Origin of the sequence: Bradyrhizobium sp. LA6.8 (assembly GCF_040547935.1) — a bacterium.
Classification (GTDB): domain Bacteria; phylum Pseudomonadota; class Alphaproteobacteria; order Rhizobiales; family Xanthobacteraceae; genus Bradyrhizobium; species Bradyrhizobium barranii.
Window position 1 is genome coordinate 1,185,738 of the sequence record NZ_JBEPQQ010000002.1, and the last position, 55,381, is coordinate 1,241,118.

Consider the following 55,381-nt stretch of genomic DNA (forward strand, 5'->3'; position numbering starts at 1 on the left):
GAGAAGATCGGCGAGGTCGTCAAGCTGATCCACTCGATCGCGGCGCAGACCAACCTGCTCGCGCTCAATGCCACCATCGAAGCGGCGCGCGCCGGCGAGTCCGGCCGCGGCTTCGCGGTCGTGGCCTCCGAGGTCAAGGCGCTGGCGAACCAGACCGCGAAGGCGACCGAGGAAATCTCCGCCCAGGTCGCGGCGATGCAGACCTCGACCAGCGACGCGGTCACCGCGATCTCCGGCATCACCCAGACCATCGCCGAGATGAGCGAGATCACCGCCGGCATTTCCGCCTCGATCGAGCAGCAGGGCGAAGCGACCCGCGAGATCGCCCGCAACATCCAGTCGGTCGCGGCCGGCTCGAACGAGATCAACGCCAATATCGGCAGCGTCACCTCGGCCGCGGAAGCGACCGGCTCTGCTGCCACCGACGTGCTCACCAACGCCCGCGAGCTGGACAGCCAGTCCGGCGCGCTGCGCAGCGCGGTCGACGGCTTCCTCGCCAAGGTCCGCGCGGCGTAAAGCCGAACGCACGGAACTCGTAGGGTGGGCAAAGACGCGCAAGCGTCGTGCCCACCTTTTTTCTTTTTCAACTTTTCGGCTGTCATGCCCCGCGAAGGCGGGGCATCCAGTACGCCGCGGCCCATCGGGTCAATCACCAACGTCTCGGAATACTGGATCGCCCGCCCCAGTGCGCAATTGCGCACAAGGCGGGCGATGACACCTTCCTAGACCCCCCTACTGCTTCTCGATCTTCGCGTTGGTGATCAGCTTCTCCCACAGCACCAGCTGCTCGTTCACGAATGTGCCGAGCTGCTCCGGCGTGCCGGAGAAGGCGTCCATGCCGAGCGTGGCGAGCTGGGCCTTGATCTCCGGCTTCTCGACGATCTTCCTGATCTCGGCGTTAAGTCTGGTCACGACCTCCTTGGGCATGCCGGCGGGGCCGAAATAGCCCTGCCACGACGAGATGTCGAAATCCGGCACGCCGGCCTCCTGCATCGAGGGCAGGTTCGGCACCAGCGGCGAGCGGTCCTTGGTGGTGACAGCGAGCGCGCGCAGCGCGTTGCCGTTGACGTGGGGCAGGCCGGTCAGGATGTCGACGAACATCATCGAGACGCGGCCGCCCATGACGTCGTTGAGCGCCGGCGGCGAGCTCTTGTAGGGCACGTGCAGGAGATCGAGCCCGGCATTGTGCGCAAAGGTCGCACCCGACACGATCGCCGAGGACGAGCCCGACGCGTAGCTCAGCTTGCCCGGATTGGCCTTGCCGTAGGCGACGAGCTCGCCGACGGTCTTGGCCGGTACCTCCGGGTGAACCACCAGCATGAAGGGCAGATCGCCGGTGCGCGCGATCGGGGTGAAGTCCTTGACGGGGTCGTAGGTCAGGCTCTTGAGCAGATAGGGATTGGCCGAATGCGTGGTGTTGGTCGTCACCAGCAGCGTGTAGCCGTCGGGGGCGGCGCGCGCCACAAAGGTCGCGGCGATCATGCCGTTGGCGCCGGCCTTGTTCTCGATCACGATGCCGACGCCGAGCGCCTGCGACAAATGCTGCGAGATCAGCCGCGTCGTGGTGTCGGTGCCGCTGCCGGCCGCGAACGGCAGCACCAGCGTGATGTTGCGGCTCGGATAATTGTCGGCCTGCGCGGCGGATGCGGCGGCGAGACAAAGTGCGGCTGCGCCGGCAGCGCGCAGTGCGCGGATCAGTGATGACAGCATGTCTGGACGTTCCCTCTTTTTCGTTGGCGGGGAACCTAGCTTCTCTTCGCAAAAATCGGAAGACGGGAGTTTGCTGCCCACCTCGCGGAATTATTTCACCGTAGAACCCTGGCGAGAGGCGAACACGACGCCGGCGAGCACGAGCGCATAGCCGATCAGATGAAACGGCTGGAGCTTTTCGCCGAGCAGCAGGATCGCCATCGCCGAGCCGAACACCGGGACCAGGTGGAAGAACGGCGCGGCGCGGTTCGGGCCGATCAGCGCCACGCCGCGGTTGAAGAAGAGATAGGCCAGCGTCGAGGGAAAGATCAGGATGTAACCCAGCGTCGCCAGCGTCACCCCATCGAGTTGCAGGACACGGCCGCTTAGGGCTTCCCAGATTGCGGCGGGCAGCAGCATCGTCGCGCCGCAAAAGGTGGTGAAGGAGAGAAAGGAGAGCTGGTGGATCTTCGGCCGGCGCGGGATGAAGGCGGAGTAGAGCCCGAACGCCACCAGCGAAGAAGCGAACATGATGTCGCCCCTGTTGAAGCTGATGCTCGCGAGCGCGGCGAGATCGCCGCGCAGGATGATGATCAGCACGCCGAGAAGCGAGATCGCGATGCCGGCGAGCTGCGCACCCGTCAGCCGCACGCCGAACAGCACCAGCGACCACAGCGCCACGAACAGCGGTCCGGCCGACTGGATCAGCAGCGCGTTCAGCGCCTCGGTGTATTGCATTGCCCAGTACGAGATCGCGTTGTTGAAGGCAAAGCCGACCAGCGACAGGAACAGCATCAGCGGCAGGCTCTTGCGCAAGTTCGGCCAGTCGCGCTTCAGATGCGGCCAGGCGAACGGCAACAAGATCAGGAACACGCCGAACCAGCGGATCGTGGTCACCGTCAGCGGCGGCACATGCGCGCCGACATGGCGCGCGAGCACGATGTTGCCGGCCCAGAACAGCGAGCTCAGGCTGAGCAGCAGGTAAGGCTGGTTGTTGAGCCAACTGGCCGGATTCGAGGCCTTTGGCGCGGGCGAAGCAATCGTCATTGGCGTTGGATGCGACCTTGCGCCGGATTCTTGTTGTGACACAAGTCTTGCGGCCGCAAGGCTACAATGCAGGCATGGCTTGAGGAGGTGTCATTGGCGGTTAATATGTTGAACATCGAGGGCCTGGAGCGGCTCGATGCAAATGCGCCGGTGGTCATGCTGAACCTGATGCGTTTTCACCAGCGCTCGCGCGACGGTGACGGTTCGGGCTGGGACGCGTATCTTCGTTACAGTGCGATCACGGTGCCCATGATCAGGGCACGCGGCGGCACGCTGCTGTGGACCGGCGAAGCGAAGGCGGTCGCGCTCGGCCCGCACGCTGGCAACGACTGGGATTTCGTTGCGCTGGTCTATTACCCAACGGTTGCGGCTTTCATCGACATGATGACGTCGGAGGCTTACGAGACACAGGCCGATCCGCATCGCGTCAACGGCTGCGCCGAGCACGTGATCATCGCGACGAACGAAGCGTACAGCAAGTTCAGGATGAGTTCGCACCGAGATTCGTAGGGTGGGCAAAGGCGCGCTCTTCGCGCGCCGTGCCCACCATCCTTCCCGTTTCAACTGGCATGGTGGGCACGCTTCGCTTTGCCCACCCTACGATGTTGAGTTAAGTCGCCTGCTTCCGCGACGCCACGAACACGCCGGCCAGCACAAGCGCAAAGCCGATGAAGTGGAACGCCTGCGGGTGTTCGCCGAGGAAGGCCATCGCCATGATCGAGCCGAACACCGGCACGACGTGGAAGAACGGCGCGGCGCGGTTGGCGCCGATCAGGCGCACGCCGCGATTGAAGCAGAGATAGGCGAGCGTCGACGGGAACACCGCGACATAGAACAGCGTCAGCAGGTTCGGCCCGTCGAGCTTCATCACCGGACGCGCGGACAATTCCCAGATCTCGAGCGGAATGAGGCAGGCGGCGCCGGCGCCGAAGGTGAAGGCGAGGAACGACAGGCCGTGCATCGGCGGCCGCTTCAGGGTCAGCACCGAATACAGCGCGAAGATGATCAGCGCGACAATGAAGATGAGGTCGCCCTTGTTGAACGCGATGTTCGACAACGTGGTGAAATCGCCATGCAGCAGGATCGTCAGCACGCCGCACATAGAGAGGGCCACGCCGAACGCCTGAGCCGCGGTGAGGCGGACGCCGAGGATCGCCAGCGACCACAGTGCCACGACCAGCGGGGCGGCCGACTGCAGCAGCAGCGTGTTGAGCGCCTGGGTATGTTCCAGCGCCCAATATTGCAGCGTGTTGAAGGCGCCGATGCCGGTGATCGACAGCACGATCATCAGGCCGAGCCTGCTGCGGATCGCGGGCCAGTCCTGGGCGAGATGTTTCCAGGCGAAAGGCAGCACCAGCAGGAATGCGAAGGTCCAGCGCAGGAACGACAGCGTCACCGGCGGGATGTGCCCGGCGGCGAGCCGCCCGACCACGGCATTGCCGGCCCAGCACATCGCGGTGATGCTGAGCAGGAGATATGGCTGGTTGGCGATCCAGCCGTGACTGGATGATTCGGTGCTTGTGGTCTGGCCGGTGGCGGACATTGTGGTTGTTATGGCCCCCGCGTGGAGTACGCCGAGGCACCGGCCCGGCAAGCTCGGGCCGGCTGATAGCCCGGCATGCCCAAAGACACGGAAATCGAAGTGGCATCAACGGGGGGCGGACGCATCGCGACCATGCAGCGGCGGATCAGCCTCGCGCTTTGGCCGAAGCTTACGAAATGGCCATGGAAGGCTTCTGGATTTTACGGGGATATCAAAGGGTTAAAGTGCGTCTTGAGCCCCGAAAAAGCCCCGTTCTAGCTTGCCTAGAGAGGCTGCTTCCTTTATCCGGTTGGCTGCCTCGCGTGCGAACGGCTCCGGCCGTCAGCTGGGCTGGCGCATCTAAAATCTTCAGAGGATTACCCGCGAATGGCCAACGTTGTCGTCGTCGGAGCCCAGTGGGGCGACGAAGGGAAGGGCAAGATCGTCGACTGGTTGTCGGAGCAGGCAGACATCGTCGTCCGCTTCCAGGGCGGTCATAACGCCGGCCACACGCTGGTCATCAACGGCAAGACCTACAAGCTCGCGCTGCTGCCCTCCGGCGTACTGCGCGACCAGAAGCTGTCGGTGATCGGCAACGGCGTGGTGTTCGATCCGCAGGCCTTCCTCGACGAGGTCACCAAGCTGCGCTCGCAGGGCGTCGCGATCTCTCCGGACAATCTGCGCGTCGCCGAGAACGTCACCCTGATCCTGCCGCTGCACCGTGAGCTCGACGCGCACCGCGAATCCGCCAATGCGGCAACCGCGATCGGCACCACCCGCCGCGGCATCGGACCGGCCTATGAAGACAAGGTCGGCCGCCGTGCCATCCGCCTGATGGATCTCGCCGATCTCGACACGCTCCCGCACAAGATCGACCGGCTGCTGGCGCATCACAATGCGCTGCGCCGCGGCCTCAACCTGCCGGAGTTCGACGGCAAGGTGATCCTGAAGGAATTGACCGCGCTGGCGCCGGAGCTGCTGCCTTATGCCGAGACGGTGTGGCGGCTGCTCGACATCAAGCGGCGCGAAGGCAAGCGCATGCTGTTCGAGGGCGCGCAAGGCGCGCTGCTCGACGTCGACCACGGCACCTATCCCTACGTCACCTCGTCCAACACGGTGGCGGCGCAGGCCGCGACCGGCTCGGGCCTCGGCCCCGGTGCGGTCGGCTATGTGCTCGGCCTGTGCAAGGCCTATACGACCCGGGTCGGCCAGGGCCCGTTCCCGACCGAGCAGGACAACGAGACCGGCCGCAAGATCGGCGAGCGTGGCCGCGAGTTCGGCACCAACACCGGCCGTCCGCGCCGCTGCGGCTGGTTCGACGCCGTGCTGGTCCGCCAGGCGGTCCGGACCTGCGGCATCAACGGCCTGGCGCTGACCAAGCTCGACATCCTCGATGGCTTCGACACGATCGAGGTCTGCACCGGCTACAGACTGGACGGCAAGGAGATCGACCACTTCCCGGCCGGCGAGGGCGCCCAGGCCCGGGTCGAGCCGATCTACGAGACCATCGAGGGCTGGAAGGAGCCGACCGCCAACGCCCGCTCCTGGGCGGACCTGCCGGCCCAGGCCATCAAGTATGTCCGCCGGATCGAGGAATTGGTGGGGTGCCCGGTCGCACTGCTTTCCACCAGCCCCGAACGCGAGGATACTATTCTGGTGCAAAATCCGTTTGAGGCTTAACGATATCTTACCGGGACGTGCGCTAGTTGAGTTGAAATGGCTGATTACTATCCGCTGATCGCCCGCGCTATTTCCGCCCTGGACCCCAACGCTCCCGGCGAAAGCCGTCGCGCGCTCTATGAGCGCGCGCGCACGGCCCTGATCGCACAGCTCCGCAGCGTGCAGCCGCCGCTCTCGGAATCCGAGATCACCCGCGAACGGCTGTCGCTGGAAGAGGCCGTCCGCAAGGTCGAATCGGAGGCCGCCCAGCGCGCCCGGGAGGCCTCGCGCCCCGGTCCCGGTGGCGGCGCCCGCAGCGGCGGCAGCGGAGACGCCTTCCGCCGGGCCAGCACCCGCGCCGCCGAGGGCAACCCGCCGCCGTCTCAGCCGGCCGCTCCGCGCACCCGTCCGGCTCCGCCGCCGCCGCGTGCCGACCGCCCGTCCTTCAATGTCGATGACCAGGGCGACGCCCCGCGTGCGCCGCGGGCCCCGCGTTTCGACGCGTCGCGCCAGCCGGGTCCCCCGGCGGCGCCGCCGATGCCGGAGCCGCCGGCTGCTCCCCCGGCCGGACGCGATCGCCCGCCCGGGCGCCGTCCGCCCGACATCGGGCCGCCGCCGCCTCAGCCGCCGGCACCGGGCGTACGCGGTTTTCGCGACATCACCGCCGACGTGAACGATCTCGGCGGCGCTGCCGCGCAGGCCAACCGCGCCGCGCGTCGCACCTACGCCAATGTGCCCTCGCCCTCGCCGGAGTTCGACCGGCTGGAGCCAAGCCTGGAAAATCGCGCCGGCGAGCAGGACGCGCCCTATTCCTACGACGAGTCGATCGAGGAGGCCGAGCGCTACACGCCGCAGCCGCCATCGTCGCGTCCGCGCGTCGCGCCCGAGCGCGAAGCCAAGAAGCGCGCCCGCACCGGCTCCGCCTTCCCGTTCAAGAGCGCGATCGCCGTCGGCATCGTGCTGATCCTGGTCGGCGCCGGGATCCTCTGGGGCAAGCCCCTGATCCAGACCGTGAGCGGCCTGTTCAAGTCCTCGCCGACCCAGGTGGTGGAGGCGCCGAAGGATCCGGCCCAGCCGCAGAGCAAGCCCAAGATTCCGGATCGCGTCGGCCAGCCTTCGGCCAGCGACCAGCCGGTCGCGCCGGTGGCGCAGAAGGTCGTGCTCTATGACGAGGATCCGTCCGACCCGAAGGGCAAGCAATATGTCGGCTCGGTGGTGTGGCGGCTCGAACCGATCAAGGCCTCGGGCAACCAGAAGGCCGACGTCGCCGTGCGCGCCGACATCGAGATCCCCGACCGCAAGTTCAAGATGACGATGTCGTTCCGCCGCAACACCGACTCGTCGCTGCCGGCGAGCCACACCGCGGAATTGACCTTCATCCTGCCGCCGGACTTTCCGGGCGGCAGCATCTCCAACGTGCCGGGCATCCTGATGAAGTCGAACGAGCAGGCGCGCGGCACGCCGCTCGCCGGTCTCGCGGTCAAGGTCACCGACGGCTTCTTCCTGGTCGGCCTCTCCAATGTCGACGCCGACCGCGCCCGTAACGTCCAGCTCCTGAAGGAGCGCTCATGGTTCGACGTGCCGCTGGTCTACGCCAACCAGCGCCGCGCCATCATCGCCATCGAGAAGGGCGCCCCCGGCGAGCGCGCCTTCAACGATGCGTTCGCGCAGTGGGGCGACTAGGGCCGGCGCGTGACCGATCTTCACCTCTCCAGACGAGAGAGGTGAATCGAACTCTCAAGCGATCCGATCGGGATTGAACCGGCCTATTGCGCCGCGGCCTCCCGCTTGCGCGCGGCCGCGTGCTCGCGGTCCATCACGGCGCGGCAGCCGGGGCTGACCTGCGCCTTCTTCTGCACCATGCAGGCCCTGACGCGCGAGATGTCGGGAATCTCACTGGAGCACAGCCGCATCGCATCACCTGTGCACATCTGCTGTGCTTCGGACGAGAAGGCGAGTGCGGGCGATGTCTGGAGTACGATGGCGGTGGTTGCGAAAGCGAAGAGCGAAACGATGGTCGTGTAGCGTGTCATGACGAATGCGTCCCCGAGTTCCGTGGTTTGAACCACTTGGTTTTGGGGCGCCGCACGCGGCTTGATCTGCCGCATGTCACAGCCTTCACGCCGGGAACTTTGGTCCCGCATGTGGTCGCTCGATCTCTCGTGGTGTTCGAATCGAAAAGTGCTGCGCCGCCCGATTCGAGTATGCGCGATTGTCACACGGCTGCAATGGTCCGCTCGAATGAATTCGCAATTGTTGCGTGTCCGTCACGCAGCATGCGAGCGCGAGATCAGATCAACCGATCGGACGACGCGCTCGCTTCTTCCGCGTCGCTCGCGCCTGATGCTGCGGGGTGTTCCTCGACGGCCGTGACGCCTTTCGCAGTGAGCTCGAACAGATCGCCGTCCTTCATCACGTAGCCGTCGGCGATCAGCTCGCCGATCTTGCCGTGTCGGTCGTCGGCAAAGGCGACCGACTGGCTGATGTCCCGCAGGATCGAGAGCTGTTCGTCGCGCAACATGGCTTCACTCTCCGTGCGCCGGGGATCGTTCCCGGCCTTACATGCCGTGGCTCTGAAACACCTTGCTGCAGGACTTCGACAGCTTGGCCCGGTTGGCCTGCAGGCACGCCTGCACAGCGCCGTCATTGCCGAGGTCCTTCCGGCAGAACCGCGAGGCGTCACGCGAGCAGGCGTTCTGCTCCTGCGGCGTACCCATGTGGCCCTGCGCGAGAGCAGGCGTGATCGACATGCCGCTCAGGGCTGTCAGGGCGAGCGTCGCCATAAGGACGGATTTCCGGGACATCGACAAACTCCAATCTGACTGCAGGTATGAATTTCAGTCCTGTCTGAACTCGTCGCCTTGCCGCTTGTTCCCGTCAGGACGGGCCGGCGCCCCGCTATTCAAGGTTCCCGCGTCGCTGCTATAACAGCGGCGAAGGATGAGGATGCTTGATGAAACGCTATCTGGTGTTTGCGCTGGTCGGTCCGTTCGTCGGCGGGTTCCTGCTGCTGCTGACGACGACCTATCAGTCCGGTTATTGGGCCCAGACCAATCTCAGCGAGGTCGGCAAGCTGTTCGCGGTGTTCTTCAAATCGCTGCAATACAGCTATTTGTTCGGCTTCCTGCCCTCGCTGATGATCGGTGCGGTCGACGACATCCTGATCCATGTCCGCCGGATCGGCCCGGTGCTGCGGATGCTCCTGGTCGGCCTGTTCGCCTTCGTGCTGGCGTCGCTGACCTACAGCTCGCGCGGGCCGGATTCGGGCACGGTGCAATTCATCCTGTACGGCCTCGTCGGATTCGTGCCGGCGGTGCTTTCATCCTGGCTCGTGCATAGATATGTCGAGGAGCCGCAGCCGGCTGCGGCTTAGACCTGAACGCGCGACGTTCGGGCGCGGCGCGGCAACTTCCGCCACACCAGTGCGTTCTCCAAAGGCCATGACCATGTCCGATGACGACATTCTTGCTCCGCACAGACCCCGTTCCGGGTCCCGCGCGCGCGGGAGTTTTTCGGACACCGAAGCGCGCGGGCCGATCATCGACCAGGACGGCCAAGAGATCCGTCCCGAAACACTGGAGCAGGGGTTTCGCGAGTTTCGCTTCGAGTTCGGCCAGGGAAACCCGTTCGGCAATCTGACGCGGGAGCAGCGGGTGGCGCGGATCGAGGCGATCGCAAAGCTGCTCGATGTCGCCTTCATCCTGCCCGGCACGAATATCCGCTATGGCATCGACGGCCTGATCGGGCTGATCCCGATCGTCGGCGACATCATCACCACCGCGATCTCGCTGTGGCTGGTGCGCGAGGCCCGCGCGCTGGGCGCGCCGTGGTATCTCACCGCGCGCATGCTCGGCAATGTCGCGGTCGACGGCGTGGTCGGCATGGTGCCGTTCGCGGGCGATGCCTTCGACGTCATGTTCCGCGCCAACATGCGCAACGTCCGCCTGCTGCGCCGCTGGCTCGACAAGCAGCCGCGGATTTAGCGTGGCGCTTCTTCGCCTCTCCCGCTTGCGGGGAGAGGCGCCGGAATTTGCGTTAGCAAATTCCGGGTGAGGGGGAGTCTCCGCGCGTCCAATTCTCAATGTCTTTGCGGATTGAGCCCCTCACCCCAACCCTCTCCTCGTAAGAACGGGGAGAGGGAGAAGAGAGAGCACCGCCCCAAAAAGCAAAAAGCGCGACGGCCTTTCGGCCATCGCGCTTTCAGCGCAAATCGGGCTTAGCGAAAACTTATGCCGCGTCGGCGTCGGTCTCGGGGGCCGGCGCCGGCCGGGGGCGGCGGGGCAGCGGGAAGGCTTCGCTCTCATAGAGCGAGCGGATGCCGTTCTGGTCGAAGCGCGCTTCCTCGACCTGGAGATAGGCGCCGTTCAGCGAATCCGTCGGCAACTGCTCCATCGCGAACTGCACGGCTTCGGCCGCGGTGCCGAACCGGCGATAGGTGAAGCCTGCACGCTTCTTCTTGCGGATCGCGGCGGGGAAGAGCTCGGCAGAAGTGTTGAAGTTGAACGGACGCAGTGGACGCATGGTCAAAGACCTCGTGATCTTGTCTGGGGCTTTAAGCGCGTGGGGTTTTGAAAGGCAGGGGCCACCATCGAGTGGGCCCGCCGCACATGTCATTTTCGCCCTCTAATATAGGCTGTTTTGACAGAAATGCGACCCCCGCGATGGGAGATGATGAATCCGCGCATGGCAGCTCCGCGAGCGCCGTAAACCAAATAATTTCAATATGTTAGATGGTTTACAGTTTGCCAAGCAGCAGCAGCACGACCAAGACCACCAGCACGACGCCGCCGATCCCCATGCCGGAATGGCCCATGCCATAGCCGTAACCACCGAACCGGCCGGACATGCCGCCTAGCAGATAGATGATCACCAGGATGATCAGGATGGTCCCAAGCGTCATGGCATCCTCCCTGGCGGCTGCCGGATTGCGCGCATCGGCCCACCGCCAGAAGAGAAAAGCACATCGCGCCGCCGGGTTCCATGACGGAACCGGGCGGCGCGCAATGTTATTTGGGCTCGAGCTTCAGCGCGGCCGAGTTGATGCAGTAGCGCAGGCCGGTCGGGCCGGGGCCGTCGGGGAAGACGTGGCCGAGATGGCCGCTGCACTTGGAGCACAGCACCTCGGTGCGGACCATGCCGTGGCTGGCATCGTGCTCCTCGTCGACATGGCTCTCGACCGCGGGCTGGGTGAAGCTCGGCCAGCCGCAGCCGGAATCGAACTTGGCATCGGACTCGAACAGCACATTGCCGCAGCCGGCGCAGACATAGGTGCCGGCGCGGTGGTCGTGCTCATATTCGCCGGAGAAGGGACGCTCGGTCGCCTTCTCGCGCAGCACCGCGTACTGCATCGGCGACAACTCGCTCCGCCACTGCGCTTCGCTCTTGATGACCTTGTCGTCGGTGGCTTTCGTCTTGGTGTCGGGCATGGGTCTCCCGTTTGTTTGGTGAACTTGTTTTCGGTGATCTTGCGATCAGTTGGTGGCCTTGCTGGCGCTCACCAGCGTCGGCTTTTCAATGTAGTTATCCGCGAACAGCTTTTTCAGGTTCTCGACCTTCGGAATGTCGTTGTAGGCGATGTAGGGCTGGTTCGGGTGCAGCGTCAGATAGTCCTGGTGATAGGCCTCCGCCGGGTAGAACGCTTCCAGCGCGCCGACCTTGGTCACGATCGGCTTGCTGAATACTTTGGCGCCGTTGAGCTGGGCGATATAGGCCTCCGCCACCTTCTTCTGCTCATCGGAGGTGGTGAAGATCGCCGAGCGATATTGCGTGCCGGAGTCGGGGCCCTGGCGGTTGAGCTGGGTCGGGTCGTGCGCCACCGAGAAGTAGATCTGGAGGATCTTGCCGTAGGAGATCTTCTTCGGGTCGAACTTGATCTCGACCGACTCGGCATGGCCGGTCCGGCCGCTCGAGACCGTCTGGTAATCGGCCGTCGCCTTGGTGCCGCCGGCATAGCCGGAGACTGCGTTGACGACGCCGGCGGTGTGCTGGAAGACGCCCTGGACGCCCCAGAAGCAGCCGCCGGCGATGACGGCGGTCTGGATCCCGGTTGCGGACGCCGCATCCATGGTGGGCGCGGGGATCACGACGGCATCCTCCGCGGCCCTGGACGGCACGGCGAAGGCCAGCGTCAGTGCGGTGGTGGCGGCGAGCAGCGAGGCGAGGGCGGTGCGGCGCATGGCGATCCTCTTCGGAAGGTCTGACAGTGTAGGGCGGCCGGGGACGGGCGAACAGCCTGTTTGGCCGCGTTTTCGGACATCTGAGATACGGGCGCAGACGGCGATTGTTACGGGGAAACGGACACGAGTCTGTGAAAAATAGCCTCAGACGGCGCGGCTTGGCGAGGCCGGGAACTCCGGGCTAGATGAACGCGCGCGATCGCGCTCGACTCAATCATGTGGTGGCTGGAGCTGACCTGACAACATGCTGCGTGTCATTCCCCTGACCCTCGCCATCCTGATCTCAAATGCCGCGATCGCCGCGGCCGAGCCGCAAGCCGGCGAGGACCTCGCCACCTGTCGCGACCGCCAGGCGGAGGCCGCGGCCCGCGCAACGGCCTGCGACAATTTGTTGAAGGCCGATAAGCTCGGCGGCAAGGACAAGTCGCTCGCGCTCGTCGTGCGTGGCAATGCGCTGATCAACAAGCGCGACTATGACCGTGCCATCGAGGCGCTGTCGTCCGCCATCGATCTCGATCCGGACAATGTCGGTGCCATCAACCTGCGCGGGCTCTCCCATGAGCGCAAGGGCGAGGACGATCTCGCCATGGCCGACTACAATCTCGCCATCCAGAAGCGCGCGAATTTCGGCTATGCCTACAACAATCGCGGCACCATCCATCTGCGCCGGGGCGCGCTGCAAAGCGCGCTCGACGACTTCAACCTGTCGATCAAATACACGCCGACGTTCCTGCTTGGCTGGACCAATCGTGCCCGCATGCGCACACTGAACAAGGATTTCGACGGCGCGATTGCCGACTTCGCGGCAGCCGAGAAGATCGACCCGGCCGCGCCGCAGATCGCCGGCAACCGCTGCATCACCTACGGCATGATGGGCAAGTACGACCAGGCTTTCGCCGACTGCGACGGCCTGATCCAGAAGCAGCCCAGGAATACCTTCGCGATCAACAATCGAGCCGAGGTCAACGTGATGAAGGGCGACCTCGACGCCGCGCTGAAGGACTACAACACGGTCATCCAGCTCAATCCGAACAGTGTGCGCGCCCATTCCGGCCGCGGCCAGATCTACGAGCGCAGGAAAGATCTCGCCCAGGCCCGTGCCGACTACCGCGCGGCGGCCTATTCGCTGACGAAGTTCGACGAGCCCGACGTCGCGCGCGCCCGCGCCATCGCGCAGGAGCGTTTGGCCGCACTGACGCCGCAGGCGCCGGCCGGGTCCACCGGGCGCCGCGTGGCGCTCGTGATCGGCAACGGCGCCTACAAGAACGTCCACGCCCTGCCCAATCCGCCGCGCGACGCGAAAATGATTGCAAACGTGTTGCGCGATGTCGGCTTCCAGACCGTGATCTCCGTCAGCGACCTCTCCCGCGACAAGTTCTTCAAGGCACTGCAGACGTTTGCCACCGAAGCGGAGAATGCGGATTGGGCGGTGGTTTATTACGCCGGCCACGGTTTCGAGATCGGCGGCGTGAACTATCTCGTCCCTGTGGACGCCAAACTTGCCGCCGACAGGGACGCCGAGACCCAGGCGGTTGCGCTGGAGCAGGTGATCGCAGCGGTGGGCGCCGCGAGAAAAGTGCGTCTGGTGATGCTGGATGCCTGCCGCGACAATCCCTTTGCGCCGGCCATGCAGCGCACGCTGTCGCTCAAGCTGGTGGACAAGGGCTTTTCCAACATCGAGCCCGGCGCCGGATTCATGGTGGTCTACGCCGCCAAGCACGGCGAGACCGCGCTGGACGGCGACGGCGGCGCCGACAGCCCCTTCGCCACCGCGCTCGCCCGCGAGATCAAGGTGCCGAAGGTCGAGATCCGGAAACTGTTCGACATCGTCCGCGACGACGTCTGGTCCGCCACCAAGCACGAGCAGCAGCCGTTTTCATACGGCTCGCCGCCGGGCCGCGAGGATTTTTATTTCGTGGCGGGGAAGTGAGGTCTTGCAGAGACCGTAGCCCGGATGGAGCGCAGCGAAATCCGGGAATCGCGAGCGCGGACCCGAACCCCCGGATTACGCTTCGCTCCACCCTACGGCAGCGTCAAACAACGATGCTCAACCGCTTCGCCGCACGCGTAATCCCCGTGTACAGCCACCGCGCCCGGCTATCCTGGAACGCAAAGCTCTCGTCGAACAGCACGACGTCGTCCCATTGCGAGCCCTGCGATTTGTGCACGGTCAGCACATAGCCGTAGTCGAACTCGTCATACGGCTTGCGCTGCTCCCAGGCGATCGCCTCGACGCCGCCCTCGAAGCAATCGGCGCGCACCGAGACTTTTGTCACCTTGTGACCGAAGTCTTCATCCGGCGACAGCCGCATGCTGAGGATGCGCGATTTCGAGCGCGAGGTGTTGCGCGACTTCACGCGCCACAGGCCGCCGTTGAACAGGCCCTTCTTGCGGTTGTTGCGCAGGCACACCAGCTTGTCGCCGGCGACCGGGAAGACATCCTCGATGTTCTGGCGCTGGCGCACCCGCATGTTGTAGGCGCGGCGCGTGTTGTTGCGGCCGACCAGCACCTGGTCGGCGCCCATGACGCGGTCGGGGTCGAGCTCCTTGCGCGACACCACCTCGCTCTCGCCGTAACGGCCGATGTCGAGCTCGCGGCCTTCGCGGACATCCATCGACATCCGCACGATCGGGTCGTCCTGGGCCTGGCGATGCACTTCGGTCAGCATCGCGTCCGGCTCGGTGTTGGTGAAGAAGCCGCCGCCCTGGATCGGCGGCAGCTGCGCGGGGTCGCCGAGCACGAGCAGCGGGCAATCGAACGACATCAGGTCGCGGCCCAATTCGGCGTCGACCATCGAGCATTCGTCGATCACGATCAGCTTGGCCTTGGAGGCCGGCGCGTCGTCCCACAGCTCGAAGCTCGGCTGCTCCTCGCCGGATTCGCGGGCGCGGTAGATCAGCGAGTGGATGGTGGAGGCCTCGTCGCAACCCTTGTTGCGCATGACTAGCGCCGCCTTGCCGGTGAAGGCGGCGAACTTCACCTCGCCGTCGACGCCTTCGGCGATGTGCCGCGCCAGCGTGGTCTTGCCGGTGCCGGCAAAGCCAAACAGGCGGAACACCGGCGGCGTGCCGTTGCGGCCGGGTTTTGCCTTGAGCCAGTCGGCAACGGCTTTGAGCGCGGCATCCTGATGCGGGGTGAAAGTGGCCATGTCTGTCTTGAGGAAGGGCAGAATCGAGGCGATTCGCCATCCCTCGAAACTAACCATTCGGCCCAAGGGTTCAAGCGGGGCAAATCCCGTTGCTTGCGCCCCTATTGCCAGCCGGGAACGCCGCGCATGTCGGGCAGGTGGTGGGCGATGCCCTTGTGGCAGTCGATGCAGGTCTTTTCCTTGGTGAACAGGAAGCGCTGGTGCGCCACCGAGGCCCGCGGCGACTGCTTGGTGATGTCCATGGAATCGGCGCTGTGGCAGTTGCGGCATTCCAGGGAATCGTTGGCCTTGAAACGCGCCCATTCATGCGCGGCCAGCTCGAGCCGGTGGTCGAGGAATTTCTCGCGGGTGTCGATCGTGCCAAAAATCTTGCCCCAGACCTCCTTGGAGGCCTGCATCTTGCGCGCGATCTTGTCGGTCCAGTTGTGCGGCACGTGGCAGTCCGGGCAGGTCGCGCGCACGCCGGAGCGGTTGGTGAAGTGGATGGTCGACTTCAGCTCGGCGAAGACATTTTCGCGCATCTCGTGACAGCCGGTGCAGAATTTTTCGGTGTTGGTCAGCTCCAGCGCGGTGTTGAAACCGCCCCAGAAGATCACGCCCGCCGCAAAGCCCGCGAGCACCAGCACGCCGAGCCCGAACACCGAGCTCGGCCGGATCAGCACCTGCCAGAGCTCGCGCGCGAAGTCCAAGCAGCGCAGCATAAAGCTGCGCTTGGCTTCCACCTTTCCCTTGGGCTCGTCAGCAGCCGTCGTCATCGGCGGCCACCGGGGCTGGCGCGCGAGAGCAGCGTGTCGATGTCGATGAAATCGTTGCTCACCGGCGGCGTCGCAGTGTTCTGCGGCACGTGGCATTCCGTGCAGAAGAAGCGCCGCGGCGAGATCGAGGCCAGGAACTGGCCGTCGCGGTCCATGAAATGCGTGATCGAGACCATCGGCGCCTGCGATTCCGCGATGCGTGCCCGCGCATGGCAGGACAGGCATTTGTTGCCGTTGAGGTCGATCTGGTAGCCGTCGATCGTGTGCGGGATCACCGGCGGCTGCTCCGGGTAGTTGCGCACCTCTCTCTCGGACGTATTGCGGTTCGGCAGCATCGGCGGCGCCGCGCCCTCGTCATTGAGCGGGGCCGGTCCGCGCAGGCCTGACGTCACCGTCTGTGCGGTGAGAGAGCTCGCGCCCGCGGCGATCGCGACCGCGAGCAGGGCTATGCCAAATCGTTTCATCATGACAGGTTCACCCGCTCGATGCGCACGGCGCATTTCTTGTAATCGGTCTGCAGCGAGATCGGATCGGTGGCGTCCAGCGTCACCTTGTTGATCATCTTGGATTCGTCGAACCACGGCACGAACACGAGGCCACGCGGCGGCCGGTCGCGGCCGCGCGTCTCGACGCGGGCGCGGATGAAACCGCGGCGGGATTCCACCTTCACCTCGTCGCCGCGCCGGAGTTTTGCTTCCGACGCATCGTCGGGATGCATGAAGCAGACGGCCTCGGGGAACGCCTTGTAGAGCTCGGGCACGCGGCGCGTCATGGTGCCGGAATGCCAGTGCTCCAGCACGCGGCCGGTCGAGAGCCAGAACGGATATTCGTTGTCGGGTGATTCCGCCGGCGGCTCGTAGGGCAGGGCGAAGATGCGCGCCCTGCCGTCGGGATAGCCGTAGAACTGCACGTCGGTGCCCTGCTTGACGTAGGGATCGCTGCCCTCGCGGAAACGCCATTTGGTTTCCTGGCCGTTGACGACGGGCCAGCGCAGGCCGCGCTCGCGGTGATAGGCCTCGAACGGCGCGAGGTCGTGACCGTGGCCGCGGCCGAACGAGGCGTACTCTTCAAAGAGCCCCTTCTGCACGTAGAAGCCGAACGCCTTGGATTCCGTGTTGGCGTAGCCTTCCTCTATCTCCGAGGTCGGAAACTTGTCGACCTGGCCATTCTTGTAGAGCACGTCGAACAGCGTCTTGCCGCGAACCTCCGGCTTCTTGGCGATCAGCTCCTCCGGCCAGACTTCCTCGATCTTGAAGCGCTTGGAGAACTCCATGAGCTGCCAGAGATCGGACTTGGCCTCGCCGGGCGCGTTGACGAGCTGGTGCCAGAACTGCGTGCGCCGCTCGGCATTGCCGTAGGCGCCTTCCTTCTCCACCCACATCGCAGTCGGCAGGATCAGATCGGCGGCCAGCGCCGTCACCGACGGATAGGCGTCCGAGACCACGATGAAATTGTCGGGATTGCGGAAGCCCGGATAGGTCTCCTCGTTGGCGTTGGGACCGGCCTGGAGGTTGTTGTTGACCTGCACCCAATAGGCGTTGATCAGGCCGTCCTTCAGCATCCGGCTCTGCAGCACGGCGTGGGCGCCGTTCTTGTCGGGAATGGTGCCTTCCGGCAGCAGCCAGAGATGCTCGGCCTTGTCGCGATGCTCCCTGTTGGTGACGACCATGTCGGCCGGCAGGCGGTGCGAGAAGGTGCCGACCTCGCGCGCGGTGCCGCAAGCCGAGGGCTGGCCGGTCAGCGAGAACGGGCTGTTGCCGGGCGAGGAGATCTTTCCGGTCAGGAGATGGATGTTGTAGACGAGGTTGTTGCACCAGACGCCGCGGGTGTGCTGGTTGAAGCCCATGGTCCAGAACGAGACGACCTTGGTCTTGGGATCGGCGTAGAGCTCGGCGAGCGCTTCGAGCCGGTTCATCGGCACGCCGGACATCTCGGCCGCCTTCTCCAGCGTGTAGTCCGAGACGAATTTTACGAATTCGTCATAACTCATGTCGGTGGAGTCGTTGGCCTTGGCCGCACCGGTTGCTTTTTTCTGGAGCGGATGCTCGGGCCGCAATCCATAGCCAATGTCGGTCTGGCCGCGCCGGAAGATCGTATGCGCGGCAACAAAATCCTTGTTGACCCGGCCTGTCTTGATGATGTGGTTGGCGATGGCGTTGAGGATGTAGAGATCGGTCTGCGGCTTGAACACCATGCCGATGTCGGCGAGGTCGAACGAGCGGTGCTCGAAGGTGGATAGCACGGCAACGCGGACATGCGGCGCGGACAGCCGGCGGTCGGCGAGGCGCGTCCACAAAATGGGATGCATCTCCGCCATGTTGGAGCCCCACAGCACGAAGGCGTCGGTCGCCTCGATGTCGTCATAGCAGCCGGCCGGCTCGTCGATGCCGAAGGTGCGCATCATGCCGGCGACGGCGGAGGCCATGCAGTGGCGCGCATTGGGGTCGATGTTGTTGGTGCGGAAGCCGGCCTTGTAGAGCTTCGAGGCGGCGTAACCTTCCCAGATCGTCCACTGGCCGGAGCCGAACATGGCGAGACCGTTCGGCCCGCGCTTCTTCAGCGTTTCCTTCCACTTCACCTCCATGATGTCGAAGGCTTCGGTCCAGCTGATTGGCGTGAACTCGCCGTTCTTGTCGTACTTGCCGCCGGTCTTGCGCAGCATCGGCTGCGTCAGCCGGTCGTGGCCGTACATGATCTTGGAAAGGAAATAGCCCTTGACGCAGTTGAGGCCGCGATTGACCTCGGCCTTGATGTCGCCATGGGTGGCGACGACGCGGTTGTCCTTGGTCGCGACCATCACGGAGCAGCCGGTGCCGCAGAAGCGGCAGGCGGCCTTGTCCCATTTCAGTTCGCTGTTGTCGCGCTCGGCGACGAGATTGGCGGCGAGCGCCGGTGCCGGCATGCCCGCAGCGGCGGCCGCGATCGCGGCGGCCTCGAGCTTCAGCATCTGGCGGCGGTCGAGCTTTGGCGATGTCATGATGGCTCTCCCGGCCGTTAGGCGGTTTCGATGGCGTGGAAGACCAGCGCCGCGGAATAGACGTTGGGCAGCGACTGGATGGTGTTGAGCAGGGTGCCGAGGCTGCCGGCATCCGGCGCTTCGGTCACGACGACGAGTTTTCCGCGCGGGTCTCGTCCGTGAATTTCGCAGCCGGGAAGTGCTGCGATCTCGGCTTCCAGTTCGTCCAGGCGCTCGGGGCGGGCCTGCACGATGATGCTGGCGATCTCGCAACCTGGCGGCGCGACGACGCGGTCGGCGGTGAGCACCCGGCCGGTGATCAATGCGCGGCGGTTGAGTTTGGATTGGGCCATGATGCCTGTCTTTCGCTGTTCGGAGGTCAATGCGGGGAGGGTGGCGGGCCGGGAGGACCGGCGAACATCTGGTAGATCCAGACGCCGAGCCCGTATGAGCCGACCGTTCCGACCGCGAGGACGGGCATCACGACCGCGGTCAGGAACAGGAAAGCGAAAATCTCCATGCGCTTACGGCGCACGCGCGAAGTCGTGTCGTCAGGGGCCGACATATTCGGTCTCTCTGAAATGGTGCTGGAATCGGGACGGCATCCGGGCCGTTGCCTTGCTGCACTTTAAATGGAGCAGGGCTGCTAACGCGTTGATCTGGATCAACCCGTCGACTTGACCGGATGTCGCGGCGCGGCCAACGGACCGTGCCGCGGCGCTCCGTGCGCGCGAGAGAAGCAAGCGGCAACGATCGTTACCCAAAAGCGAAGATGCTTTGCGGCTCGGGGGTGAGGCCGCATACATCTTCTCTTGCCTCGGAAATGCCCGCGACCTACTACCAGTAGTAGCGGGCGCCGCAACATCCATCGCTGCTACGTGGCGGGAGCTACATATGAGGCGAATCCGAATCATTCATAAGACCGAATATTTTTACAATCAGCCGGTCACCTTCGGCACTCATCGAGCCATGATGCGGCCTCGCGAGGGACATGACGTCCACATCGTGAGAGGGTCGGTCGATATCGAGCCGAACGCTGAAGTTCGCTGGTTGCGCGACAATTACGACAATGCCATCGCAGTCGTGACCTTTTTGGAATTATCCGACACGCTCAGGATCGCAAGCGAGGTCGACGTCGACCTTTATCACGACGACCCCATTGAATGGCGGATTGCGCCATTCGCCAGTTCATTTCCCTTCCAATATCCCCCGGAGGAGCAACTTGAGCTGACGGTGTATCGTCTCCCGAGCTATCTCTACGACGCGACCGCCCTGCTCGAATGGTTGCGCGATCTCTACAAACCCGGCCAGTTGATCGGCACGCTGGACCTTCTGAACAATTTGAATACTCACATCTACCGATCGTTCAAATACGTTTCCCGCGAGGCTCACGGGGTTCAATCACCCAACGAAACGCTGCGGCTCGGCAGCGGGACCTGTCGTGACTATGCCGTGTTCATGATGGAAGCTGCCCGCTACTGGGGATTTGGTGCGCGCTTTGTCACCGGCTACATCCAGATGGCCGAGGGACAACACGGCGCCACGCACGCCTGGACCGAGATCTATATCCCCGGAGCCGGGTGGCGCGGCTATGATCCCACCAACAACAAGATCGTCGGCAGTGAACACATACCCGTCGCCGTGACGCGCGAACAGGAAAGGGCCTCTCCGCTTTCCGGGACGTGGGATGGTCCGGCGGATGCATTCAGCCGGATGAACGTCTCGGTGCAAGTCATATCAATACCAGCATCGCCATGATCGTAGTCCACGGTCGATCACGGCAAGCGCGGGTTGGCGGCCAGTCGGTGTGTCCTTGATCCCTCGCCCGTCTTGTCATCATCATTTGAATTGAAGTCGGCGACTTCCATGGCAGGCATCCATGTTTGATCCGACGATTGTCTTGGTCCTTCTCGGGGCTGCGATCCTGATGTTCGCGATCAACAGGCCGCGCCTGGATGTGGTCGCACTGATCATGCTCCTTGCGCTCCCCTTCACCGGTGTCCTCACCATGAGCGAAGCATTGGCAGGTTTCAGCGATCCGAACATTGTGCTAACGTCGGCAACCCGAACCTCTCGGTCTGGATCGATGAGTACAAACTCGCGGACCGCGAATAACGGCTGCGCGTGACGGAACAATCGTCTCTCGCCGGCATGACCATTGAAGCCCTGGACCTTCGCGGCTCGGCCGGAGCAAGCATTGTGGCCGTGGAACGCAGCCGCAGATTTGGTCACCATCAGCCTGCCCCGCCGAGTCCAAGCAGGTTCTCCAGGTGCCGGGCAAGGCGCCGCAGGCGGTGATTTGCCTGGCGCCCGTCGTTTGATGGTCAGCGGCCTGATCCCGAATGTGCAGGCCGCCCTGATCGGATGCATGCTGATGGGCGCACTGGGCTGTATCGACATTACCAGCGCTTACCGTTCGGTCGACTGGAAGACCATTGTCCTCATTGTTGGAATGTTGCCGTTCTCAGTCGCCCTGGAGAGAACCGGCGGGGTCGAACTGGCGGCTGATGGGCTAAGAGCCATCACCAGCGGCGCCGGCCATCACGTCATGCTCGCCACGCTCTTTGCCATGACGGCGCTGCTCGGGATGTTTATCTCGAATACCGCGACGGCAGTATTGATGGCCCCCGTCGCCATCGCTGTCGCGAACGAAATGCATGCCTCGCCGTATCCGTTTGCAATGACGGTGGCCCTGGCTGCTTCGACGGCTTTCATGACGCCTGTGTCGTCGCCGGTCAACACGTTGGTGGTCGCCCCCGGGCATTATACGTTCGGGGACTTTGTGCGCGTCGGCGTACCGTTTTCCGTGGTCGTTTTGATCGTCTGCGTCTTGCTCGTGCCCTGGCTGTTGCCGCTCTGAACCGGGCAACGTCCTGAATTTTTTAAACGTGATTTGCTTCGCGATCTCGTCGGTCGCCGAGAACGAGGAGCACGATGGGCGCCAACGGCCCGACGCAGAACGCTATCCAAAACCAGAGCTTGCGCGATCTGCCACGCTCCCGGGCCATCTCGGCGGCAAGAGGCATTGACGCAAAGAAAACGATGAAAATGAAAATCGACAACGGGTCCATCTGATCGTCTCCGACTGCCATCGCAACCATAACACGGAGCCGGCCTCGGATGCCGGAGCTCAGCGAAAAGTGACAGCGCCTCGACGGCGACGACGAGTTTTCCGCTCTTTCGCTTTTGGGAGATCAATGGGGGAAGTTGGCGGGCCGGGACCACCGGCGCAATTTTGGATTGTGCCCGCGCAAGGGCGGTGCGAGAGTCTGATCTCGAACGGGGAAACGCGGATTGTGAACGCGATGGGGCTCACGGCCATCGATCTCGGACTTCGCGGCGCCGCGTGCGGCGTGTTCCTGCTGATCGTGCTCGCGGCGCTCCAGCGCCGCCTCGCCAATCAGCACGCCTTGCTGGGCATCGCGATGTGCGCAGGCGGCATATTCTATGCGATCGTGACCGCGCCCAACTTCCCCAAAACGGCCTGGTGGTGGACGCTGCCGATCCTGTCCGCGCAGCCGGCCGTCTTCTGGCTGTGGGCGCGCGCGGCGTTCGACGACGATTTCGTGCTCAAGCGGTGGCACGGCGCCCTGTGGCTGAGCATCGTGGCCTATGGGTTTGCGATCACGCTGGGCTGGGCGCACTGGCCCGCTCTGGCTGGTGCAGCCGGTCGAGTCCTGGCATTGGGCACCCTGGTGCTGGCCCTCGCTGCCGCGGTTCAGACGGTCAAGACCTGGCGGGCCGATCTGGTCGCGCGGCGCCGCCGATTGCGGCTGGCGATGCTTGCGATCAATATCGTGCTCATCGCGGCCGTCGGCGCCGCCGGCTTCGCCGCAATTCCCGTCGCGGTTCCCGGCGCGCCCGGCAGTCTCCCGACCGCGCTCGGCCTGTTCGTGGTGGCCATGCTCGCCGGATTGGGAGCCTTCGCCACGCAGCCGGCCGAGCCCGTCAATGACGCCACGGCAGCCATTGCATCCAGCGACGCGCGCGAGGCCGATCGTGGTCCTGTGGGCCGGGTCATCGTCGATCCCCGGATCGCCGTCGATCCGATTCTGCTCAGGCGTCTCGACCATCTGATGACCGTGGAGCGAACCTATCGGCAGGAAGGTCTTGCGATCGGGGCGCTCGCCGCACGGTTAGAGGTTCCCGAGCATCGGCTGCGCCAGGCCATCAACGAAGGGCTGGGCTATCGGAACTTCAATGCGTTCCTGAACCGCTACCGCATCGAGGATGCCAGGCTGGCGCTGTCCGACGCGACGCAGCGGGAGGTTCCGGTGCTGACCATCGCCATGGATGCGGGCTTCCAGTCGATCGGACCTTTCAACCGCGCATTCAAGGCCGAGACCGGCGTAACTCCGACCGAATTCCGGCGCGAGGCGCTGAGCCGGCCGCAAACGGCGCCGGATGCCGACCGCTATTTGGAAATCGGCCAGCTGCGCCGAGAAATCGGCTAGCCGATTATAGGATTGGGCAAGAGAGCCCTGACATGATCGGGCAGATTGCCGGAAACAAGCCTTTCACCAGCAAGCCGAGTCCGTCCATGTCCCGATCGACCGCCATCGCCCCTGCATCGGAACGGCTGCACGCGCTCGATGCGGTCAGGGGCTTTGCCCTGCTGCTCGGCATCGTCCTGCACGCGACCTTGTCGTTCGTGCCGGCCCCGACCAGGATCTGGATCATCCAGGACACCCATCAAAGCCTGGCCCTGGGCCTGCTGTTCTTCGTCATCCACGTCTTCCGGATGACGACCTTCTTCCTGATGGCGGGTTTCTTCGCTCGCATGAGCTTTCATCGCCGGGGAATCTGGGGCTTCGTCACGGACAGGTTGCAGAGGATCGGACTGCCGCTAGTGGTCGGCTGGCCGATCGTGTTTACGCCGATGGCCCTGGTGGTCATATGGGCCGCGGGCTTTCCGAACGGCGGCCCGATCCCCGGCGCACCTCGCTGGCCGCCGGTGCTGCCGAATTTCCCGCTGACCCATCTCTGGTTTCTCTATGTGCTGCTGGAGCTATATGTCGCCATGCTCCTGCTGCGCGGCGCAATTGTCTGGCTCGATGTATCAGGCACGCTGCGAACGGTTGTCGACCGCCTCTTTGCGCAGATTATGCAAAATCCGCTGGCGCCCCTGGTTCTGGCGATCCCGATCGGCATCGCTTTCTGCCTCGATCAAAGATGGATCAATGTGATGGGCGTGAGGACGCCGGATCAATCGCTCGTCACGAACCTCCAGGCGTGGGTCGGCTTCGGCACTGCCTTCGGCTTCGGTTGGTTGCTGCATCGGCAGACCGATCTACTGCGGATTTTGGAGCGACGCTGGTTGTGGAATCTTCTGACGGCGCTCGGCCTCATTCTGATCAGTTTCGTGCTTGTCGGGGTGATGATGTCCGTGCCGGGTGCGCCGAAACTGCCGGTCAGCTTCGCCACGCTCAGGCTTGTCTCCGCCATCCTGTATGCACCGGCGATATGGATCTCGACCTTCGCGGTCCTCGGCCTCGCACTTCGCTTCATGTCGGGCTTCAGCCCGACCCGGCGCTACCTCGCCGATGCGTCCTACTGGCTCTATCTGATCCACATGCCGATCGTGATGGCGCTGCAGGTCGCGCTGTCGCAGCTCGACTGGCCCGGGCTGGTCAAGTTCGCGATCATTCTCGTCGTCGCGATCCCGCCGATGCTGGCGAGCTATCATCTGATGGTACGCTTCACCTTCATCGGCGCGGTCCTGAATGGCCGACGCGCACGACGCGAAGCGGCGCCTGCCGCCGCGGTCACAGGCCCCGCCGTGCCATAACGCGAAGTGCGGGGTCATTCTCCCGCACGGCGGAATTGCGACCGCGTAGACAGCGCCTCCCCGCTCACTAAGATGAGCGCAACAAGAATAAGCGGGAGAGGCGTCATGAAGTTCGGCATCTTCTATGAGCTGCAGCTGCCACGGCCCTGGGTGGCCGGCGACGAGCTGAAGCTCTACCAGAACGCGCTCTCGCAGATGGAACTTGCCGATAGGCTCGGTTACGACCACGCCTGGGTCGTCGAGCATCACTTCCTCGAAGAGTACTCGCACTCGCCTTCGCCGGAATCGTTCCTCGCCGCCGCGAGCCAGCGCACGAAAAACATCAGGCTCGGCCACGGCATCCTCCAGCTCACGACGAACCACCCGGCGCGCGTCGCCGAGCGCGTCGCGGTGCTCGATCTGCTCTCCAACGGCCGCTGCGAATTCGGCATGGGCGAAAGTGCCTCGATCACCGAGCTGACGCCGTTCGGCCGCGACATGGAGACCAAGAAGGAGGTCTTTGAGGAGGCGGTGCAGGCGATCTTCCCGATGTTCAAGGATGCAGGGAGCGAGCACCACGGCAAATATTTCGACATTCCCTTGCGCAATGTCGTGCCGAAGCCGGTGCAGAAGCCGCATCCGCCGCTGTGGATGGCGTGCTCGCAACTGCCGACCATCGAACGCGCCGGCCGCCACGGCTTTGGCGCGCTGGGCTTCCAGTTCGTCAGCGCGGATGCCGCGCATGCCTGGGTGCACGCCTATTACAACGCGATGACCAAGCGGTTGCACAAGCTCGCCGACTACGAGATCAACCCGAACATGGCGCTGGTGTCGTTCTTCATGTGCGCCAAGACGGATGAGGAGGCGCGTGCGCGCGCCGACGGCGCCACCTTCTTCCAGTTCGCGCTGCGCTTCTACGGCGCCTCGCAGAACCGCCAGCGTCCCGCGCCCTACACCGTCAACATGTGGGACGAGTACAACAAGTGGAAGCGCGACAATCCGGAGGCGCAGGAGGCGGCGCTGCGCGGCGGCCTGATCGGCTCGCCCGAGACCATTCGCAAGAAGCTGAAGCGCTTCCAGTCCTCCCATATCGACCAGGTCATCCTGCTCAACCAGGCCGGCAAGAACAGCCACGAGCACATCTGCGAATCGCTGGAGCTGTTCGGCCGCGAGGTGATGCCGGAGTTCCAGAACGATCCGGCCCAGGCGGCGTGGAAGCAGGGCGTCATGAGTGGTGAGATCAAGCTGGAGGAGATCGACACCGAGGCGTTTACGGATCGCTACGGCAAGCTCGCGATCAACGTCGCGCCGGCGAAGGCCGCCGCGGGGTAGGGGAGCTGCATCCGGCATGGGCCCCGGCTCAGCAGCGCCATAGCGCGTCGAAGACGCGCGTAAACGCGCTTATGTCACGCTGCGCTGCGTCCGGGGCACGAGACCATCCTCTGCATCGACTAGCAACACTCTCGTGTCCCGGACGCGCTGCGACGCGTAGCGTTGCTGCGCAGAGCCGGGACCCAGAAGCGGCATAAGCCGCCGTCTCCGACTTTCGGTCGAACCTGGCTGCTGATATCTTCCGCCAAAAGAGCTTTTGCGGAGGAAACCAATGCGGCCCCACGGCATGGCCTCAACTCCAGCGGCGAACGACATCGCGCCGGCGGTGCTCGCCATCGGCCGACCTGATTTCCCGAATGTCCTGATCGACACGTTGCGCCGGCAGGCCGGCGTCGGCCATTGCATGGTGTTCGCGCTGACGCGCACCGGCGCGGCGAGCTGTCTGCTCGATGCCGGCAACATCCCGATCGGCAGCGATCTCGGCGCGGCCTATGCCGGGCAGTTCCACGAATTCGATCCCAATCGTGATGCGCTGTTCGAAGGCGAGGGCAGCGCGCCGATCATGCTGCCGTCGTTCGCGCCGCGCATGTATGGCGCGCGCTACCGGAAAATCTTCTTCAACGACTCTGACATCGTCGACAAATATGCGACGGCGATCTGGGTCGGCGACACCTGCTTCTATGTCAATTTCTACCGCATTACGGCCCAGGGCCGCTTTGGCGACGCTGAGCGTGCGCGTCTTCAGACCATTGCGCCTGCGATCGGTGCCAGCGTTGCGCGTCATTTCCAGCAGGCGGCCACCGCGACGCCCGACCAGAACCTCGCCGCGTTGTTCGCAACGCGCGCGCCCCTCTCCGCGCTGACGCCGCGCGAGCAGGAGGTCTGCCGCCGCATCCTGCTCGGCTTCAGCTCCGAGGCGATCTCGCAGGCGCTCGGCATCAGCCTGCATTCGACCCTGACCTACCGCAAGCGCGCCTATGAGCGGCTCGGCATCTCCTCGCAGAACGAATTATTTTCGATCGTGCTGGGCTTGCTCTCGGGGCCGGGCCACCTGAACTAAAGGGGACTCTAGATCCGCGATATCTGCTTCCGAGAGCAAAGCCGACGCGCAGCCGGCCCTCCGGGGTCGTCGCCTTTTGACCCAAGGCCGACATCCGCGGCGCGAATCCTCTTCAAGGATACTTACGCTTTCCCAAGTCGGATATGGTGTTGACCAGAATCAAGGGGGCAAAGGTGCAATTTCCAATGAGGCAAATCATACTCTTAATAGTCGCTGTTTTGTCGTTCTCATCTGCGCGTGCTGAGATGGTCAAGATACCTTGGCATACTTCAGCGCAGTCCTTGCCTTGGATTCCCGGCAACGAATACATCGACGGCAGGTCGAAAAACTTCATGGACGGCACCGTCGAGGAAAAGGGTAAGGTAAAGGCCGAGGGCGAACTGTCGGCGGACATTATGCGGCCGCAGGGCGCCAAGGGACCAATCCCCTTCGTGATCATGCTGCACGGCTGCGACGGGTTCGGCCGGGTCGAGAGGAAATGGGGGCGTGACTACGGCGGCAGATTGGTCGGAGCAGGCTATGGTGTTCTCCTGCTCGACAGCTTCGGCAGCCGGGGATTGGGACCCGACGGCGTCTGCTCGGATCCCAGCCAGTTGACTTGGGCGCGGCGCCGGGCTGACGATGCGTATGCGGCGCTGGACTGGCTCATCGGACAGAAGATCGCCGATCCCAAGCGGGTCTACGTCCTTGGCCGCAGCAACGGTGCGACCACGACCTTGATCATCATGAACCGGGCGATCGGCGACCTGCACGAGCACATGTTCGCGGGCGGCTTCGCGATGCAGCCGTCCTGTTATTTGATGAAGAACGTCGAGTTCTACGCCCCGGTCCATCTCTTCCTAGCAGAGAAGGACGAGGCGACCAGCCCCATCCTCTGCGGCCAGATGGCCGAGAGCAAGCGGTCGATTCCCGTGAAGACGGTGCTGTGGAAGGGGGCGAACCACAGCTTCGAAGATCACGAGCCAATCCACGTTTTCCATGGCTACCATGTCGGATACAATGCCGCGGCTGCGGAAGGCACCATCAAGGCAATCATTAGTGCGTTGAACGAGGCCAAGAAAGCGGAAAACTGACCGCGCGGAGTCGCACAGCCTGTAGGTCTGCGACGACGGCCGAATGGCGGCGGGTAGATGCGGGAAGTCCGCCTGAACGACTTCCGCTCGTGGCCCGAAGCCGCCGTCAATGAAGGAGCGGAGCGCGTTCGCTCCGCCCGGCGATTCAGACCCCGACGCGTTCCGCGATGAGAAGCGCGTCGTCCGCATCGCAACCTCAATATCAAGCGGTACGGCGCCAATTTTCACGTCGCCGAACAAGAGTTGGGCGTTAACCATCGCCAACGGTTCCAGTCTGAGCGACATCGCTTCGAAGTTTCTTAAATCTTGCCGGGTACCTCTTCCAGGCATGGTGACCTGGGGAACGACATGAGTAAGCGGGCCAAACGTAAGAAGGCAGAGGCCCTCGCAATACCCATGGCCGCGAGAGTTGCAATTGGCGCCGTGGCCGTCGCCGTCGTGGGGTATAGCTTGCTGTCTAGCCCGGCGGACGTGCAACCGATACGAAAACCGTCCGCACAACAGGCCCAGGCGTCGTCAACTCCGGTTTACGTGTCGACTCCAGTTCGTGCATCAGCGCCAGCTCCGGCTGCGATTCCGGTCCCGGCTCCGATTCCGGCCCCGGCGCCTCTGGTCGAACCACCCAAAGCCGACGCTGGCGTTCCCGGAGCGCTTGTCCGGCAGGTGGTTGAATACGCCAGCCGTCAGGCGCCGGGCACCGTGATCATCGATACCGGAAACACATTCCTCTATTTCGTTCTGAACGACAGGCAGGCGATGCGCTACGGCATCGGTGTCGGCCGCGAAGGTTTCACATGGTCCGGTGAACAGACTGTGGCCCGTAAGGCAGAATGGCCGGATTGGCATCCGCCTGTGGAGATGGTCTCGCGTCAGCCTTATCTGCCGCGGTTCATGGCGGGCGGTCCCGGCAATCCGCTCGGCGCCCGGGCGATGTATCTCGGCGAGACCGAATATCGCATTCACGGCACCAACAACCCCGATACGATCGGGAAGAAGGTTTCGTCCGGCTGTATCCGGCTGACCAATGACGACGTCGCGGACCTTTACGAGCGGGTGAAGATCGGAGCGAAAGTGATCGTGCTTCCGGCAAACGCCGCCCGCAGGCCGTCCCAGGGAGCGCCGGCCGACGCCGCTTTCCGGTTGCCGGACCCGGCATCGCCGTCGAAGCGGCCCCTGGCGGCTAACGCGCAGATGTTGTCATCCGGACCGAAGATCGCCGAAGCCCGGTAACTCAGTCCTCGGTCCTCGGTCTGCAACCGAGGATAAGGAGGCAATTCAAGTCGTCGCGTTTAGGTCAGCTGCCGGCCCTAGCTGAGCCGCGGGTATAGCTGATTTACCGACCGATCTTCTTGATGCAAGTGGGTTCGCCGCGCGGGTGAGGTGTGCAATCCCAGTCGGGTCCAAAGCCCGCACTGGCGTTCCGCTGTGGTAGGAAAGGATAGTAAACCACAACTGCCGCAAAGATGGTGACAGCGACAATTACTGACACCATCATCCATGCAATGCCCGCGCGATCCGGACTCCAGTGGAGTCGCCGAATGGATCGATGCTTCCTTGAATTGGGGTGCTTCACCGCCGTACCATCGATGTCGTCTCGCCGATACTTTGCGAATTCAAGCGGTTTCGCCACTTCCACCGACTTGGGATTGTGCTCTGCCAATCCCAAGCTCAAGCGCTGCAGCGATCCGCTCCAAGCCTGCGTTCGTTCTGCGCGTTTCGGCAATCTGCTGCTCATATAGATCAATCATCGTGGCGCCCGACGAAGTGCGTTGGCGCATCACACGCATTGCTAAGGTCGATCCACCCACTATCAGGATGAACGGCCACCAAGAGTACATCGCAAGCAGTATATCGACCACGGTCATCCACAACCTCCTAAAGCAACTCTGATCAGTTCCTGCGGTTTTTCTCGAGAACAGCTGCGATCCTCTCCATCGCAGCGCTCGTCCGATATGTTTCTGTGAGGTGCTGCTCCCGCAACTCGATCATCGATGCCCCGGAAGCTGCGCGTTCCCGGCACAATCGCCCTAACAGGATCCATCCCGCAGGTATCAAGATGACTGGCCACATGTAGTACAGGACAACAGCCCAATCGTATGTTTGCATGCGATTTGCACCAAAGCTTTCGATTATATCGATTGCAACCTAAGCGATAATCGATCAAATCGCACGTGAGGCGCGCGCTCACGATTAATAGATCGTTGCTCGAGGCTATTGGCGGCGGACGGGCGGAATTGCCCTTAACAAATGTCCGCTCGCGCGTTTGTCGATGTCCGCCGTTTTGGGCCATGCGGACCCCGCTATCGCGACCGCGTGTCATCGGACTCGTGACGACACGCCCTGATGGCGTCTGTCCCTATCGCTGGGGACAGACGCCGGCGCCAGATTTCGATAGTCTGGCCTGAAGCATACAAAAGCCCCAGGGGAGACCGCCTTGAGCACCGCGCCGCGCATCGACATCGACCCTGCTTCGTTCTGGGCCGATCCCTATCCGATGCTCGTAAAAATGCGCAAGGAAGCGCCGATCGCCTTCGTGCCGCAGCTCGGCTCGACGCTGCTGACGAGCCGCGACGACATCTCGATCTCCGAGAAGCAGATCGACGTGTTCTCCTCGCACCAGCCCGCCGGCCTGATGAACCGGCTGATGGGCCACAACATGATGCGCAAGGATGGCGAGGCGCATCAAATCGAGCGGCGCGCGATGTTTCCGACGGTGTCTCCGAAGACGGTGAAGGCGCACTGGACCGCGCTGTTCCAGGCCCATGCCGACCGCATCATCGGTGCGATCGAGCCGGGGCGGATCGATTTCATGCGCGACTTCGCGCTGCCGTTTTCCGGCGAATGCCTGAAGTCGATCACCGGCCTCACCAATATCGGCTTCCAGGACATGGATTCGTGGTCGCAAGGCATGATCGAGGGCATCGCGAACTATGGCGGCGATCCCGCGGTCGAGGCGCGCTGTCATGCGGCGACGTCGGGCATTGATGCTGCGATCGACGACATTCTGCCCGTGATGCGCAAGCATCCCGATCAAAGTATCCTCGGCGTACTCCTCGCTGCGGGCATGCCGATGGAGAGCGTGCGCGCAAATGTAAAACTCGCGATCTCTGGCGGCCAGAACGAGCCGCGCAAGGCGATCGCCGGCACGGTGTGGGCGCTGCTCTCCCATCCCGAGCAACTCGATCTCGTGCGCAAGGGTGAGGTGACCTGGCTCGAGGCGTTCGAGGAATACGCCCGCTGGATCTCGCCGATCGGCATGTCGCCACGGCGCATCGCAAAACCGTGGAGCATCCGCGACGTCTCGTTCGAGCTAGATGAGCGCGTGTTCCTGATGTTCGGCTCCGCCAATCGCGACGAGAAGCATTTTGAGCGCGCCGACCAGTTCGACGTGCGGCGTGACACCACCAAGAGCGTCGCTTTCGGCGCCGGTCCGCATTTCTGCGCCGGCGCCTGGGCCTCGCGCGCGATGATCGCGGACGTCGCGCTGCCGACGGTGTTCGCCCGTGCCAAACAGCTCGAGCTGGCCAATGACGAGCCTGTGCGGATCGGCGGCTGGGCGTTCCGGGGGCTGCAAAATTTGCCGGTGAGGTGGTTGCATTAGCTTACAGGGCGCGCCGTCGCCACAAAGACGTTGTCATCGCCCGCGAAGGCGGGCGATCCAGTACGCCGCGGCAGTCGTGTGAAGCATTGGCGTCTCTGGGATACTGGATTCCCCGCTTTCGCGGGGAACGACGGCGAGGTGACGGAAGGAGCCTTGCGTCACACCAACCTCCAGTCGGCGACGATGCCATCATGCTCCTGTTTTGCCCGACGTGTCAAACGAACTTCGGATAATACGTAAGTCATTGATCGGGCTATCGTCGGCTACTGTGCATGGGGTTGTTTTCGACATTTTATGTTTGGGCGCTGCGAGCGTCGGCCGGATTCCCGCGGCTGTCACATTCGCGTGCGGAAAAGAATCCCTCTGCATGAGCGCGCCCGCTTGAAAGATTAATCATGCGCTTCGCCACACGCGCAGTGCTTGCATCGCTATTTTCCTTGGCGTCTCGACACCTCCGCTGACCCGCACCATCATTCTTGCAACGCAGGGGAATGACGGCCGCAGGCGGCCGGGAGTCTGGAATGCAGCGTCGTGACTTCTTGAAATTGTCCGCTGGAACCGCAGTCGCGGCGGCGTTCACCTCCCGCGCGAACGCGCAGGGCGCGGTGAAGGAAATTCGTATCGGCTACCAGAAGACAGGCGTGCTGGTTATCACCCGCCAGCAGGCTTCCTTGGAAAAGCATTTCAATCCGCAAGGCATCGACGTGAAATGGGTCGAGTTCTCCTCGGGCCCGCCGATGATGGAGGCGATGAACGTCGGTAGTGTCGACTTCGGTTCGGTCGGCGATTCCCCGCCGGTGTTCGCCCAGGCCGCGGGTGCCGCGATCGTCTATGCCGCCGGCCAACCCATCACCAACGGCCAGGGCATCCTGGTGCCGAAGGATTCGCCGATCCGCTCGATCGCCGACCTGAAGGGCAAGCGTATCGGTTTCACCAAGGGGTCCAGCGCCCACAATGTCGTGGTGCAGACGCTGGAGAAGGCCGGTCTCACCTATGCCGACATCACCCCGGTCTATCTGACGCCGCCCGATGCCGGTCCCGCCTTTGCCAACGGCAGCATCGAGGCCTGGGCGATCTGGGATCCCTATTTCGCGATCGGTGAGACCAAGCAGGGCGGCCGCATCCTGATCAATGCACGCGAAGTCACCAAGACCAACTCCTTTTACATCGCCAACCGCGAGTTCGCGAAGACCCACGGCTCCATCCTGCAGCAGATCGTCGACGTAACGACCGCGACCGGCAAATGGGCCGAACAGCACCGCGGTGAGGTCGCCAAATGGCTCGCCGCCGTCACCGGCGTCCCGCTCGACATCCAGGCCGTCGCGGCCGAGCGCGCGAACTTCGTGGTCGGCCCCGTCACCGACGACATCGTCGTGACCCAACAGGGCGTCGCCGACCGCTTCTACAAGCTCGGCCTGATCCCGAAGCCGGTCGTCATTCGCGACATCGTCTGGCGCAGCGCGGCGACCTGATCGTGCCGACCAGCCTTCCCATCCAAAAGGGTTTGAACATGAGGCGTATCATTCAGCGTCTGATCGCGGCCATCGTGCTGTCGATCGGCATCGTCGCCGCTGCGGTCGGCACGTCCTACGGCCAGGACAAACAGGACAAGGTGGTCCGCATCGGCTACCAGAAATACGGCAAGCTGGTGCTGCTCAAGAGCAAGGGCACGCTGGAGCCGAAGCTCGCCGCCGACGGCTACAAGGTGGTGTGGACCGAATTCCCGTCGGGCCCGCCGCTGCTCGAAGCGCTCAATGTCGGCGCGATCGATTTCGGCAACACCGGCGAGGCCCCGCCGATCTTCGCGCAGGCCGCCGGCGCGCCGATCCAGTACGTCGCCTACGAGCCGCCGGCGCCGAAGGGCGAGGCGATCCTGGTGCCGAAGGACAGCCCGCTGAAATCGGTCGCCGATCTCAAGGGCAAGAAGGTCGCGCTCAACAAGGGCTCCAACGTTCACTATCTCCTGGTCAAGGCGCTGGAGAAGGCGGGTGTCAAATATTCCGAGATCGAGCCGGTGTTCCTGGCGCCGGCCGATGCGCGCGCCGCTTTCGAGCGCGGCGCGGTCGATGCCTGGGTGATCTGGGATCCGTTCCAGGCCGCGGCGGAAGCCGCCACCGGCGCGCGCACGCTCGCCGACGGCACCGGCATCGTCGCCAACTACCAGTTCTATTTCGCCTCGAAGAAATTCCTCGAAGCCAACCCGAAGATCGTCGACGCCGTGCTGGCTGAGCTGAGTTCGGTCGACGATTGGGCCAAGGGCGACATCCATGCGGTTGCCGAGCAGCTGGCTCCGGCGATCGGCCTGTCTGTCCCCGTGGTCGAGGTGGCGCTGAAGCGGCAGGCCTATGGCATCAGGCCGATCACCGATGCCGTCATCGCCGATCAGCAGCAGGTTGCGGATGCGTTCTTCGCGCTCAACCTGATCCCCAAATCCATCAAGGTTTCCGACGTGGCCCGGAAACCAGGATCGTGAGCAAGCACATGAGTAAACAGTCCAACGCTAACATCCTCTGGTTCCTGCCGACCCATGGCGACGGCCGCTATCTCGGCACCGGCATCGGCGGCCGTGAGGTCAACTTCAACTATCTGCGCCAGATCGCGCAGGCCGCCGACCAGCTCGGTTATTACGGCGTGCTGCTGCCGACCGGACGATCTTGCGAGGATTCCTGGATCGTCGCCTCATCGGTTGCGCCGTTCACCGAGCGGCTGCGCTATCTCGTGGCTGTCCGCCCCGGCCTGCAATCGCCGAGCGTGGCGGCGCGGATGACCGCGACGCTCGACCGCGTCACCAACGGCCGGCTGCTCGTCAACGTCGTCACCGGCGGCGATCCCGTAGAGAACAAGGGCGACGGCATCTTCCTCGGCCATGACGAGCGCTACGAGGTCACCCGCGAGTTCCTCAGCGTCTATAGCGACCTGCTCGCCGGCAGGACCGTCAATGTCGAGGGCAAGCACATCCATGTCGAGGGTGGCAAGCTGCTGTTTCCGCCGGTGCAGTCGCCGCGGCCGCCACTCTATTTCGGCGGTTCGTCCGATGCCGGCATCGACGTCGCCGTCGACGCTGTCGACAAATATCTCACCTGGGGTGAGCCGCCGGCTCTGGTTGCCGAGAAAATCGCGAAGGTGAGGGAGGTCGCAGCTGCGCGCGGCCGCAAGCTCTCCTTCGGCATTCGTCTTCACGTGATCGTCCGCGAGACCAATGAAGAGGCCTGGCGCGCCGCGAACGAGTTGATCAAGCATGTCAGCGACGACACCATCGCGCTGGCGCAGAAGAACTTTGCCCGCATGGACTCGGTCGGCCAGCAGCGCATGGCGCAGCTCCACGGCGGCAAGCGCGACAAGCTCGAGATCGCCCCGAACCTGTGGGCCGGTGTCGGTCTCGTGCGCGGTGGCGCCGGCACGGCGCTGGTCGGCGACGCCCAGACGGTCGCGGCCCGCATCAGGGAGTATCAGGACATCGGCATCGATACCTTCATCATGTCGGGCTATCCGCATCTGGAGGAAGCCTATCGCTTCGCCGAGCTGGTGTTCCCGCTGCTCTCGCTGGAGCAGCCGAGCAACGTGACCAAGTTGCACTTCAACGGCGGTCCCTTTGGGGAGACCGTCGGCAGCGATTACCGTCCGCAGCAGCGAGTGTCCGAGTCATGAGCCTGATTGACAGCGTTTCACTTCCGCGCAGCTTCCGCCTGCCGCGGGTCGACGGCCTGATCCAGTGGATCGTGCCGCTCGCCATCATCGCGGTCTGGCAGGTCGCGAGCGTCACCGGCTTCGTGCCGGTTCGCGTGCTGCCGGCGCCGAGCGACGTCGTGCTCGCGGGCTGGAAGCTGCTGCTCTCCGGCGAGCTCGTCCGCAACATCTGGGTGTCGTTCTGGCGCGCCTCGATCGGCTTCCTGATCGGCGGCGGCATCGGTTTCGCGTTCGGTCTCGCCAACGGCCTGTCGCAGCTCTCGGCCAAGCTCACCGACACCACGTTGCAGATGGTGCGCAACGTGCCGCATCTGGCGCTGATCCCGCTGGTCATTCTGTGGTTCGGCATCGACGAGAGCGCAAAACTGTTCCTGGTGGCGCTCGGCGTCTTCTTCCCGATCTACCTCAACACGCTGCACGGCATCCGCACCGTCGATCCGCAGCTGATCGAGATGGGCCGCATCTACGGCATGACCGACAGTGAGCTGTTCCGCCGCGTGATCTTCCCCGGCGCGTTGCCCTCGATCTTCGTCGGCATCCGCTTTGCGCTCGGCATCATGTGGCTCACCCTGATCGTCGCCGAGACCATCGCGGCGTCTTCAGGCCTCGGCTACATGGCGATGCAGGCGCGCGAGTTCATGCTGATCGACGTCGTCGTGCTCTCGATCCTGATCTACGCCCTGCTCGGCAAGCTCGCCGACAGCGCCTCCCGCGTGCTGGAGCGCCTGACGCTCTCCTGGCACCCCGCCTTCCAGAAACGCTGAGCAGAAATACTGGGGATCACATGCAGACAGCTCTTCGTACGGCCCTTCCCGAAACCGAGCTCGCCAGCCGCGCCAATTTCGTGCCGCAGGCACGCGTCGTGCGCGAGGAGCGCCCGGCGCAGACGACAGGCCTGCCGCTCAGCATCCGTGGCTTGCGCAAATCCTACGGCGACAACGAGGTGCTGCGCGGCATCGACCTGCACATTCCCGCCGGCCAGTTCGTCGCTATCGTCGGCAAGAGCGGTTGCGGCAAGAGCACGCTCTTGCGGCTGATCGCCGGCCTGGAAAAGATCGACGCCGGCAGCATCAGCTTCGGGCAGGATGTCCAGCCCGAGGACATCCGCGTGATGTTCCAGGAGCCACGGCTGTTGCCCTGGGCGCGGGTGCTCTCCAATGTCGAGGTCGGTCTCGGCCGTAATCGCTCATCCAGTGATGCGCATGCGCGCGCCGAGAAGGCGCTGACCGAGGTTGGGCTGACCGACAAGCGTGATCAGTGGCCGTCGGTGCTGTCGGGCGGCCAGAAGCAGCGCGTTGCGCTCGCCCGTGCGCTGGTCTCCCATCCGCGTGTGCTCGCCTTCGACGAGCCGCTCGGCGCGCTGGACGCGCTGACCCGCATCTCGATGCAGCGGCTGCTGGAGCGGGTCTGGCGCGACCAGGGCTTTACCGCGATCCTGGTGACCCACGACGTCGCCGAGGCCGTCGCGCTGGCCGACCGGGTCCTGGTGATCGATGAGGGCCGGATTGCCCACGATGTTACGGTTAACACCGCCCGGCCGCGCGAACGCGGCTCCGCCGAGCTCGCAAGCCTCGAAGGCTCGATCCTGAGCCATCTTTTGTCGGCGGACGATCGTACCTAAATACAGGGGAACCCCGCTTCGGGGACCATGCCATGAATGTAGTGCCTCGCGATCTCATGACTGAAACCGCCGTCTCGTCCGCCGATTTCCGCGGCGCCATGCGCCACCTCACCGGCGGCGTCAGCGTCATCACCGCCGGGCGGGGCAAGGACATTACCGGCATGACGGTGACCTCGGTGACCTCGCTGGCGGCCGAACCGCCGACGCTGCTGGTCAGCATCAACCGCGATGCCTCGTCCTTCCCGCTGATCCGCCGCTACGGCGCCTTCGGCGTCAACATCCTCGCGGCCGACCAGCTGGACGTCGCCGAGCGTTTTGCCGGCAAGGGCGGCCTGAAAGGGGCCGATCGCTTTGCAGGCAGCCAGTGGGTCACGGCGGTCTCGGGCGTTCCGCTGCTGGTTGGTGCATTGTCCGCGGTCGATTGCGAGGTCGAGGAGATCGTCGAGCGCCACTCGCACGGCATCGTCATCGGCCGCGTCAGGAGCGTCAGGAATTCGACCCGCAATGCGGCACTGGCCTATTGGCACGGCCAGTATGTGGCGGTCGACCAGGACGAAGACGCGGCGAGGCTCGCCGAGGTCAGCGTTCCCGCCCGCGGCCTGCGCGGCGTTTGATCGCCGCGCTAGGGCGGCCCGCAGGCTGGCCTTTTCCCCGCCATCGCTCTAGAAGCGCCCTGAGCCGCCCCGTCCGGGACGGCCATGGAGCGGAACGATGAAGCGCGTCGCCACCTGGGCCTTCTACGCCATCGGCGCGCTCGCGATCGGCTGCCTCGCGCTCTACGCCTATGCGATGTTCAGCGGCCAGCCGATCGTGCCGGGCGACCCCATCCACATCTTCCGCAAGCCGGACGCGCCGAGTTATTCGTGACGGCTCTCTCGACTCGTCATGGCCGGGCTTGACCCGGCCATCCACGTGTAACCACGAATGACGAGTCTCGTAGGGTGGGCAAAGGCGCTCTTGCGCCGTGCCCACCATCGATCCGCGACGACCGAATTGGTGGGCACGGCGCAAACGCGCCTTTGCCCACCCTACGGCACCTTCGCTCACCCCCGCAAAATCGCCAGCGCCAGCGCCTGGGCGCGCGGCACGATGCTGTCGAGCTCGAGATATTCCTCCGGCGTGTGCGCGAGCCCGCCGACCGGCCCGAGGCCGCAGATGGTCGGTGTGCCGACTGCCGCGGTGAAGCCGGAATCGGCGCAGCCGCCGGAAAACTCGCCCTGGAGCGTGGTGAGGCCGACCTGCTTTGCGGCGGCTTGATAGCCTTCGAACAGTACCTTCGACTCCGTGCTCTGCACCACCGGCACGAACTCGCCCTTCACCGTGAGCGTCGCGCTGGTACCCGGGACGTAGGACGTCGCGATGATGGTCTCGATCGCCGCCATGATCCTCGCACGATCCGCCGGATCGACGTAGCGCAGGTCGATCTGGCCCTCGGCTGAGGGCGCCGTGGTGTTCACCGACTGCCCGCCCGAGACGAGACCGACATTCAGCGTGATGCCCTTGTCGAGATCAGTCAACGCGTGGATCTGGACGATCTTGTGCGCGAGCTCGCCGATGGCACTGATGCCCGCGGCGAAATTGGCACCGGAATGCGCGGCTTTGCCGGTGATGGCAAAGTGCATGAAGATGCCGCCCTTGCGGCCGGTGACGATGTTGCCGGTCGGCCGTCCCGGCTCGGAATTGAACACGGCGCGTGCGGCGCGTCCCTCGCGCTCGATCACCGGGCGCGAAGAGGGCGAGCCGATCTCCTCGTCCGAGGTGATCAGCACCTTGATCGGATGCGGGCTGCCGCCGAATTTGTGGAAGGCGGTCGCCACGAAGATGTTCATCACGACGCCGGACTTCATGTCGGCAACACCGGGTCCATAGGCGCGCTTGCCCTCAATCGTGAACGGACGCCGTCCGGCCTCGCCCTTGCCGAACACGGTGTCGCGATGGCCCATCAACAGCACCGGCTTCTCGTTGCTGCCGGGTTTGGCGACATCGGCATGGATCGCATCGCCGAAGGTGGCGTTGCTCTCGCGCCGGAACGGAATGCCATGCTCGGCAAAATGCCGCTCGAACCGCGCACCGACCGCATCGACGCCTTCCTTGTCGTAGGATCCGGAATCGATGTTCACGACATCGCGCAGCAGATCGATCATCGCCTGCCGCTGCGACGCCAGCCAGTCCGTGATTTGAGCTTCCGACATGTGGTTCCTCGCGTTGTTCTCACGCGGGGTTATAGGGCCTGACGTCGCGATGGCCTAGTCGGCTAGCGCGGTCCCGTTATGCGAGGAGCGCTCTCAACGCCGTCATTGCGAGCGTAGCGAAGCAATCCAGCTATCACCGCGGAGGAATTCTGGATTGCTTCGCTGCGCTCGCAATGACGAGGTTGGCAGCCTGCATCCAAAAAAATGCCCGGGACCAGCCCGGGCATCTGCATTCTTTCGGTAGGGGGAGAGACTTACGCCCCCACCATCGGCATCCGCGGATATTCGCCCGGCGTTCCCGCCGGTGTGATCGGGATGCCGCCGTCGGAATATTCGTTGAGCTTGTTGCGCAGCGTGCGGATCGAGATGCCCAGGATATTCGCGGCATGGGTCCGGTTGCCGAGACAGTGCTTCAGCGTCTCCAGGATCAGGTCGCGTTCGACGTCGGCGACGGTGCGGCCCACAAGCGCCCGCGTCACCTGCTCGGCGGCCATGGTCGCATGCGCCACGGCCGGCGCGGTCTTGGCGAGGTCGAGGCGGTCGCCATCCGGGGTGAGGATCGCGTCGGGGCCGATCTCGTCGCCCTGCGCCATCAGCACCGAGCGGTGCATGGTGTTCTCGAGCTCGCGGACGTTGCCCTGCCAGCGGTTGGTGGAGAGCACGCGGCGCGCGTCCGCGGAGATCGGGCGCACCGGTACGCCGTTGGCTTCGGCATATTTCTTCACGAAATGCTGGGCGAGCTCGAGGATGTCGAGGGGACGCTCGCGCAGCGGCGGGATTTTCAGGTTCACGACGTTGAGGCGGAATAGCAGGTCCTCGCGGAACGTGCCCTCGCGCACGGCTTCCGCCAGGTTACGGTTCGAGGTCGCGATGATGCGGATGTCCACCGGCACCGGCTTGGTGCCGCCGACGCGGTCGATCACGCGCTCCTGGATCGCGCGCAGCAGCTTCGATTGCAGGCGGACGTCCATCTCCGAGATTTCGTCGAGCAGCAGCGTGCCGCCGGTCGCTTCCTCGAACTTGCCGATGCGGCGCGCGATCGCGCCGGTGAAGGCGCCCTTCTCGTGGCCGAACAGTTCGGATTCCAGCAGATGCTCGGGGATCGCGGCGCAGTTGATCGAGATGAAGGGACGCTTGGCGCGGGCCGAGCGGGTGTGGACGTAACGGGCCAGCACTTCCTTGCCGGTGCCGGATTCGCCGGTGACCATCACCGAGGCGTCGGAGCCCGCGATCTGCTGGGCGAGCTTGATCACCTTGGCCATCGCCTCGTCGCGATAGACCAGCTCGCGGGAATCGTTGGCGACTGCGGCCAGCACCGCGGCGATCAGCTCCGGATCCGGCGGCAGCGGGATGTATTCCTTGGCGCCGGCGTGGATCGCGGCGACCGCGGCGCGGGCGTCGTTGGTGATGCCGCAGGCGACGATCGGCGCGTGGATGTGCTCGGCCTCGAGCCGCATCACGAGGTCGCGGATGTCGAGGGCGACGTCGACCAGCAGGAGGTCGGCGCCCTTGCCGCCGCGCAGCACGCGCATCGCCTGCTCGTGATCCTCGGCGTGGGTCACGGTGGCGCCGTTCTCCATCGCGATCTTGGTGGCGGTGGTGAGCTGGCCCTTCAATGTGCCAACGATGAGAAGCCGCATGTCAGTCTCCTGTCCGTCTGGTCGCGCTGCCGCGCGTCATTCCTTGCGCTACTAGCTGCGTTCGGTCTTGATGATTTCGGTCATGGTCACGCCGAGCTTGTCCTCGACCAGGACGACTTCGCCGCGGGCGACCAGCTTGTTGTTGACGTAGATGTCGATGGCCTCGCCGACGCGGCGGTCGAGTTCGAGCACGGTGCCGGGCCCGAGCTTCAACAGCTCGCTGACGTCCATCTTGGAGCGGCCGAGCACGGCCGAGACCTGCACCGGCACGTCGAACACGGCTTCGAGGTCGGCGGCGGCGCGCGCAGCATATTCGTCCTCGTTGTAGCCGACGTCCGTACCGGTCGGCGGCATCGGGCCGTTGAGATCGGGCAGCGGGACCTGTCCGTCGGTGTCGCTCATGGCTTAGCTCCCCCTGCGGGACGCGATATAGCGTCCGACCATTTCGTCGATCTTGGCCACGATGGCGCCGCGCTCCAGCACGACGCCGCCGTCGGCCCATTCGATCCGGCAGTCGCCGGTGGCGATATCGGGCTCGGCCAGGATCACCAGCCGGCCCTCGAAGCCGCTCTGCTTGGCGAGCCGCTCCATCTTCTCGCGCGCGCTGTCGTAGAGTGCGTCGTTGATGCGCACGACGAGATGCGGCGTCGCGACAAGGTGCGAGAAGCAGTCCTTGACGAGTGCCATGATCTCGCCGAGCGGTTCGGCAGCGACCAGATCGGCGCAGAGCTTGCGCGCCACCGCCACCGCCACGTCGACCGCCTCGGTCTCCATCTTGGTCTCGATGTTGCCGATGCCGGCGGCGACGCCGCGGACACCGATGTTGATCTCTTCCATGGCGAGCGCGACGCGGCGGTCGCTCTCGGCCTTGGCTTCGCGCTGGCCCGCGGCAAAGCCGTCCTGATAGGCGCGCGCCTCGGCTTCCGCGATCTTCTGGGCGATCTCGGCGGCGGTCGCAGCCTTCTCGCGCGGCGACCGCTCCGGCGCTGCGAAGTCGGTGTCGAACAGGAATTTTGCCGGGGCGCCCATCAGTACACCAGCTCGTCGTCGGCGCGGTTCTTGGTCAGCATGATCTCACCCTTGGCGGCGAGGTCCTTGGCGAGGTTGACCAGCAGCGCCTGGGCCTCGTCGACGTCGCGCAGGCGGACCGGGCCCATCGCCGCCATGTCGTCCTGGAGCATCTTGGCCGCGCGCGAGGACATGTTGCCGAAGAAGAAGTTGCGAACGTCCTCGTTGGCGCTCTTGAGCGCGACGCCGAGCTTGTCCTTGTCGACATTGCGCATCAGGGTCTGGGCCGAGCCGGAATCCAGCTTCACGAGGTCGTCGAAGGTGAACATCAGCGCCTTGATGCGCTCCGCAGATTCGCGGTTGTCCTCTTCCAGCGAGGTGATGAAGCGGGTTTCGGTCTGGCGGTCGAAATTGTTGAAGATTTCCGCCATCACCTCGTGGGCGTCGCGGCGGCGGGTCTGTGACAAATTGGACATGAATTCGGTGCGCAGCGTCTTTTCCACGCTCTCGATCACCTCCTTCTGCACCGCCTCCATCTTCAGCATGCGGTTGACGACGTCGAGCGCGAGCTCCTCGGGGAAGATGCCGAGCACGCGCGCGGCGTGTTCCGGCTTCAGCTTCGACAGCACGACCGCGATGGTCTGCGGATATTCGTTCTTGAGGTAGTTGGCGAGGACCTCTTCCTGCACGTTGGAGAGCTTTTCCCACATGTTGCGGCCGGCGGGGCCGCGGATCTCGTCCATGATGCCGTTGACGCGCTCCGGCGGCAGGTACTGCTGCAGCAGCCGCTCGGTGGCGTCGAAATTGCCCATCAGCGCGCCGGAAGCCGACATGCGCGAGACGAATTCGAGCAGCATGTCCTCGACCGTGTCGACCTCGACGGTGCCGAGCGTCGACATTTCCAGCGAGAGCTGGCGCACCTCGTCGTCGTCGAGCATCGACCAGATCTTGCCGCCATATTGCTCGCCCAGCGCCAGCATCAGGATCGCGGCGCGCTTGGGTCCCGTCACCGCTTCGGTCTTGCCGCCCGCGCGGCTGCCCTGGCGGGCACCGAGCGTCGAGATCACGCTGGTGATGTCGTTGGAATTGGCGTTTTGCAGGTTGCCGGCCATGTCAGTTCACTTCTCGATTATTTCGCGGGTTCGGTCAGCCATTGGCGGATGATGGCGACGGTTTCGTTGGGGTTGCGCTCGGCGAGCTCGCCGACGCGATGAACGGACTGGGCATGGACCTGGCCCTGAATGGTGGCGACGTCGATCGCGCTCGCGGCGCCGCCCGGCAGCAGCGCCTGCCCGGCAGGCGCGGCCTCCTCCGAAGCGGCGGGGCCGGCGAGGGCGCCGGAGATCGCGGCGGCGACCTCCTCGGAGGCGAGGATGCGCTTGACCAGCGGCCGGATCACCAGGAACAGCACGACCAGGCCGAGCAGCATCATCACGCCGAGCTCGACGAAGTACATGACGTCGTCCTTGGTGAACTGGAGCATGCCGAGGAAACCGGAGGGCTCGGCGATCGGGGCGGTGGAGGGGGCGTCGGCAAAGCGCAGGTTGACGACCTCGACCTGGTCGCCGCGCTTCTGGTCGAAGCCGATCGCCGAGCGCACCAGGGTGGCGATGCGGTCGAGCTGTTCCTTGGTGCGGTCCGTGTAGGCGAGCTCGCCCTTGTCGTTCTTGGAATAGATGCCGTCGACCAGCACCGCGACCGAGATGCGGTTGACCCGGCCGGCCTCGGTCACCTCGGTCTTGGTGGTGCGGGAGATCTCGTAATTGTTGGTCTCTTCGGTCTTCTTGCTCTGGTCCTTCGCCGTCGGACCGCTGTTCTGCTGGCTGCCCGGCAGCTCGTTGTTGACGGTGACCTGGCCGTTGTTGTCGGCGGTGAGGCTGCTCTCTTCCCGGGTCTGGCTCGAGCGCAGCACGCGGCCCTCGGGATCGAACTTGTCCGAGGTCTGGGTGATCTTGTTGAAGTCGAAATCGGCGGAGAGCTGGACGCGGGCGCGGCCGGAGCCGACCACGGAGGAGACGATGTCCTCGACCTGCTTGCGCATCCGCTTCTCGAAGGCGGTCCGGCGCTCGTCGCCGACCGCCTGCTCCGGATCGGTCGCGGCGCCGTCGGCGAGCAACGAGCCGGCCTCGTCGACGATCGAGACCCGCTGCGGCTTCAGCCCGTTGACGGCGGAGGCGACGAGATGGCGGATGGCGCGGATCTGCTGGGCCTCAAGCGAGCCGCGGACCCGCACCACGATCGAGGCCGACGGCTCCGGCGCCTCGCGCGAGAACAGCGGGCGCTCGGGCAGCACGAGGTGGACGCGGGCGGCCTGGATGCGGTCGATGGCGCGGATGGTGCGGGCGAGCTCGCCTTCGAGCGCGCGGAGATGGTTGATGTTCTGGACGAAGGAGGTGGTGCCGAGCGCATCCGACTTGTCGAACACTTCGTAGCCGACGCCGCCGCCCTTGGGCAGGCCACCCTCGGCGAGCTTCATCCGCAGGCGGGTGACCTTGTCCTTGGGCACCATGATGATGCTGCCTTCATTGCGCAGCTCGAACTGGATGCCCTGTCGCTCCAAATCCTTGATAATGCCGGAAGAATCTTCGACCGAGAGGTCGGTGAACAGCGTCGTCATCTGCGGCGTGGTCACGCGCATGATGACGAACGCGAAAAAGCCGATGAGCGCGGCGGTGACCGCGATCATCGCCCCGAACCGGGCGGCGCCGATACCCTTCAAAAAGTCCGCAAGACCTTGCAAGCAACCGCCCCGAAGCTTCGACCCGCAACCGAGCGGTCGACTGGGCAATTATTGCCTAGGTGATGGTTTCGATATGGTTAACGAAGGTTAAGAGCTGGGACAAAAGTCGCGCCAAAAGGAAACATGAAAAAAATCGGCCTCGCGGTGCGAGGCCGATTTTCGTCAAAAGCTGCAGATTTCCGGATCGCTTACTGGCGATATTGCTGGATGCGGGTGGTGCGAAGACCCGCCAGACCGTGCTGGTCGATGGAAAACTGCCAGGAGAGGAATTCGTCGACCGTCAGGGTATAACGGCTGCAGGCCTCCTCGAGGGAGAGAAGTCCGCCACGCACAGCGGCGACGACTTCGGCCTTGCGGCGGATGACCCAGCGTTTGGTGCCGGGTGCGGGCAGATCTGCGATCGTCAGCGGACTGCCGTCCGGCCCGATGACGTATTTTACCCTCGGGCGATGGGGTTCTGTCATGGCGTACTCACAAACTCTCAACCACTGAACTCACGCCGTAACCCTACGCGTGCGGGCTTAAAAATCCGCTAAGCCTAAGGCTTCAATACAATTCTCGTTGAAAATGGCTGGAACACAGCCGGCCCGGAGGGCTGGACACCATGATCCGAGCCGTCCGAGCAGGGTCTTCGTAAATACTTTACTAACGAATGGAGCCGGCGAAGCCCCAACTGTCGTCCCGGGGCGCGCGTAGCGCGAGCCCGGGACCCATAACCCCAGCGAGTAGTTTGACGACGACTCGGGGTTACGGTCTCACGCGAAAACGACGTTCTGCGGTCATGGATCCCCTGAGTTCGCGGGGATCACATCTCGTGTGTGGCGAGGCGCGCGCCTTTAGTTGCTGCTGGTGGCGATGATGCTCTTCACCTGGCTCAGGGTGTAGCTGGCGCCGTCGATGGTGAGCAGCGGCGGCGACTGGGTCAGGTCGACGGACGACACCACGCCCTGCACCTGCGCGGCGATGCCGACAGTGTTGTTCGCGACATCCTTGCCGGTGGCCGAGATCGTGTACTTGCCGTCGGGCCATTGCGTGCCGTCATTGCCCATTCCGCTCCAGGTGAAGGGAATGTCGGTGCCGGCCGAGGCGGTATATTTGCCGGTGAACACGGTCTGGCCGGTGGAATTGGCAACCGTGATGTCGACGGTCGAGTCGGTCGGCACGTTGAGATGCCAGGTCGCCGACGAGTTCGTCATGGTCGCGGTCGAGCCGTCGACCAGCGCGGTCTTGCCGACGAAGCCCAGCGCCTGAGTCGCCTGCGTGGTCTGTTGCAGGGTGACGAGCTGGGACAGTGAATCGTTGGTCTTGAGCTGCTGCTCGACGCCGGCGAACTGCACCAGCTGCTGGGTGAACTGGTTGGTGTCGAGCGGATCGAGCGGGTTCTGGTTCTGCAGCTGCGTCGTCAGCAGCGTCAGGAAGGTCTGGAAGTTGCCGGCCAGCGTCGATCCCGTGCTCGAGCTCAGCGAGTTCGACGAGGACGACTTCGGGACGTCGGTGGTCCCGGAGACGGGCGTCGGGGCGGTGGCGGCATTCGTGGTGGTCATGTTCGAATACTCCTCACACTCTGATGTCGACGCCGCTGCTCGATCCGAGCATGCGGCCGTAGCCGCGCCCGACGGGCGCCGCAGCAACGGTGTCGTCTTCGCTGATGATCAGCCGGCGGGCATTGCCGCCATTGTCGTTGTTCTGGCCGGAGTTCTGGCCCGATGAATTCTGGTCGCGCAGGCTGAAGGACAGCCCGTTGCTGCCGGTCTTGAGGCCGGCATCGTCGAGCGCGCGCTGCAATTGCGGGGCGTCCTGCCGCAGCATCTGCAGCGTCTCGGGCTTCTCGACGGTGAGATGCGAGGTGACCTGGCCGTTGCGGTCGACGTTGATGCGGACGTCGATGCGGCCGAGGTCGATCGGATCGAGGCTGATGTCGAAACGCGTCTTGCCGGCGCGCGCGGCCGCGGCGATCTCGACCGGCACGCCGCTGATCGGCACGGGCGTGGAATTCGCCGCGGTCGCGGTGAGCGTCGCGGTCGATGCGGTCGCGGCCGACGTCGTATTGGTCAGCGGCGCCTGGATGGCGGAGGCGGCCTGCGCGCCGGTATCGGTCGTGGGCACTGCGGCCTGCGTGTCGGCATGCGCGTGCGTGGTTGCCGTCGCCAGCGTTGCGTCGGAGCGGTCGGAGGCGCCGGTCTTCGGGTCCGTCGGGTTCGCCTCGGCCTGCGGCTTGGCGGCTTGCGCATGCGCGGTCGTCGCCGAAGTCTGCGTGGCGTTCGCCTTGCCCGCGTCCTGGCCGATATTGGAGACGTCGCTCTCGCGTTGCGCGGTCGCGACGGCCTTGAACGAAGGCTTCGGCGTGCCCTGGTCCACGGCGGCGACCAGGCCGCCATTAGTCTTGGCATCGGTCGCGGTGCCGTCGGTCGTGCCGGTGGCGGCATCGCCCAGCGTTGTCGTCGTGTCGGCATCGACCTTGGCACCCGCGGTCTTGGCGCCCTTGTCACTCGTCGTGGTGGTATCGGTCTTGCCGCCTGCGATCTGCGCCGCGGTCGAGGCGCTGGCGGCGATGCCGGCGGCCGCAATGGTCAGCGGCGAGGCGGCGGCATCGCCGGTCTGGCTCGCGGCCGCGTTCGGATCGACCGGCACCGCGGGCGGGGCAACCACGATGGCGTTCGGATCGGGCATAGCGACCTGCGCCGCGTCGGGCTGCACGGCGGCATCGGCGGTGGCGGCAACTGTGCTGTCGGTCTTGTCGCCCTTGGTATTGTCGGCTTTATCCGCCGATTTGGCGTCGGAGGTCTCGGACTTGTCCTTGGTCGGCTTGGCCGGATCGGCCGTGGCGTCGTTCGCGGTGGGGGCCGATGTGTCGGTGTCGTCGTTCGCCTTGCTCTGCGAGGGCTGGTCGGTCGCGGCGGTATCGCGCGGGCCATTGTCTGGGGCGGACGACGACTCGGTCCGGCGCGGCGCGGTGTCCTGCGGCGGCGCGTTGTTGCTGATCGCCTGGGTGTTGCTGTCGACCAGCGAGCCGAAGGAGTCGTTGCTGGACGTGTCCTTGGAGCTCTGCGACCGGGCAGGCTTTTGCTGCGCGCTCTGGACTTGCACGCTGGCTGCTACGTCTGACGCCCGACCGACCACGGAAAACCTCTTGGAAACATCTTCGGCATAGAGGTAGCAAGGAGCGGGCCAGCTTCCTGGAGATCTATTTTATCTAGCAAAATCAATTAATTGGGTGATTTTCGCCGCCGCCGCGAGGAACGCAAGAGCCCCGCCATTTCTGCCTCCCCGGCAAGAATTGCCCTAAGCGGCCGCCCGCGTGATTGCTTCACCGGAATGCGGCCTATATTAAAGAGCTGCTCTCAGCCGCTTTCGACCGGGCAGTCGTGCCCCCGGGGGAACCAAAGTTCCCGGGGAGCGTCGATGTCCCGCCGGAAGCCGAAGAATGTCCAAGTCATCGCGGATCGCGAACGCCGCCGTCACAACGCTTTAAGGCCCATGCTGAACAGTCTGGATCTCGAAGGCCGTCCTGAGGACACCAGGGTCGTCGTTGCCATGTCGGGCGGCGTCGATTCCTCGACGACGGCTGCGCTGCTCAAGGCCGAGGGCTATGACGTCGTCGGCATCACGCTGCAGCTCTACGACCATGGCGCGGCGACCCACCGCAAGGGCGCCTGCTGCGCCGGCCAGGACATCCACGACGCCCGCGACGTCGCCGCCAAGCTCGGCATTCCCCATTACGTGCTCGACTACGAGGATCGCTTTCGCGAGTCCGTCATCGACAATTTCGCCGACTCTTACGCGCTCGGCGAGACGCCGGTGCCGTGCATCGAGTGCAACCGCTCGGTCAAGTTCCGCGACCTGCTGAAGACTGCGCGCGAGCTCGGTGCGCAGGCGCTCGCCACCGGCCATTACGTCGCCTCGCGCCGCCGCGACGACGGTTCGCGCGCGCTGGTCTGCGCCGCCGACAGCGATCGCGACCAGAGCTACTTCCTGTTCGCGACCACGCAGGAGCAGCTCGACTTCCTGCGCTTCCCGCTCGGTGACATGACCAAGCCCGAGACGCGCGAGCTCGCGCGCCGCTTCGGTCTTGCGGTCGCCGACAAGCACGACAGCCAGGACATCTGCTTCGTGCCGACCGGCCGCTATACCGACATCATCACCCGCCTGCGTCCGAACGCGATGGACCCCGGCGACATCGTCGATCTCGACGGCCGCGTGCTCGGCCGGCACAACGGCATCGCCAATTTCACCGTCGGCCAGCGCCGCGGCCTCGGCATTGCCGCTCACGCACCGCTGTTCGTGGTGCGGCTGGATGCTCCGGGCCGCCGCGTCGTCGTCGGCCCGCGCGATGCGCTGAAGATGCACCGCATCGTGCTGCGCGACGTCAACTGGATCGGCGACGGCGATATCGACCGCGCCATCGGCGCCGGCCTCGAGATGTTCGTGCGCGTCCGCTCGACCCGCAGCCCGCAGCCCGCCTGGCTGCGCGGCGGCAACGGCCATTACGAAGTCGAGCTCGTCGCCGGCGAGGAGGGCGTCTCGCCCGGCCAGGCCTGCGTGTTCTACGACGCGCCTTCGGGCCAGGCGCGCGTGCTCGGCGGCGGCTTTATCCAGAGCGCCGCCGCGAAAGTCGCAACGAGCACTGCGAGGCCGCTGGTGGAAGCGGTACGCGGCTAGAAAATTTCCGGGGCAGGGGGCATGGCAGCAGACATCTCGCGGGCCGGGGTCGAGAAGGCCTATGGCCGCTGGGCGCCGGTCTACGATCTCGTGTTCGGCAAGGTCTTTGACGCCGGACGGCAGTCGACCATCGCGGAGGCCGACCGCATCGGCGGCCGCATCCTCGACGTCGGCGTCGGCACAGGGCTTTCGCTCTCCGACTATTCGCGCACCACGAAGATCTGCGGCGTCGACATCTCCGAGCCGATGCTGCGCAAGGCGCAGGCGCGCGTGCGCGCGCTGCGGCTTAGCAATGTCGAGGTGCTCTCGGTGATGGACGCGAAAAACCTCGCCTTCCCCGAAAACTTCTTCGACGCGGTGGTGGCGCAATATGTCATCACCGCCGTGCCCGATCCCGAAGGCACGCTCGACGAGTTCGTGCGCGTGCTCAAGCCCGGCGGCGAGCTGATCCTGGTCAACCACATCGGCGCCGAGAGCGGCCCGCGCAAGCTGTTCGAGCTCGCCTTCGCGCCCATCGCCCGTCGCCTCGGCTGGCGGCCGGAATTCCCGTGGGACCGCCTCGTCAACTGGGCCGCCAGGCACCGCGGCGTCACGCTCGCCGAGCGCCGTCCGATGCCGCCGATGGGGCACTTCTCGCTGATCCGCTACGTCAAATCGTAACGCGATTTGCGGAGATCGCGCCGTCGGCGCGCTGTCGCCGCGCTACGCGACCTCATCCTGAGGAGGCCGCCAGCCGCGGGCGTCTCGAAGGATCCGCCGCAGGGAAACCGCCAGCCATGTTCCAGCGCTTCAATTCGCCGTGCGTCGGCCGGAACCTCCGCATGGCCGGGGACGTTTCCCTCTCATGCGCACGACATCAAACATCATCCTGGCCAGCCTCCTGATCGCCGCCTCAGGCAGCGCGATCGCGCAGGCCCCGCCGCGACCTGCAACGCCGCCGCAAGCGACCGCGCCGCCATCGGCCCAGCACGCCGCCAATTGCATGCCGCAGGACCGCCCGAACCGCGCCACCGCGCCCGATGGCACCACCACCGGCCAGTCCCGGGAACCGCTCGGCGACAAGCTGGCCAAATCCGACGGCGTGCTCTGCCCGCCCTCCGGCGTGGACCCTGAGATGCATGCTCCGGCCCCCTCTACGGACGGTGCCATGCCGGTCATCCCGCCCCCCGGCAGCCCCGGCGGCGACCCGACGGTCAGGCCGAAATAGGCTGATTCTGCCCTCTCCAATCTCGTCATGCCCGGGCTCGTCCCGGGCATCCACGTTCTTGGGCCGGCGGGCGTGGTGGCCAGGACAAACCCAACTATGACGGATTCAGCGATAAATGGGCCAGTATTCACAAGCCGGCTTGCCCCGCCGTAGCCTCGGCGAAGGCGGGAAAAGGCGGTCCACTTTGCTTGACAGCCCGCCGCCCCCTTCCTTATATGCCGCGCGTTCGCGAGATCGGCCTTATTCGGCCCTCGCGACCCTGTGGCGGGGTAGCTCAGCTGGTTAGAGCACGGGAATCATAATCCTGGGGTCGGGGGTTCGAGTCCCTCTCCCGCTACCATATTGATTTGATTTGCATTTCCTCAGATTTTTGACCTTGAATGTTCGCCTTTTTGAAGGGCGGCAGACGCGTCCGTACAAAATCCGTACAACTGAAGGGGCGGAGTTCAGCCTTGCGGTAGTAGTGGCAGGCCAAACACTCTGCCGGATGCGCACCTCGCGTTTGTGCCGCTGGCGGAAATTCATGTTCAGGCTCGGTGTACCGGGGGGCGTCAGGTGTCGCCGTGCGGCAGCTATACTAGCCAACGGCGTTGCGGCCACCTTCGGGATTGGTGATCTTTTCCTCGACGATGCGTGCTTGGGCGACACCCGACTGTACCAAGACATCTAGTGACTTGAACAACTCATCGACCCGGTCAACCAGGACAGCAGCATGCGACGTGGCATCGTTGGCTAGGGTACGATCGAGCCAGGCGCAAACACGGCTGCCAATGTTCTTTTCTGCCCAGAAATTCCGGTCAATGCCGTAGGCCGAACACCATGCCGTCATAGCTTGAACGACGAAGGGAGTGAGCGCCTTGTCGTGCGACGATTCAATCAGGTTCAAGAACAAGGTTGCCAGATAACCTGAGCTGGGGGCGCCAACGACAAGATCGGTCAGCGTTGCCATGGTTGCTTGCAAGCCTGGCCAATTGACGGGGATTGTCGGACGTGCGGTCCCGGCCCAGCGCGAGGGCTGGTAGAACATCGCGGTCAGAGCATCGCCGGCATGCGTTTCGCTGTTAAATCCCTTCTCCCGCCCCAAACGCCGATAGTTCCAGGTGAGCTTGATGCGGGCAGCAAACAATTCACGAACATGGGTCGGATTCTCAGGATCGCGCGTATCCGTTGCCACCGTCGCGCTATCATACCCGCGAAGGAAGGACGCCATCGCGTCATGAAAGGCTTCGTCCTTGAAGCTCACGGTACGATTCAAAAACAGGTCGACGGCTTCCGCGTGCGGCAGGGCGACACTCAACACCCCGATAAAATTGAAAAACGCGATGTTCCAAGTGTCCGGTCGATGATCGCGCTCGCGGACGACTTCGTCATGCGGACCGTTCGCCTCGTCGGTCCATGCCATCAAGTAAACAGCGAGGTCCTTAACCCAGGCAGGCACGTCGTCGATTGTGAAACGAATGAGATGATGTGCAAGCTTGGCGAGCGCTTGCTCATCGACATAGTGGCTCGGCGGCTCGTGGTCGTCATCGTCGTCTTCAATGTGTCCATCGTTGCCCAAGCGAATGCCCCGACGCGGCGCCGCATGCCACGACGCCAGCTGGGGCCATGACGGTTCCGCGCCGTCTCCGTCAAGCCAACGCCGTTCGATGTGGATCGCAGCATCGATCGCTTCGCGGTGAAGGCGATCATTCGCCTTCTGCTGCTCAAGACCTAGGACTCGGCGCGGATGGACCGCGCTGACCATGACGACGCGGATGATGGAGCGCGGAATTCGATCGTTCACCTCACTAAGGCGCAACAGGCTCTGAGCCAGCGCTTCCAGCACCGCAGGGTGCTCGTACGCTGATAGCTCTAGGATCATTTCGCGCATCGTCTTGTCCTGATCTCTCAGGAAGACAGAGATGATGCCGAGCGTGGCAGAAGCCGTCGTGTTATGTTCAATCTGATCGTTGCCGCGATATTCGCGGTCGTTTTGTGCCGATGCTGTCAGCAGGATTGGGCGCGCCCAAGCGAGTGTGTCCTCACGATCTGCGGCTTCATAATCGCGCGCGGCAAGCGCAGCGGCCATTACTACAGCTCGCCGGTTCCATTCCGCGTCGTAATTCTCGTCATCCTCGTCTGACTTAGGTTCGACATCCAAGGGCTGCGCTCTCGCCCACGCGAGCGCTTCCTGCAGGAGAGCCGGCGTCGATTTGTTGGGCTCAAGGAGGGCAGACTTGATGCGAAGGCGGATATTCATGCGCTGAAGGTCGGCGTTCGCTCGCGATGCTTGATCGTCTCTCGTCTGTTGCTCTTCTGGAATTTCCTTGAATTGGTAGCCCTCGACTTGCCTGCCGTCCGGCAAAACCCCTCGTACGGCCTCCCAATTCTCGGCATCCGACATGCGCAAAGCCCGCTCGGCTAGTGCGCGCAGGCGATCATTTCGATCATCATTGTCATCGGCGGCGGCTCGGCCACCGATCTCGTCACGAGCTTGTTCGAGGGCGGCCCGCAGGAGTCCGAGGGCCGTCGTATCGTCGCGGAAGGCGTAACGCCCAATCATATCGAGCAAGCGGGTTCGGCGCGACGGCTTTGCGTTGAGGTCCACGCGAAGGGCCGCTTGGATCTGCTGTCCTCTCGTACGCGGTAGACGATTGACGCCGGAGATGTCCTGCCTGAAACGGTCCTCATCGAATTGAAGCAGTTGGGGATTGGCTGCCATGGGCCAAGCTGCATCGGCGGCGGCCGACCAATGCGAGAGAGCAAGGTCGATCGCGACAGAGAGAAACGCAACGCTTGAGCCGTTAGGAACAAGAATATCGTTGACGACATCGCTGAACGGGCGTCCAGCCTCAATTTGCAGATGGCCCCACGCTTCGAGCGCCATCAAGGCGGTCGTTGCTATGCGCGAGGGAGCCGAGACGCGCGCCCAGCGATAGACAGTGAGATCGCCCTCGAAAGTTTTCTCATTGTCAGGAAATCGGATCGTCAGCTGTGCAAATGGGGTTCGCTGCTCCTGGTAGTGCTCACGTCGCCATTGCGTCGCGTGCTCGACAAGCCCACGTACGAGCCGCAAGCCGTCCTCGCGGGAAGCGTTCAGAACCGAGAGGAATGGACCACCGTCGGGCGGCGTATCCAGAAAGACATGCTCGTGAATCTGGAACGGACCGTAGTCGCGACGCCGCGAATAGTAACGGTCTTCATCATCCTTCTCGATCACGGTTCCCAGCACAAAATCCGCAAATGGCCCAGGGGCCGCTTCAGGCAGCATCCCGGGCGACTGAAGGAGAGTTTGCTGATCGTGATAGTTGATCGGTTGCGCATTGATAGCGTTGAGATATTGAGCTGCGGCAGCCGGATTTAGGTTCGCGAAAGTGAACGCGATCATCCGGATTTCGTCACGCACATCGCGCGGGTGATCGATGTTGAGCTGCGGCGGAGCCTCGCTGATGTCGTTGTAAATGCGATGCGACAGCCGGGCCTCGATCAGAGCGAGCCAACCAAACAGAATATCGACGATCTGGGCGTTGATCGGGTGATTGTGAGCGTGCGTTACGGTCAACCAGGCCTGAAACACCTTTACGACGTCCGGAATGAGCCCGGTCGGTAAAGACTTCAACGAGATCGTGAGCCAAACCACAAGCGCGGCCCAGCCCGGGCCTTTCGGCGCGATCAGATCGCCTGCGCCGGCCGGAACGGATATGTCGGGCCGCATACGCGCGACCAAGGCGGCGAGAGGCTCGGACTCTACTGCGATCATCAGCCGAATGACTTCGCGCAGACGGCGCCCACCTGACTCCAGCAGAACGGGCGTCAGCGTCACAAAATAGTCTAAGGCATCTTCAGAACGGGGAAGTGCCAGCAATATCGGGCGCTTCCAGCTCCCATGGCTGCCTTCGCGCTCTACAATGGCCAGCAATGCAAGCCAGCGTTGCCCAGTAGGATCATCCACCAACACTAATCTTGCTGCTATCTCCAGCCCGCGCCCCAGGACGGTCGGCAGCGGCCGATCCATCGGCTGCATCGCCAATAGAGTGGCGTCTTCATAAAGCTGGAAGCCAATCGTCCAATCACGCAGAACATCGTGGCGGAACGTTACACTAGCGCCTCTGATTTCCTCGCGCAGACTTTCGAGACGCAACAACTCGGCGATGGTCGCGGAATCGAGATTGTCGACATTGAAAGTTGCCTGCGATGGATTCGAGACCGCTTGCGCGCCGATTGCACGCAGCAGCCTCAAGCGCGCGAATCTACGGTCGTCCTCGGGTCGTCCACCACCGTAACGCCACCACAGGCGCGCGAGGTCAAGTTCGGTTGCGATGCCGGCGTCCTGTCCGACACCGAGTTCGACCAAGCGCGACAGATAAAAGAGGTTTTCAGAAATTCCCTTTGCCGGATGGCCATCGGCCAAAATCAGAGCAAGTGCCTTGTTCTGCGAGGACAGCTCGGCTTTTTCCTCATCCGACAAGGCCCCAACCATCAAAGCGCCGATGCCTGCCGTTCTTGCGCGCGCGGGAAGTTTCGTTTTCCAGTCACCACTTTCGACGCCGCAGGTTGCGACGACGCGCCAGCCCTGACTCCGGGCCGCTTGCGACAGCAGATCGGTGACTGTGGCCCATTCGCCTGGATCGTCTATTTGGTCGATGTTGTCGACGAACAGTACGGCTCCGCCACCCGCCCCAAGCTCATTGAACAATTCTGCCTGCGAACCCGCCCAGCCGATCGTGTGAGCCATCGCGATCCAACCGCCCGGGATGATCCTGCCGCGGCGCAGAGCCAGGACGCAGCTCTCCGCTTGCAGGCGCACAGCGAGATGCTTCATGATCGCGGATTTGCCGACACCGGGCCGCCCCTGTATTAGC

The 55,381-nt window shown here is 64.2% G+C and carries 56 protein-coding genes and 1 tRNA gene (2 of these 57 only partly in view); 29 read left to right on the top strand and 28 right to left on the bottom strand.

From position 1 onward, the window contains the following. On the top strand, positions 1-516 hold the end of the coding sequence (locus tag ABIA90_RS12685; protein WP_354120105.1) for a methyl-accepting chemotaxis protein. 1,170 nt of this gene lie to the left of the window's left edge; the window shows 516 of its 1,686 coding nt (coding positions 1,171-1,686); its start codon lies off the left edge, out of view; it ends in the stop codon at positions 514-516. 216 nt (positions 517-732) lie between these two features. Here ABIA90_RS12685 and ABIA90_RS12690 read toward each other — a convergent pair whose 3' ends face one another. Both ABIA90_RS12690 and ABIA90_RS12695 read right to left on the bottom strand, forming a co-directional pair. After that, positions 733-1,710 (bottom strand): Bug family tripartite tricarboxylate transporter substrate binding protein, encoded by a 978-nt coding sequence (locus ABIA90_RS12690; protein ID WP_354120106.1) that lies wholly within the window; start codon positions 1,708-1,710, stop codon positions 733-735. A gap of 90 nt (positions 1,711-1,800) precedes the next feature. Then, positions 1,801-2,736, bottom strand: coding sequence for a DMT family transporter (locus tag ABIA90_RS12695; protein ID WP_354120107.1), 936 nt, complete (start codon positions 2,734-2,736; stop codon positions 1,801-1,803). Between the two features lie 105 nt (positions 2,737-2,841). On the opposite strand from ABIA90_RS12695, the gene ABIA90_RS12700 reads away from it, so the two are divergent. Continuing rightward, positions 2,842-3,246 carry a DUF1330 domain-containing protein gene (locus tag ABIA90_RS12700; RefSeq protein ID WP_354120237.1) on the top strand — a complete coding sequence of 135 codons (405 nt, stop codon included), beginning with the start codon at positions 2,842-2,844 and terminating at the stop codon, positions 3,244-3,246. 100 nt (positions 3,247-3,346) lie between these two features. On the opposite strand, the gene ABIA90_RS12705 is transcribed toward ABIA90_RS12700, so the two are convergent. Beyond that, positions 3,347-4,279, bottom strand: coding sequence for a DMT family transporter (locus ABIA90_RS12705; protein WP_166344343.1), 933 nt, complete (start codon positions 4,277-4,279; stop codon positions 3,347-3,349). Positions 4,280-4,645: 366 nt separating this feature from the next. Here ABIA90_RS12705 and ABIA90_RS12710 point away from each other — a divergent pair, with 366 nt between their 5' ends. Together ABIA90_RS12710 and ABIA90_RS12715 are read left to right on the top strand one after the other, a co-directional pair. Beyond that, complete coding sequence (locus ABIA90_RS12710) at positions 4,646-5,938, top strand: adenylosuccinate synthase (protein ID WP_071909800.1); 1,293 nt, start codon at positions 4,646-4,648, stop codon at positions 5,936-5,938. Between the two features lie 36 nt (positions 5,939-5,974). Continuing rightward, positions 5,975-7,600, top strand: coding sequence for a hypothetical protein (locus tag ABIA90_RS12715; RefSeq protein ID WP_354120108.1), 1,626 nt, complete (start codon positions 5,975-5,977; stop codon positions 7,598-7,600). Between the two features lie 83 nt (positions 7,601-7,683). Here the strand turns inward: ABIA90_RS12715 and ABIA90_RS12720 are convergent, their stop codons facing one another. The 3 genes from ABIA90_RS12720 to ABIA90_RS12730 all read right to left on the bottom strand — a co-directional run bounded on the left by ABIA90_RS12720 (position 7,684) and on the right by ABIA90_RS12730 (position 8,721). Next, on the bottom strand, positions 7,684-7,950 hold the full coding sequence (locus tag ABIA90_RS12720; protein WP_247302473.1) for a hypothetical protein: 267 nt from the start codon (positions 7,948-7,950) through the stop codon (positions 7,684-7,686). 257 nt (positions 7,951-8,207) lie between these two features. Further along, positions 8,208-8,438: a hypothetical protein gene (locus ABIA90_RS12725; RefSeq protein ID WP_014492498.1), complete on the bottom strand. Its 231-nt coding sequence runs from the start codon at positions 8,436-8,438 to the stop codon at positions 8,208-8,210. 37 nt (positions 8,439-8,475) lie between these two features. Then, complete coding sequence (locus ABIA90_RS12730) at positions 8,476-8,721, bottom strand: cysteine rich repeat-containing protein (RefSeq protein WP_071909803.1); 246 nt, start codon at positions 8,719-8,721, stop codon at positions 8,476-8,478. A 149-nt stretch (positions 8,722-8,870) separates the two neighbouring features. Here ABIA90_RS12730 and ABIA90_RS12735 point away from each other — a divergent pair, with 149 nt between their 5' ends. Then, entirely contained in the window at positions 8,871-9,290 is a 420-nt protein-coding gene (locus tag ABIA90_RS12735; RefSeq protein ID WP_354120109.1) for a DUF5413 family protein, read from the top strand. 67 nt (positions 9,291-9,357) lie between these two features. Then, the gene (locus ABIA90_RS12740; protein WP_354120110.1) at positions 9,358-9,900 is read left to right on the top strand and encodes a DUF4112 domain-containing protein; all 543 of its coding nucleotides are present in this window, start codon (positions 9,358-9,360) and stop codon (positions 9,898-9,900) included. Positions 9,901-10,144: 244 nt separating this feature from the next. Here the strand turns inward: ABIA90_RS12740 and ABIA90_RS12745 are convergent, their stop codons facing one another. The 4 genes from ABIA90_RS12745 to msrA all read right to left on the bottom strand — a co-directional run bounded on the left by ABIA90_RS12745 (position 10,145) and on the right by msrA (position 12,093). Beyond that, a complete protein-coding gene (locus ABIA90_RS12745; RefSeq protein WP_063981175.1) occupies positions 10,145-10,438 on the bottom strand; it encodes a hypothetical protein in 294 nt (97 codons plus the stop codon). Positions 10,439-10,652: 214 nt separating this feature from the next. Beyond that, a complete protein-coding gene (locus ABIA90_RS12750) occupies positions 10,653-10,817 on the bottom strand; it encodes a DUF3309 family protein (RefSeq protein WP_014492503.1) in 165 nt (54 codons plus the stop codon). Between the two features lie 106 nt (positions 10,818-10,923). Next, entirely contained in the window at positions 10,924-11,343 is a 420-nt protein-coding gene (gene msrB, locus ABIA90_RS12755; RefSeq protein WP_354120111.1) for a peptide-methionine (R)-S-oxide reductase MsrB, read from the bottom strand. Between the two features lie 45 nt (positions 11,344-11,388). Beyond that, positions 11,389-12,093, bottom strand: a complete 705-nt coding sequence (gene msrA, locus ABIA90_RS12760; protein ID WP_354120112.1) for a peptide-methionine (S)-S-oxide reductase MsrA — start codon at positions 12,091-12,093, stop codon at positions 11,389-11,391. Between the two features lie 244 nt (positions 12,094-12,337). Here msrA and ABIA90_RS12765 point away from each other — a divergent pair, with 244 nt between their 5' ends. Further along, positions 12,338-14,023 carry a caspase family protein gene (locus ABIA90_RS12765; RefSeq protein ID WP_354120113.1) on the top strand — a complete coding sequence of 562 codons (1,686 nt, stop codon included), beginning with the start codon at positions 12,338-12,340 and terminating at the stop codon, positions 14,021-14,023. Positions 14,024-14,126: 103 nt separating this feature from the next. On the opposite strand, the gene ABIA90_RS12770 is transcribed toward ABIA90_RS12765, so the two are convergent. The 6 genes from ABIA90_RS12770 to napE form a co-directional block, all read right to left on the bottom strand. Then, a complete protein-coding gene (locus ABIA90_RS12770) occupies positions 14,127-15,242 on the bottom strand; it encodes an ATP-dependent DNA helicase (RefSeq protein WP_063981179.1) in 1,116 nt (371 codons plus the stop codon). Between the two features lie 101 nt (positions 15,243-15,343). Then, positions 15,344-15,997, bottom strand: coding sequence for a NapC/NirT family cytochrome c (locus ABIA90_RS12775; RefSeq protein ID WP_354120114.1), 654 nt, complete (start codon positions 15,995-15,997; stop codon positions 15,344-15,346). Next, the gene (locus tag ABIA90_RS12780) at positions 15,994-16,464 is read right to left on the bottom strand and encodes a nitrate reductase cytochrome c-type subunit (RefSeq protein ID WP_028151035.1); all 471 of its coding nucleotides are present in this window, start codon (positions 16,462-16,464) and stop codon (positions 15,994-15,996) included. The genes ABIA90_RS12775 and ABIA90_RS12780 overlap by 4 nt, the downstream gene beginning before the upstream one ends. Continuing rightward, positions 16,461-18,974 carry a nitrate reductase catalytic subunit NapA gene (gene napA / locus ABIA90_RS12785; RefSeq protein ID WP_354120115.1) on the bottom strand — a complete coding sequence of 838 codons (2,514 nt, stop codon included), beginning with the start codon at positions 18,972-18,974 and terminating at the stop codon, positions 16,461-16,463. The genes ABIA90_RS12780 and napA overlap by 4 nt, the downstream gene beginning before the upstream one ends. A gap of 17 nt (positions 18,975-18,991) precedes the next feature. After that, the gene (locus ABIA90_RS12790) at positions 18,992-19,306 is read right to left on the bottom strand and encodes a chaperone NapD (RefSeq protein ID WP_354120116.1); all 315 of its coding nucleotides are present in this window, start codon (positions 19,304-19,306) and stop codon (positions 18,992-18,994) included. Positions 19,307-19,332: 26 nt separating this feature from the next. Then, a complete protein-coding gene (gene napE, locus ABIA90_RS12795; protein WP_027532529.1) occupies positions 19,333-19,518 on the bottom strand; it encodes a periplasmic nitrate reductase, NapE protein in 186 nt (61 codons plus the stop codon). Positions 19,519-19,847: 329 nt separating this feature from the next. On the opposite strand from napE, the gene ABIA90_RS12800 reads away from it, so the two are divergent. The 8 genes from ABIA90_RS12800 to ABIA90_RS12835 all read left to right on the top strand — a co-directional run bounded on the left by ABIA90_RS12800 (position 19,848) and on the right by ABIA90_RS12835 (position 27,112). Continuing rightward, positions 19,848-20,711 carry a transglutaminase family protein gene (locus ABIA90_RS12800; protein WP_208084694.1) on the top strand — a complete coding sequence of 288 codons (864 nt, stop codon included), beginning with the start codon at positions 19,848-19,850 and terminating at the stop codon, positions 20,709-20,711. 121 nt (positions 20,712-20,832) lie between these two features. After that, positions 20,833-21,081 carry a hypothetical protein gene (locus ABIA90_RS12805; protein ID WP_166080580.1) on the top strand — a complete coding sequence of 83 codons (249 nt, stop codon included), beginning with the start codon at positions 20,833-20,835 and terminating at the stop codon, positions 21,079-21,081. 30 nt (positions 21,082-21,111) lie between these two features. Beyond that, positions 21,112-21,813: an SLC13 family permease gene (locus ABIA90_RS12810; RefSeq protein ID WP_354120117.1), complete on the top strand. Its 702-nt coding sequence runs from the start codon at positions 21,112-21,114 to the stop codon at positions 21,811-21,813. A 74-nt stretch (positions 21,814-21,887) separates the two neighbouring features. After that, on the top strand, positions 21,888-22,028 hold the full coding sequence (locus ABIA90_RS12815; RefSeq protein WP_247302482.1) for a hypothetical protein: 141 nt from the start codon (positions 21,888-21,890) through the stop codon (positions 22,026-22,028). A 230-nt stretch (positions 22,029-22,258) separates the two neighbouring features. Further along, positions 22,259-23,407 (top strand): AraC family transcriptional regulator, encoded by a 1,149-nt coding sequence (locus tag ABIA90_RS12820; protein ID WP_354120118.1) that lies wholly within the window; start codon positions 22,259-22,261, stop codon positions 23,405-23,407. A gap of 86 nt (positions 23,408-23,493) precedes the next feature. Further along, the gene (locus ABIA90_RS12825) at positions 23,494-24,741 is read left to right on the top strand and encodes an acyltransferase family protein (RefSeq protein ID WP_354120119.1); all 1,248 of its coding nucleotides are present in this window, start codon (positions 23,494-23,496) and stop codon (positions 24,739-24,741) included. 105 nt (positions 24,742-24,846) lie between these two features. After that, positions 24,847-26,052, top strand: a complete 1,206-nt coding sequence (locus tag ABIA90_RS12830; RefSeq protein WP_354120120.1) for an LLM class flavin-dependent oxidoreductase — start codon at positions 24,847-24,849, stop codon at positions 26,050-26,052. Between the two features lie 271 nt (positions 26,053-26,323). After that, positions 26,324-27,112, top strand: a complete 789-nt coding sequence (locus tag ABIA90_RS12835) for a helix-turn-helix transcriptional regulator (protein WP_354120121.1) — start codon at positions 26,324-26,326, stop codon at positions 27,110-27,112. A 112-nt stretch (positions 27,113-27,224) separates the two neighbouring features. On the opposite strand, the gene ABIA90_RS12840 is transcribed toward ABIA90_RS12835, so the two are convergent. Continuing rightward, positions 27,225-27,446, bottom strand: coding sequence for a hypothetical protein (locus ABIA90_RS12840; protein ID WP_354120122.1), 222 nt, complete (start codon positions 27,444-27,446; stop codon positions 27,225-27,227). Between ABIA90_RS12840 and ABIA90_RS12845 the strand changes: the two genes are divergently transcribed. Further along, complete coding sequence (locus ABIA90_RS12845) at positions 27,445-28,185, top strand: dienelactone hydrolase family protein (RefSeq protein WP_014496561.1); 741 nt, start codon at positions 27,445-27,447, stop codon at positions 28,183-28,185. The two genes, ABIA90_RS12840 and ABIA90_RS12845, sit on opposite strands and share 2 nt — an antisense overlap. 348 nt (positions 28,186-28,533) lie before the next feature. Then, the gene (locus ABIA90_RS12850; protein ID WP_354120123.1) at positions 28,534-29,415 is read left to right on the top strand and encodes a L,D-transpeptidase; all 882 of its coding nucleotides are present in this window, start codon (positions 28,534-28,536) and stop codon (positions 29,413-29,415) included. Positions 29,416-29,798: 383 nt separating this feature from the next. On the opposite strand, the gene ABIA90_RS12855 is transcribed toward ABIA90_RS12850, so the two are convergent. Then, complete coding sequence (locus ABIA90_RS12855; protein WP_354120124.1) at positions 29,799-30,050, bottom strand: hypothetical protein; 252 nt, start codon at positions 30,048-30,050, stop codon at positions 29,799-29,801. 569 nt (positions 30,051-30,619) lie between these two features. On the opposite strand from ABIA90_RS12855, the gene ABIA90_RS12860 reads away from it, so the two are divergent. The 8 genes from ABIA90_RS12860 to ABIA90_RS12895 all read left to right on the top strand — a co-directional run bounded on the left by ABIA90_RS12860 (position 30,620) and on the right by ABIA90_RS12895 (position 37,961). Next, the gene (locus ABIA90_RS12860; RefSeq protein ID WP_354120125.1) at positions 30,620-31,786 is read left to right on the top strand and encodes a cytochrome P450; all 1,167 of its coding nucleotides are present in this window, start codon (positions 30,620-30,622) and stop codon (positions 31,784-31,786) included. A 521-nt stretch (positions 31,787-32,307) separates the two neighbouring features. Next, entirely contained in the window at positions 32,308-33,258 is a 951-nt protein-coding gene (locus ABIA90_RS12865; RefSeq protein WP_354120126.1) for a sulfonate ABC transporter substrate-binding protein, read from the top strand. A gap of 38 nt (positions 33,259-33,296) precedes the next feature. After that, entirely contained in the window at positions 33,297-34,259 is a 963-nt protein-coding gene (locus ABIA90_RS12870) for a sulfonate ABC transporter substrate-binding protein (protein ID WP_354120127.1), read from the top strand. An 8-nt stretch (positions 34,260-34,267) separates the two neighbouring features. Continuing rightward, positions 34,268-35,434, top strand: coding sequence for an FMNH2-dependent alkanesulfonate monooxygenase (ssuD, locus tag ABIA90_RS12875; protein ID WP_354120128.1), 1,167 nt, complete (start codon positions 34,268-34,270; stop codon positions 35,432-35,434). After that, positions 35,431-36,237, top strand: coding sequence for an aliphatic sulfonate ABC transporter permease SsuC (gene ssuC / locus ABIA90_RS12880; protein WP_063981196.1), 807 nt, complete (start codon positions 35,431-35,433; stop codon positions 36,235-36,237). Before ssuD ends, ssuC begins: the two co-directional genes overlap by 4 nt. 20 nt (positions 36,238-36,257) lie before the next feature. Next, on the top strand, positions 36,258-37,094 hold the full coding sequence (locus tag ABIA90_RS12885) for an ATP-binding cassette domain-containing protein (protein WP_071909822.1): 837 nt from the start codon (positions 36,258-36,260) through the stop codon (positions 37,092-37,094). A 32-nt stretch (positions 37,095-37,126) separates the two neighbouring features. Beyond that, on the top strand, positions 37,127-37,708 hold the full coding sequence (locus tag ABIA90_RS12890) for a flavin reductase family protein (RefSeq protein WP_354120129.1): 582 nt from the start codon (positions 37,127-37,129) through the stop codon (positions 37,706-37,708). 97 nt (positions 37,709-37,805) lie between these two features. Then, positions 37,806-37,961: a hypothetical protein gene (locus tag ABIA90_RS12895; protein ID WP_354120130.1), complete on the top strand. Its 156-nt coding sequence runs from the start codon at positions 37,806-37,808 to the stop codon at positions 37,959-37,961. A gap of 176 nt (positions 37,962-38,137) precedes the next feature. On the opposite strand, the gene ABIA90_RS12900 is transcribed toward ABIA90_RS12895, so the two are convergent. The 9 genes from ABIA90_RS12900 to ABIA90_RS12940 all read right to left on the bottom strand — a co-directional run bounded on the left by ABIA90_RS12900 (position 38,138) and on the right by ABIA90_RS12940 (position 47,794). Continuing rightward, positions 38,138-39,286, bottom strand: coding sequence for a M20 family metallopeptidase (locus ABIA90_RS12900; protein ID WP_354120131.1), 1,149 nt, complete (start codon positions 39,284-39,286; stop codon positions 38,138-38,140). 254 nt (positions 39,287-39,540) lie between these two features. Further along, positions 39,541-40,926: a sigma-54-dependent transcriptional regulator FlbD gene (gene flbD, locus ABIA90_RS12905; protein WP_028153246.1), complete on the bottom strand. Its 1,386-nt coding sequence runs from the start codon at positions 40,924-40,926 to the stop codon at positions 39,541-39,543. A 51-nt stretch (positions 40,927-40,977) separates the two neighbouring features. Next, entirely contained in the window at positions 40,978-41,328 is a 351-nt protein-coding gene (fliN, locus tag ABIA90_RS12910) for a flagellar motor switch protein FliN (protein WP_018318401.1), read from the bottom strand. Between the two features lie 3 nt (positions 41,329-41,331). Further along, positions 41,332-41,955: a FliH/SctL family protein gene (locus ABIA90_RS12915; protein ID WP_063981200.1), complete on the bottom strand. Its 624-nt coding sequence runs from the start codon at positions 41,953-41,955 to the stop codon at positions 41,332-41,334. Beyond that, positions 41,955-43,046, bottom strand: a complete 1,092-nt coding sequence (fliG, locus tag ABIA90_RS12920; protein ID WP_028153248.1) for a flagellar motor switch protein FliG — start codon at positions 43,044-43,046, stop codon at positions 41,955-41,957. The genes ABIA90_RS12915 and fliG overlap by 1 nt, the downstream gene beginning before the upstream one ends. A gap of 17 nt (positions 43,047-43,063) precedes the next feature. Further along, positions 43,064-44,674, bottom strand: coding sequence for a flagellar basal-body MS-ring/collar protein FliF (gene fliF, locus ABIA90_RS12925; RefSeq protein ID WP_071909826.1), 1,611 nt, complete (start codon positions 44,672-44,674; stop codon positions 43,064-43,066). Between the two features lie 188 nt (positions 44,675-44,862). Then, complete coding sequence (sciP, locus tag ABIA90_RS12930; protein WP_002714638.1) at positions 44,863-45,138, bottom strand: CtrA inhibitor SciP; 276 nt, start codon at positions 45,136-45,138, stop codon at positions 44,863-44,865. A gap of 372 nt (positions 45,139-45,510) precedes the next feature. Then, positions 45,511-46,218: a flagellar hook assembly protein FlgD gene (locus ABIA90_RS12935; protein ID WP_354120132.1), complete on the bottom strand. Its 708-nt coding sequence runs from the start codon at positions 46,216-46,218 to the stop codon at positions 45,511-45,513. 13 nt (positions 46,219-46,231) lie between these two features. After that, complete coding sequence (locus ABIA90_RS12940; RefSeq protein WP_354120133.1) at positions 46,232-47,794, bottom strand: flagellar hook-length control protein FliK; 1,563 nt, start codon at positions 47,792-47,794, stop codon at positions 46,232-46,234. Positions 47,795-48,151: 357 nt separating this feature from the next. On the opposite strand from ABIA90_RS12940, the gene mnmA reads away from it, so the two are divergent. The 4 genes from mnmA to ABIA90_RS12960 all read left to right on the top strand — a co-directional run bounded on the left by mnmA (position 48,152) and on the right by ABIA90_RS12960 (position 50,880). Further along, complete coding sequence (gene mnmA / locus ABIA90_RS12945; RefSeq protein WP_063981204.1) at positions 48,152-49,333, top strand: tRNA 2-thiouridine(34) synthase MnmA; 1,182 nt, start codon at positions 48,152-48,154, stop codon at positions 49,331-49,333. Positions 49,334-49,354: 21 nt separating this feature from the next. Next, positions 49,355-49,993, top strand: coding sequence for a class I SAM-dependent methyltransferase (locus tag ABIA90_RS12950; protein WP_063981205.1), 639 nt, complete (start codon positions 49,355-49,357; stop codon positions 49,991-49,993). 184 nt (positions 49,994-50,177) lie between these two features. Continuing rightward, entirely contained in the window at positions 50,178-50,540 is a 363-nt protein-coding gene (locus ABIA90_RS12955; RefSeq protein WP_135216378.1) for a hypothetical protein, read from the top strand. A 263-nt stretch (positions 50,541-50,803) separates the two neighbouring features. Further along, positions 50,804-50,880 (top strand) — tRNA-Met (locus ABIA90_RS12960). Between the two features lie 237 nt (positions 50,881-51,117). Here the strand turns inward: ABIA90_RS12960 and ABIA90_RS12965 are convergent. After that, positions 51,118-55,381, bottom strand: partial view of an NACHT domain-containing protein gene (locus ABIA90_RS12965; protein ID WP_354120134.1) — the 3' portion only. Its footprint extends 968 nt past the window's final position; the window shows 4,264 of its 5,232 coding nt (coding positions 969-5,232); the start codon falls outside the window, past its right edge — the gene reads right to left on this strand; it ends in the stop codon at positions 51,118-51,120.

Excerpts from the sequence above, each read along its gene's own strand:
- ABIA90_RS12855 (WP_354120124.1), bottom strand. The coding sequence starts at position 30,050 with ATGACCGTGGTCGATATACTGCTTGCGATGTACTCTTGGTGGCCGTTC.
- ABIA90_RS12955 (WP_135216378.1), top strand. The coding sequence starts at position 50,178 with ATGCGCACGACATCAAACATCATCCTGGCCAGCCTCCTGATCGCCGCC.
- ABIA90_RS12780 (WP_028151035.1), bottom strand. The coding sequence starts at position 16,464 with ATGATGAAACGATTTGGCATAGCCCTGCTCGCGGTCGCGATCGCCGCG.
- mnmA (WP_063981204.1), top strand. The coding sequence starts at position 48,152 with ATGCTGAACAGTCTGGATCTCGAAGGCCGTCCTGAGGACACCAGGGTC.
- ABIA90_RS12725 (WP_014492498.1), bottom strand. The coding sequence starts at position 8,438 with ATGTTGCGCGACGAACAGCTCTCGATCCTGCGGGACATCAGCCAGTCG.
- ABIA90_RS12770 (WP_063981179.1), bottom strand. The coding sequence starts at position 15,242 with ATGGCCACTTTCACCCCGCATCAGGATGCCGCGCTCAAAGCCGTTGCC.
- ABIA90_RS12710 (WP_071909800.1), top strand. The coding sequence starts at position 4,646 with ATGGCCAACGTTGTCGTCGTCGGAGCCCAGTGGGGCGACGAAGGGAAG.
- ABIA90_RS12695 (WP_354120107.1), bottom strand. The coding sequence starts at position 2,736 with ATGACGATTGCTTCGCCCGCGCCAAAGGCCTCGAATCCGGCCAGTTGG.
- ABIA90_RS12740 (WP_354120110.1), top strand. The coding sequence starts at position 9,358 with ATGACCATGTCCGATGACGACATTCTTGCTCCGCACAGACCCCGTTCC.
- ABIA90_RS12750 (WP_014492503.1), bottom strand. The coding sequence starts at position 10,817 with ATGACGCTTGGGACCATCCTGATCATCCTGGTGATCATCTATCTGCTA.
- fliG (WP_028153248.1), bottom strand. The coding sequence starts at position 43,046 with ATGGCCGGCAACCTGCAAAACGCCAATTCCAACGACATCACCAGCGTG.
- ABIA90_RS12840 (WP_354120122.1), bottom strand. The coding sequence starts at position 27,446 with ATGAAGTTTTTCGACCTGCCGTCGATGTATTCGTTGCCGGGAATCCAA.
- ABIA90_RS12820 (WP_354120118.1), top strand. The coding sequence starts at position 22,259 with ATGGGGCTCACGGCCATCGATCTCGGACTTCGCGGCGCCGCGTGCGGC.
- ABIA90_RS12915 (WP_063981200.1), bottom strand. The coding sequence starts at position 41,955 with ATGGGCGCCCCGGCAAAATTCCTGTTCGACACCGACTTCGCAGCGCCG.
- msrA (WP_354120112.1), bottom strand. The coding sequence starts at position 12,093 with ATGCGCCGCACCGCCCTCGCCTCGCTGCTCGCCGCCACCACCGCACTG.
- napE (WP_027532529.1), bottom strand. The coding sequence starts at position 19,518 with ATGTCGGCCCCTGACGACACGACTTCGCGCGTGCGCCGTAAGCGCATG.
- ABIA90_RS12730 (WP_071909803.1), bottom strand. The coding sequence starts at position 8,721 with ATGTCCCGGAAATCCGTCCTTATGGCGACGCTCGCCCTGACAGCCCTG.
- ABIA90_RS12715 (WP_354120108.1), top strand. The coding sequence starts at position 5,975 with ATGGCTGATTACTATCCGCTGATCGCCCGCGCTATTTCCGCCCTGGAC.
- ABIA90_RS12845 (WP_014496561.1), top strand. The coding sequence starts at position 27,445 with ATGGACGGCACCGTCGAGGAAAAGGGTAAGGTAAAGGCCGAGGGCGAA.
- ssuD (WP_354120128.1), top strand. The coding sequence starts at position 34,268 with ATGAGTAAACAGTCCAACGCTAACATCCTCTGGTTCCTGCCGACCCAT.
- ABIA90_RS12765 (WP_354120113.1), top strand. The coding sequence starts at position 12,338 with ATGCTGCGTGTCATTCCCCTGACCCTCGCCATCCTGATCTCAAATGCC.
- ABIA90_RS12700 (WP_354120237.1), top strand. The coding sequence starts at position 2,842 with ATGTTGAACATCGAGGGCCTGGAGCGGCTCGATGCAAATGCGCCGGTG.
- ABIA90_RS12830 (WP_354120120.1), top strand. The coding sequence starts at position 24,847 with ATGAAGTTCGGCATCTTCTATGAGCTGCAGCTGCCACGGCCCTGGGTG.
- ABIA90_RS12735 (WP_354120109.1), top strand. The coding sequence starts at position 8,871 with ATGAAACGCTATCTGGTGTTTGCGCTGGTCGGTCCGTTCGTCGGCGGG.
- ABIA90_RS12890 (WP_354120129.1), top strand. The coding sequence starts at position 37,127 with ATGAATGTAGTGCCTCGCGATCTCATGACTGAAACCGCCGTCTCGTCC.
- sciP (WP_002714638.1), bottom strand. The coding sequence starts at position 45,138 with ATGACAGAACCCCATCGCCCGAGGGTAAAATACGTCATCGGGCCGGAC.
- ABIA90_RS12690 (WP_354120106.1), bottom strand. The coding sequence starts at position 1,710 with ATGCTGTCATCACTGATCCGCGCACTGCGCGCTGCCGGCGCAGCCGCA.
- ABIA90_RS12815 (WP_247302482.1), top strand. The coding sequence starts at position 21,888 with ATGGGCGCCAACGGCCCGACGCAGAACGCTATCCAAAACCAGAGCTTG.
- ABIA90_RS12800 (WP_208084694.1), top strand. The coding sequence starts at position 19,848 with ATGAGGCGAATCCGAATCATTCATAAGACCGAATATTTTTACAATCAG.
- ssuC (WP_063981196.1), top strand. The coding sequence starts at position 35,431 with ATGAGCCTGATTGACAGCGTTTCACTTCCGCGCAGCTTCCGCCTGCCG.
- ABIA90_RS12790 (WP_354120116.1), bottom strand. The coding sequence starts at position 19,306 with ATGGCCCAATCCAAACTCAACCGCCGCGCATTGATCACCGGCCGGGTG.
- ABIA90_RS12885 (WP_071909822.1), top strand. The coding sequence starts at position 36,258 with ATGCAGACAGCTCTTCGTACGGCCCTTCCCGAAACCGAGCTCGCCAGC.
- ABIA90_RS12850 (WP_354120123.1), top strand. The coding sequence starts at position 28,534 with ATGAGTAAGCGGGCCAAACGTAAGAAGGCAGAGGCCCTCGCAATACCC.
- ABIA90_RS12720 (WP_247302473.1), bottom strand. The coding sequence starts at position 7,950 with ATGACACGCTACACGACCATCGTTTCGCTCTTCGCTTTCGCAACCACC.
- ABIA90_RS12745 (WP_063981175.1), bottom strand. The coding sequence starts at position 10,438 with ATGCGTCCACTGCGTCCGTTCAACTTCAACACTTCTGCCGAGCTCTTC.
- fliN (WP_018318401.1), bottom strand. The coding sequence starts at position 41,328 with ATGAGCGACACCGACGGACAGGTCCCGCTGCCCGATCTCAACGGCCCG.
- msrB (WP_354120111.1), bottom strand. The coding sequence starts at position 11,343 with ATGCCCGACACCAAGACGAAAGCCACCGACGACAAGGTCATCAAGAGC.
- ABIA90_RS12950 (WP_063981205.1), top strand. The coding sequence starts at position 49,355 with ATGGCAGCAGACATCTCGCGGGCCGGGGTCGAGAAGGCCTATGGCCGC.
- ABIA90_RS12935 (WP_354120132.1), bottom strand. The coding sequence starts at position 46,218 with ATGACCACCACGAATGCCGCCACCGCCCCGACGCCCGTCTCCGGGACC.
- ABIA90_RS12775 (WP_354120114.1), bottom strand. The coding sequence starts at position 15,997 with ATGACGACGGCTGCTGACGAGCCCAAGGGAAAGGTGGAAGCCAAGCGC.
- ABIA90_RS12705 (WP_166344343.1), bottom strand. The coding sequence starts at position 4,279 with ATGTCCGCCACCGGCCAGACCACAAGCACCGAATCATCCAGTCACGGC.
- ABIA90_RS12835 (WP_354120121.1), top strand. The coding sequence starts at position 26,324 with ATGCGGCCCCACGGCATGGCCTCAACTCCAGCGGCGAACGACATCGCG.
- napA (WP_354120115.1), bottom strand. The coding sequence starts at position 18,974 with ATGACATCGCCAAAGCTCGACCGCCGCCAGATGCTGAAGCTCGAGGCC.
- ABIA90_RS12865 (WP_354120126.1), top strand. The coding sequence starts at position 32,308 with ATGCAGCGTCGTGACTTCTTGAAATTGTCCGCTGGAACCGCAGTCGCG.
- ABIA90_RS12895 (WP_354120130.1), top strand. The coding sequence starts at position 37,806 with ATGAAGCGCGTCGCCACCTGGGCCTTCTACGCCATCGGCGCGCTCGCG.
- ABIA90_RS12805 (WP_166080580.1), top strand. The coding sequence starts at position 20,833 with ATGTTTGATCCGACGATTGTCTTGGTCCTTCTCGGGGCTGCGATCCTG.
- ABIA90_RS12870 (WP_354120127.1), top strand. The coding sequence starts at position 33,297 with ATGAGGCGTATCATTCAGCGTCTGATCGCGGCCATCGTGCTGTCGATC.
- flbD (WP_028153246.1), bottom strand. The coding sequence starts at position 40,926 with ATGCGGCTTCTCATCGTTGGCACATTGAAGGGCCAGCTCACCACCGCC.
- ABIA90_RS12825 (WP_354120119.1), top strand. The coding sequence starts at position 23,494 with ATGTCCCGATCGACCGCCATCGCCCCTGCATCGGAACGGCTGCACGCG.
- ABIA90_RS12900 (WP_354120131.1), bottom strand. The coding sequence starts at position 39,286 with ATGTCGGAAGCTCAAATCACGGACTGGCTGGCGTCGCAGCGGCAGGCG.